The organism is Delftia sp. Cs1-4 (assembly GCF_000214395.1).
Lineage (GTDB): Bacteria > Pseudomonadota > Gammaproteobacteria > Burkholderiales > Burkholderiaceae_C > Comamonas > Comamonas acidovorans.
The window spans coordinates 4,569,569-4,624,389 of the sequence record NC_015563.1; the positions used below are offsets into that span (position 1 = coordinate 4,569,569).

At 65.8% G+C, this 54,821-nt stretch carries 59 protein-coding genes and 1 tRNA gene (2 of these 60 running past the window's edge); 14 read left to right on the forward strand and 46 right to left on the reverse strand.

Features of this window, described 5'->3' with window-relative positions; translation table 11 throughout:
* The 30 genes from DELCS14_RS20000 to DELCS14_RS20140 form a co-directional block, all read right to left on the reverse strand.
* On the reverse strand, nt 1–1,117 hold the 5' end (the start) of the coding sequence (locus DELCS14_RS20000) for a hypothetical protein (RefSeq protein ID WP_013803276.1). The gene continues 1,367 nt to the left of window position 1, outside the view; only the first 1,117 of its 2,484 coding nucleotides appear in the window; the start codon lies at nt 1,115–1,117; the stop codon falls past the left edge of the window.
* 128 nt (nt 1,118–1,245) lie between these two features.
* Nucleotides 1,246–2,286, reverse strand: a complete 1,041-nt coding sequence (locus tag DELCS14_RS20005; protein WP_013803277.1) for a hypothetical protein — start codon at nt 2,284–2,286, stop codon at nt 1,246–1,248.
* On the reverse strand, nt 2,277–3,008 hold the full coding sequence (locus DELCS14_RS20010) for a phosphoadenosine phosphosulfate reductase family protein (RefSeq protein ID WP_228676798.1): 732 nt from the start codon (nt 3,006–3,008) through the stop codon (nt 2,277–2,279). Before DELCS14_RS20010 ends, DELCS14_RS20005 begins: the two co-directional genes overlap by 10 nt.
* 5 nt (nt 3,009–3,013) lie before the next feature.
* Nucleotides 3,014–3,883, reverse strand: coding sequence for a hypothetical protein (locus tag DELCS14_RS20015; RefSeq protein WP_013803279.1), 870 nt, complete (start codon nt 3,881–3,883; stop codon nt 3,014–3,016).
* Nucleotides 3,861–4,301, reverse strand: coding sequence for a GNAT family protein (locus tag DELCS14_RS20020; protein ID WP_013803280.1), 441 nt, complete (start codon nt 4,299–4,301; stop codon nt 3,861–3,863). The genes DELCS14_RS20015 and DELCS14_RS20020 overlap by 23 nt, the downstream gene beginning before the upstream one ends.
* A complete protein-coding gene (locus DELCS14_RS31470) occupies nt 4,301–4,720 on the reverse strand; it encodes a tail fiber assembly protein (protein ID WP_082848188.1) in 420 nt (139 codons plus the stop codon). The genes DELCS14_RS20020 and DELCS14_RS31470 overlap by 1 nt, the downstream gene beginning before the upstream one ends.
* The gene (locus DELCS14_RS20030; protein WP_013803282.1) at nt 4,717–6,645 is read right to left on the reverse strand and encodes a DUF1983 domain-containing protein; all 1,929 of its coding nucleotides are present in this window, start codon (nt 6,643–6,645) and stop codon (nt 4,717–4,719) included. Before DELCS14_RS20030 ends, DELCS14_RS31470 begins: the two co-directional genes overlap by 4 nt.
* Nucleotides 6,642–9,221: a hypothetical protein gene (locus DELCS14_RS20035; protein ID WP_013803283.1), complete on the reverse strand. Its 2,580-nt coding sequence runs from the start codon at nt 9,219–9,221 to the stop codon at nt 6,642–6,644. Before DELCS14_RS20035 ends, DELCS14_RS20030 begins: the two co-directional genes overlap by 4 nt.
* A gap of 30 nt (nt 9,222–9,251) precedes the next feature.
* Nucleotides 9,252–9,716: a hypothetical protein gene (locus tag DELCS14_RS29570; RefSeq protein WP_013803284.1), complete on the reverse strand. Its 465-nt coding sequence runs from the start codon at nt 9,714–9,716 to the stop codon at nt 9,252–9,254.
* The gene (locus DELCS14_RS20045) at nt 9,713–11,551 is read right to left on the reverse strand and encodes a hypothetical protein (protein ID WP_013803285.1); all 1,839 of its coding nucleotides are present in this window, start codon (nt 11,549–11,551) and stop codon (nt 9,713–9,715) included. The genes DELCS14_RS29570 and DELCS14_RS20045 overlap by 4 nt, the downstream gene beginning before the upstream one ends.
* 2 nt (nt 11,552–11,553) lie before the next feature.
* A complete protein-coding gene (locus DELCS14_RS20050; RefSeq protein ID WP_013803286.1) occupies nt 11,554–12,600 on the reverse strand; it encodes a hypothetical protein in 1,047 nt (348 codons plus the stop codon).
* Between the two features lie 3 nt (nt 12,601–12,603).
* Entirely contained in the window at nt 12,604–13,020 is a 417-nt protein-coding gene (locus tag DELCS14_RS20055) for a hypothetical protein (protein ID WP_013803287.1), read from the reverse strand.
* A gap of 69 nt (nt 13,021–13,089) precedes the next feature.
* A complete protein-coding gene (locus DELCS14_RS20060; RefSeq protein ID WP_013803288.1) occupies nt 13,090–13,722 on the reverse strand; it encodes a DUF6682 family protein in 633 nt (210 codons plus the stop codon).
* Nucleotides 13,713–14,309 carry a hypothetical protein gene (locus DELCS14_RS20065; RefSeq protein WP_013803289.1) on the reverse strand — a complete coding sequence of 199 codons (597 nt, stop codon included), beginning with the start codon at nt 14,307–14,309 and terminating at the stop codon, nt 13,713–13,715. The genes DELCS14_RS20060 and DELCS14_RS20065 overlap by 10 nt, the downstream gene beginning before the upstream one ends.
* Nucleotides 14,310–14,337: 28 nt before the next feature.
* A complete protein-coding gene (locus DELCS14_RS20070; protein ID WP_013803290.1) occupies nt 14,338–14,721 on the reverse strand; it encodes a hypothetical protein in 384 nt (127 codons plus the stop codon).
* An 87-nt stretch (nt 14,722–14,808) separates the two neighbouring features.
* A complete protein-coding gene (locus DELCS14_RS20075) occupies nt 14,809–15,258 on the reverse strand; it encodes a hypothetical protein (protein WP_013803291.1) in 450 nt (149 codons plus the stop codon).
* Nucleotides 15,259–15,284: 26 nt separating this feature from the next.
* Nucleotides 15,285–16,400, reverse strand: coding sequence for a N4-gp56 family major capsid protein (locus DELCS14_RS20080; protein WP_013803292.1), 1,116 nt, complete (start codon nt 16,398–16,400; stop codon nt 15,285–15,287).
* Between the two features lie 60 nt (nt 16,401–16,460).
* Nucleotides 16,461–16,667 carry a hypothetical protein gene (locus DELCS14_RS20085; RefSeq protein WP_013803293.1) on the reverse strand — a complete coding sequence of 69 codons (207 nt, stop codon included), beginning with the start codon at nt 16,665–16,667 and terminating at the stop codon, nt 16,461–16,463.
* A gap of 8 nt (nt 16,668–16,675) precedes the next feature.
* Entirely contained in the window at nt 16,676–17,605 is a 930-nt protein-coding gene (locus DELCS14_RS20090; RefSeq protein WP_013803294.1) for a hypothetical protein, read from the reverse strand.
* 25 nt (nt 17,606–17,630) lie between these two features.
* Nucleotides 17,631–18,152, reverse strand: a complete 522-nt coding sequence (locus DELCS14_RS20095; RefSeq protein WP_080736826.1) for a hypothetical protein — start codon at nt 18,150–18,152, stop codon at nt 17,631–17,633.
* A complete protein-coding gene (locus DELCS14_RS20100; protein WP_013803295.1) occupies nt 18,149–18,796 on the reverse strand; it encodes an endolysin in 648 nt (215 codons plus the stop codon). The genes DELCS14_RS20095 and DELCS14_RS20100 overlap by 4 nt, the downstream gene beginning before the upstream one ends.
* A gap of 70 nt (nt 18,797–18,866) precedes the next feature.
* Nucleotides 18,867–19,190 carry a holin gene (locus DELCS14_RS20105; RefSeq protein ID WP_013803296.1) on the reverse strand — a complete coding sequence of 108 codons (324 nt, stop codon included), beginning with the start codon at nt 19,188–19,190 and terminating at the stop codon, nt 18,867–18,869.
* Complete coding sequence (locus DELCS14_RS20110; RefSeq protein ID WP_013803297.1) at nt 19,180–21,519, reverse strand: hypothetical protein; 2,340 nt, start codon at nt 21,517–21,519, stop codon at nt 19,180–19,182. Before DELCS14_RS20110 ends, DELCS14_RS20105 begins: the two co-directional genes overlap by 11 nt.
* Entirely contained in the window at nt 21,506–21,928 is a 423-nt protein-coding gene (locus DELCS14_RS20115) for a hypothetical protein (protein WP_013803298.1), read from the reverse strand. Before DELCS14_RS20115 ends, DELCS14_RS20110 begins: the two co-directional genes overlap by 14 nt.
* A 29-nt stretch (nt 21,929–21,957) precedes the next feature.
* The gene (locus DELCS14_RS20120; RefSeq protein ID WP_013803299.1) at nt 21,958–23,313 is read right to left on the reverse strand and encodes a PBSX family phage terminase large subunit; all 1,356 of its coding nucleotides are present in this window, start codon (nt 23,311–23,313) and stop codon (nt 21,958–21,960) included.
* Entirely contained in the window at nt 23,310–24,086 is a 777-nt protein-coding gene (locus DELCS14_RS20125) for a terminase small subunit (RefSeq protein ID WP_013803300.1), read from the reverse strand. The genes DELCS14_RS20120 and DELCS14_RS20125 overlap by 4 nt, the downstream gene beginning before the upstream one ends.
* A 13-nt stretch (nt 24,087–24,099) precedes the next feature.
* Complete coding sequence (locus DELCS14_RS30155; RefSeq protein ID WP_013803301.1) at nt 24,100–24,465, reverse strand: hypothetical protein; 366 nt, start codon at nt 24,463–24,465, stop codon at nt 24,100–24,102.
* A gap of 279 nt (nt 24,466–24,744) precedes the next feature.
* On the reverse strand, nt 24,745–25,272 hold the full coding sequence (locus DELCS14_RS20130; protein ID WP_013803302.1) for a hypothetical protein: 528 nt from the start codon (nt 25,270–25,272) through the stop codon (nt 24,745–24,747).
* 2 nt (nt 25,273–25,274) lie between these two features.
* Nucleotides 25,275–26,246, reverse strand: coding sequence for a DUF1376 domain-containing protein (locus DELCS14_RS20135; protein ID WP_013803303.1), 972 nt, complete (start codon nt 26,244–26,246; stop codon nt 25,275–25,277).
* Nucleotides 26,243–26,491 (reverse strand): hypothetical protein, encoded by a 249-nt coding sequence (locus DELCS14_RS20140; RefSeq protein WP_141441628.1) that lies wholly within the window; start codon nt 26,489–26,491, stop codon nt 26,243–26,245. Before DELCS14_RS20140 ends, DELCS14_RS20135 begins: the two co-directional genes overlap by 4 nt.
* A gap of 83 nt (nt 26,492–26,574) precedes the next feature.
* On the opposite strand from DELCS14_RS20140, the gene DELCS14_RS20145 reads away from it, so the two are divergent.
* The 3 genes from DELCS14_RS20145 to DELCS14_RS30160 all read left to right on the forward strand — a co-directional run bounded on the left by DELCS14_RS20145 (nt 26,575) and on the right by DELCS14_RS30160 (nt 28,167).
* Complete coding sequence (locus DELCS14_RS20145; protein ID WP_013803304.1) at nt 26,575–27,294, forward strand: LexA family transcriptional regulator; 720 nt, start codon at nt 26,575–26,577, stop codon at nt 27,292–27,294.
* Between the two features lie 181 nt (nt 27,295–27,475).
* Complete coding sequence (locus tag DELCS14_RS29575) at nt 27,476–27,817, forward strand: hypothetical protein (RefSeq protein ID WP_013803305.1); 342 nt, start codon at nt 27,476–27,478, stop codon at nt 27,815–27,817.
* Between the two features lie 53 nt (nt 27,818–27,870).
* Nucleotides 27,871–28,167: an ogr/Delta-like zinc finger family protein gene (locus DELCS14_RS30160; protein ID WP_225614239.1), complete on the forward strand. Its 297-nt coding sequence runs from the start codon at nt 27,871–27,873 to the stop codon at nt 28,165–28,167.
* Here DELCS14_RS30160 and DELCS14_RS20155 read toward each other — a convergent pair.
* The 5 genes from DELCS14_RS20155 to DELCS14_RS20175 form a co-directional block, all read right to left on the reverse strand.
* The gene (locus tag DELCS14_RS20155; protein ID WP_013803307.1) at nt 28,161–29,468 is read right to left on the reverse strand and encodes a type II toxin-antitoxin system HipA family toxin; all 1,308 of its coding nucleotides are present in this window, start codon (nt 29,466–29,468) and stop codon (nt 28,161–28,163) included. The genes DELCS14_RS30160 and DELCS14_RS20155 overlap by 7 nt on opposite strands.
* Nucleotides 29,468–29,869, reverse strand: a complete 402-nt coding sequence (locus DELCS14_RS20160; RefSeq protein WP_013803308.1) for a helix-turn-helix transcriptional regulator — start codon at nt 29,867–29,869, stop codon at nt 29,468–29,470. The genes DELCS14_RS20155 and DELCS14_RS20160 overlap by 1 nt, the downstream gene beginning before the upstream one ends.
* A 272-nt stretch (nt 29,870–30,141) precedes the next feature.
* Nucleotides 30,142–30,228 (reverse strand) — tRNA-Leu (locus tag DELCS14_RS20165).
* 120 nt (nt 30,229–30,348) lie between these two features.
* Nucleotides 30,349–33,564 carry an efflux RND transporter permease subunit gene (locus DELCS14_RS20170; RefSeq protein ID WP_013803309.1) on the reverse strand — a complete coding sequence of 1,072 codons (3,216 nt, stop codon included), beginning with the start codon at nt 33,562–33,564 and terminating at the stop codon, nt 30,349–30,351.
* Nucleotides 33,561–34,811 (reverse strand): efflux RND transporter periplasmic adaptor subunit, encoded by a 1,251-nt coding sequence (locus DELCS14_RS20175; RefSeq protein WP_013803310.1) that lies wholly within the window; start codon nt 34,809–34,811, stop codon nt 33,561–33,563. Before DELCS14_RS20175 ends, DELCS14_RS20170 begins: the two co-directional genes overlap by 4 nt.
* Nucleotides 34,812–34,985: 174 nt before the next feature.
* Between DELCS14_RS20175 and hpnC the strand changes: the two genes are divergently transcribed.
* From hpnC to DELCS14_RS20195, 4 genes are all read left to right on the forward strand, one after another.
* The gene (hpnC, locus tag DELCS14_RS20180; protein WP_013803311.1) at nt 34,986–35,870 is read left to right on the forward strand and encodes a squalene synthase HpnC; all 885 of its coding nucleotides are present in this window, start codon (nt 34,986–34,988) and stop codon (nt 35,868–35,870) included.
* Between the two features lie 67 nt (nt 35,871–35,937).
* On the forward strand, nt 35,938–36,783 hold the full coding sequence (gene hpnD, locus DELCS14_RS20185) for a presqualene diphosphate synthase HpnD (RefSeq protein WP_013803312.1): 846 nt from the start codon (nt 35,938–35,940) through the stop codon (nt 36,781–36,783).
* On the forward strand, nt 36,780–38,168 hold the full coding sequence (gene hpnE / locus DELCS14_RS20190; protein ID WP_013803313.1) for a hydroxysqualene dehydroxylase HpnE: 1,389 nt from the start codon (nt 36,780–36,782) through the stop codon (nt 38,166–38,168). The genes hpnD and hpnE overlap by 4 nt, the downstream gene beginning before the upstream one ends.
* Nucleotides 38,169–38,291: 123 nt before the next feature.
* Nucleotides 38,292–39,311 (forward strand): tripartite tricarboxylate transporter substrate binding protein, encoded by a 1,020-nt coding sequence (locus DELCS14_RS20195; protein WP_012204487.1) that lies wholly within the window; start codon nt 38,292–38,294, stop codon nt 39,309–39,311.
* Nucleotides 39,312–39,344: 33 nt separating this feature from the next.
* Here the strand turns inward: DELCS14_RS20195 and DELCS14_RS20200 are convergent, their stop codons facing one another.
* Nucleotides 39,345–40,028, reverse strand: a complete 684-nt coding sequence (locus DELCS14_RS20200) for a GntR family transcriptional regulator (RefSeq protein ID WP_013803314.1) — start codon at nt 40,026–40,028, stop codon at nt 39,345–39,347.
* Nucleotides 40,029–40,195: 167 nt separating this feature from the next.
* Between DELCS14_RS20200 and DELCS14_RS20205 the strand changes: the two genes are divergently transcribed.
* The 3 genes from DELCS14_RS20205 (at nt 40,196) to DELCS14_RS20215 (ending at nt 42,584) form a co-directional block, all read left to right on the forward strand.
* Complete coding sequence (locus DELCS14_RS20205) at nt 40,196–40,594, forward strand: carboxymuconolactone decarboxylase family protein (RefSeq protein WP_012204485.1); 399 nt, start codon at nt 40,196–40,198, stop codon at nt 40,592–40,594.
* Between the two features lie 10 nt (nt 40,595–40,604).
* Nucleotides 40,605–41,468 carry an NAD(P)-dependent oxidoreductase gene (locus tag DELCS14_RS20210; protein WP_013803315.1) on the forward strand — a complete coding sequence of 288 codons (864 nt, stop codon included), beginning with the start codon at nt 40,605–40,607 and terminating at the stop codon, nt 41,466–41,468.
* A 132-nt stretch (nt 41,469–41,600) separates the two neighbouring features.
* A complete protein-coding gene (locus DELCS14_RS20215; RefSeq protein ID WP_013803316.1) occupies nt 41,601–42,584 on the forward strand; it encodes a tripartite tricarboxylate transporter substrate binding protein BugD in 984 nt (327 codons plus the stop codon).
* A 174-nt stretch (nt 42,585–42,758) separates the two neighbouring features.
* Here DELCS14_RS20215 and DELCS14_RS20220 read toward each other — a convergent pair whose 3' ends face one another.
* The 3 genes from DELCS14_RS20220 to DELCS14_RS20230 are packed head-to-tail and all read right to left on the reverse strand — an operon-like array spanning nt 42,759 to nt 44,662.
* Nucleotides 42,759–42,971, reverse strand: coding sequence for a DUF2788 domain-containing protein (locus DELCS14_RS20220; RefSeq protein WP_012204482.1), 213 nt, complete (start codon nt 42,969–42,971; stop codon nt 42,759–42,761).
* A 56-nt stretch (nt 42,972–43,027) separates the two neighbouring features.
* Nucleotides 43,028–43,861 carry a DUF2189 domain-containing protein gene (locus tag DELCS14_RS20225; RefSeq protein WP_013803317.1) on the reverse strand — a complete coding sequence of 278 codons (834 nt, stop codon included), beginning with the start codon at nt 43,859–43,861 and terminating at the stop codon, nt 43,028–43,030.
* A gap of 30 nt (nt 43,862–43,891) precedes the next feature.
* Nucleotides 43,892–44,662, reverse strand: coding sequence for an HAD family hydrolase (locus DELCS14_RS20230; protein ID WP_013803318.1), 771 nt, complete (start codon nt 44,660–44,662; stop codon nt 43,892–43,894).
* 91 nt (nt 44,663–44,753) lie between these two features.
* Between DELCS14_RS20230 and hemH the strand changes: the two genes are divergently transcribed.
* The 4 genes from hemH to DELCS14_RS31040 all read left to right on the forward strand — a co-directional run bounded on the left by hemH (nt 44,754) and on the right by DELCS14_RS31040 (nt 48,347).
* Nucleotides 44,754–45,851: a ferrochelatase gene (gene hemH, locus DELCS14_RS20235; protein WP_013803319.1), complete on the forward strand. Its 1,098-nt coding sequence runs from the start codon at nt 44,754–44,756 to the stop codon at nt 45,849–45,851.
* Between the two features lie 146 nt (nt 45,852–45,997).
* Complete coding sequence (locus tag DELCS14_RS20240) at nt 45,998–46,972, forward strand: rhodanese-like domain-containing protein (RefSeq protein ID WP_013803320.1); 975 nt, start codon at nt 45,998–46,000, stop codon at nt 46,970–46,972.
* A gap of 92 nt (nt 46,973–47,064) precedes the next feature.
* Nucleotides 47,065–48,162 carry a YeeE/YedE thiosulfate transporter family protein gene (locus DELCS14_RS20245; RefSeq protein ID WP_043796407.1) on the forward strand — a complete coding sequence of 366 codons (1,098 nt, stop codon included), beginning with the start codon at nt 47,065–47,067 and terminating at the stop codon, nt 48,160–48,162.
* 11 nt (nt 48,163–48,173) lie between these two features.
* Complete coding sequence (locus DELCS14_RS31040) at nt 48,174–48,347, forward strand: hypothetical protein (protein ID WP_012204476.1); 174 nt, start codon at nt 48,174–48,176, stop codon at nt 48,345–48,347.
* Between the two features lie 104 nt (nt 48,348–48,451).
* Here DELCS14_RS31040 and DELCS14_RS20250 read toward each other — a convergent pair whose 3' ends face one another.
* The 7 genes from DELCS14_RS20250 to DELCS14_RS20280 form a co-directional block, all read right to left on the reverse strand.
* Nucleotides 48,452–48,670: a hypothetical protein gene (locus DELCS14_RS20250; protein WP_013803322.1), complete on the reverse strand. Its 219-nt coding sequence runs from the start codon at nt 48,668–48,670 to the stop codon at nt 48,452–48,454.
* 69 nt (nt 48,671–48,739) lie between these two features.
* A complete protein-coding gene (locus DELCS14_RS20255) occupies nt 48,740–49,060 on the reverse strand; it encodes a hypothetical protein (protein ID WP_013803323.1) in 321 nt (106 codons plus the stop codon).
* A 266-nt stretch (nt 49,061–49,326) separates the two neighbouring features.
* The gene (locus DELCS14_RS20260) at nt 49,327–50,322 is read right to left on the reverse strand and encodes a rhodanese-like domain-containing protein (RefSeq protein WP_012204475.1); all 996 of its coding nucleotides are present in this window, start codon (nt 50,320–50,322) and stop codon (nt 49,327–49,329) included.
* A gap of 109 nt (nt 50,323–50,431) precedes the next feature.
* The gene (locus DELCS14_RS20265; RefSeq protein ID WP_013803324.1) at nt 50,432–51,340 is read right to left on the reverse strand and encodes an alpha/beta hydrolase; all 909 of its coding nucleotides are present in this window, start codon (nt 51,338–51,340) and stop codon (nt 50,432–50,434) included.
* 65 nt (nt 51,341–51,405) lie between these two features.
* A complete protein-coding gene (locus DELCS14_RS20270) occupies nt 51,406–53,610 on the reverse strand; it encodes a 3-hydroxybutyrate oligomer hydrolase family protein (RefSeq protein WP_013803325.1) in 2,205 nt (734 codons plus the stop codon).
* Nucleotides 53,611–53,662: 52 nt separating this feature from the next.
* Nucleotides 53,663–54,730 carry a branched-chain amino acid ABC transporter permease gene (locus DELCS14_RS20275; protein WP_013803326.1) on the reverse strand — a complete coding sequence of 356 codons (1,068 nt, stop codon included), beginning with the start codon at nt 54,728–54,730 and terminating at the stop codon, nt 53,663–53,665.
* A gap of 13 nt (nt 54,731–54,743) precedes the next feature.
* On the reverse strand, nt 54,744–54,821 hold the end of the coding sequence (locus DELCS14_RS20280; RefSeq protein ID WP_013803327.1) for a branched-chain amino acid ABC transporter permease. It continues 915 nt past the right edge of the window; 78 of the gene's 993 nt are visible here — the last part of the coding sequence; its start codon lies off the right edge, out of view; it ends in the stop codon at nt 54,744–54,746.

A 54,821-nucleotide genomic window follows, 5' to 3' on the forward strand; every position in this document is an offset into this window, starting at 1 on the left:
TTCTGGCAGGACCGGCGGAGATCTCCATGGAAGCCGGTCCTGCGTCCGCAGGTGCCGGCGATCCGGGATGCGACGGGGTTGCAGATTCCGGGCGGCTGACGGGGAGCGCTGCATCGTCGTCACTGCCCACCTTACTCCTTTGCGCCTGATGGTGCCTGGCGGCGATAGCGGCTACGCCCGCAGGCGGCAGGCCGCTGACAGCGGCCTCCACCGCCGTGCGTCCGACATTGCGCGACAACGGCCGCCCATCGACCTCCCCAGCCTGGTGGTTTGTCGCCACCTGGGGCAGTACGTCATCGAGCTGCTTGCCCAGCATCGCTGATGCCAATGCTCCCGTCGCGGCATATCCCCTGCCCGCCAGGGCCCGCTCGATGCGGCGCTTGCCAGGCAGCAAGCCGGTCAAGCTGCCTATGGCAGCTGGCAACACCGACTTGCCGAGGGCGATCCGTACCGCCTCGTCTTCCGGGACGCTTTGCTTGCGCAGCGTGTCGCGGATCTCTTCGAAGGCCTTTCCACGGGCGCCTCCCGCATTCATCAGTGCCTCCGTGGCACCTGCCATGGTGGTGCCGGCCGCAGCCGCCAGGGCAGTGCTTCCTCCTGCGGCCAGCGTGGCGATCTGCCCCACCCTCGACGCGCCAAGGCCCGGGAGCACACTGGGCAGATTTGTGAAGATGAAGCGCGAGATCAGTACGGGGTCCGAGCTGTAGGCCCGCGCTGCCGCGATGGATTGTTCGATGATCGAATCCTGGTCCGCCGCGCTGATCACCTTTTCGGCTTCGGCCAGCTTGCGCTGCGTCACGGGGCTTTGTGCCTTTCGCCAATGCTCGCCATTGCTGCGGAAAAAATCCGCAACACCGGATGAGGGCGAAAAGAGGTTGACAACGCTGCCCAAGGTTGTATTCACCCCTTCAGCGCTTTGCACGCCGGCATCTGCGATCGCCTCCCCCCAGCTGCGCTCCTGGGGCTGTGCAGGCGGCTGGGCAGGCACGGGCCGGTAGCGTGCGCCGGCACCGATGCCGGTCACATCCATCCCATCCAGCAATTCGAATGCCTCTGGCTCGTAGGCCCGGCCGCCCGGCTGGTCCAGTCTTTCGCGCTTGTACTTCTTGCTGCTCATCTGATCCCCTTTTGGCAAGAAGCACAGACTGGCAGGCTTGGCACGACAGGCAGCTGCGCCCGGGCTCCTGAAACGGCAAGGCCCGCTGAAGCGGGCCTTGGTGGCTGGATCCCAGGATCAGTGCTGCGCTACCTGGAGGCGCCATACGGCAAGCCGCTCGGGACGGTTTCTCGGCTCGGACGCAAGCTGCGTTGGAACTCGCCCTGGGAATACTGGTACAGCGCAGCCGGGCTGGCCATGGACTTGAGAAGTCCAAGAGCCTCGCCACTGTCCTTAAGAGTGACTGGCGCCGCCTCCCGGCCATTCAGGTCTGTGCGCTTGATCTGCAAAGCCCCTCCCTGTCCCGCCTCGATGCCGGAAATTTTGTAGCCACTGGGAACATAGCGGTTGTAGAGCTCCATCAGCGGGGCATAGTTGCCCACCGCCAGGCCAGCAGCGGCTTTGTCAGATGCCTCCTGACGCCTTTTTGTATCCATCTGGATTTTGATGTGCGACTGCGCCATCAAATCCTGGGTAGCCTGGTCCGCAGCCTTGAGATGCCCAGCCTGTGTCAGCGCCGCTATACGGCGCTGACTATGGGCAAGGTGGTCGTCCATCGTCGCTTCGCGTGACTTGCCGCTCTGGTCAATCAACGATGCCTGGAACTGCTTTCGTTGCTCGCCCTCGATGCGCCCCACTTCGTCATCCTGCTGCCATTGCTTCATCTCTCTAGCCTGGCGTTTGACATCGTGCGCCCCCAGCGTGAGCTGTTGGCGCATCTGCAGGCCGCGCTCTGGGTCGGTACGGCCGATCACGTCGGCCATGGCCAGCATGCGCGTGCTGTCCTGCTGCTCGCGACTCATCGACCCCGCCGAACGCTCGCCCATGAAGTCGGTCACGCCCTGCATGGCGATGGTCTTGGTGTCGCCCGCATCGTTGCGCGCGACATAGGCCTTCTGTGCGTCGTCAAAGTCGATCTTGTAGCCGTTGGCGGCCAGGCCTTCCAGCTCCTTGCCCTGGTCGGCGGTGTAGCCCGTGGACTCTTCCGCCTTGGTACTTGCGATATCGCGCAACGCTTGCTTCTGCTCATCCTTTTCTTGCTGCTGCTGTGCTTGCCGATAGATGCTGATGCCGTTCATCGCCGCTTGTTGCCCTGCCAACAGGCCAGATGCAAATCCACTCATTGCCATGGTTCACACTCCTTAATTTGGGTATCCAATTGCTGCATGTGCTTGCGCAACTCACCGCGCAGTGCTTGTAGCGTTGTGCTGTACTCGGATAGTCGCTCCGGGTGACGGGCACGGAAATACGTAGCTTTGTCCTCACCCCAAAGCGCGGTGCAGCCCAGACAGTCCATTGCACTTGCACTCTTGAAGTAGTCGTAGAGCGAATTGCGCGGGGCATTGACCGATTCAAGGTACTCAAAGACCTGTTCACGACTCCAGTCACGCAGCGGCAGCCACAGCTCATACCAGGGGGTCCGGCCTTCGGCCGGCAGGCGCCCGGTGTCGGACAGCTTGGTGCCACGAATAACCAAGTCAACACCGTCTTGCAGCATGCGCTGGTGCAATGGCAGCATCCGGTTTGCGGCGCAACACGCAAATCGGTCGGATACCCGCAATGCGCTCAGTCCATAGAGATTCCCCAACTCCGTACAACTGGTTGGAAGAATGTCCGAAGGTGTACCGTTTTCAGCTCTCCACGCCTTCACGTCAGAGCGCACTTCCTCAAAGTTGGGTATCCAAGGCCGGACGTGTTCGATAACCGCCAAGGTTTCATCGCAGACGTCTTGTGTGTTCAACCAATACACCGTGAGCTGATCGAGCTTGTCCCGTAGCTTGTAAAGGCAGGCAAGGGAATCCTTTCCGCCAGAGAATTGAAGGGCTGGTCGTCGGTATGCGAGTAAATTCATGGTCATTACATAATTGCCGCCGCAGCGATAGTTGCACCTGCACCGATCAGCGCGCCCGTACTGGAGCCTGCGGTGGACCGAGATTGCTGGTAGGCATTGGACTGCTGTCCCCACATATTGGCCGCGCTGTTGCCAGCGTTTCCAGCCATGCCTGCCGCCTGGCCATAGCCCGAGTTGAGGCCCGCGAGGCCGGTGGTAGCAATGTTCAGTCCAGCGGTGCCATAGCCTGCAGTGGCAGCCGTCGTCTGGATACCCATGGAGGGATATCCAGCCAGCGCATTCGATGCCCTATCTGTCAGCGCCCGGCCTTCCGCACGCGCAGCGGTTCTAGCGGAATTCTTGCCCTGGGCCGTAGCCAGTGCTGTACCTGCGGTCAGCGCGTTGGACGCGGCGCCATATTTGGCATCGGCGGGGTTGATGCCCATTCGCGCCATTTCAGCGCCCTGCGTGCGCTTGGCGCTTTCGTAGGCGTTGGAGACATCGGCAGCCGCCTGGCCCGCCAGTTCCTCGCGCTTGCCCTCCGTGTCGAAGGTCCGCGCGTCCTCCACCATCGTGTCCTGCAGGCCCGACAACTGGTCACGGCGCCCCAGCGCATAGTCGCGGTCGGCCTGCGACTGCTCCCACGCTGTGCGAGTGGAGTCCAGCGCGAACTGCGTCTGCTCTTTTTGGAGCGGCGCCATGTCGTTCGCATTGCCGATGATCTGCTTGATCATGTCGTCCTGGATGCCCAGGTTCTTCACCTGCGCTTCCACCAGCCGCGGATCGGGTGCTGGGGTCGAGGCGCCGCCACCCTCCAACGTCATGCCGCCCCCGGGCCGAGGTCGGAATGCCTGCTCGGGCAGGAAATCAAATTCAGTGCTGTGCCAGCGTGTCATGTTTCAGGTTTCCTCTCCAAAGGGTGCAGACCACCACATCGCCGCCGTCGCGCGCTGCGCCTGCCAGCACCGCTTCCTCCACGGCGCCCAGCCGGCGGGCCAGTGCACGCAGCCTAGTGTTGGAAGCGAGCACGTAGCCGCGCAGCGCATCGACCGCGCACACAGCGAACGGGTAGTCAAGAAACGCGCGCAGGAAGCGGCGCGATAGCGGGGCGTCGATGGCCACATGCGCCCACACGGTGCGGCCGTTGTGCTGCTCGAAGACGGCCCCGGCCACCAGCACCCCGCCGCGCTTCCAGCCAATGCCCACAGCGCCCTCGGTGCTCAACAGGCCAGGGATGCGCATGCGCAGGAAGGCGTAGATGGCGAGCGTGTCGTAGTCCAGCATGCTTGCCACATTGGCAGGCTTGGCACGCATCAGGCCGGCGGCGTGGGCCACACGATGGTGAGCGGGTCGGGCTGGTCGGTGATGTCGCGCAGGGCCTGGCGGTAGGCCATCCACTCAGGCTCCAGGCGCCGGCCCTCCTCTTGCGCCCGAGTCACACGCCAGTCACAGGCGGCGATACGCCGGTCGCGGTCCGCGCGTACGGTCGCCCAGGCCGCAGCTTCATTCAGCGTCCAGGCGCCTGAATTCGACAGCACATGAAACGGAGAAGGGGCTGGGGCCGCCACGCGCACTTGGTGCCCATCAAAAAACAGCGGCCCTCCCGCGACAAGATCGTCGCCCAGCCGCACCACTTGCCCGCCTGGCGGCGTTGGCACTGCCGCCAGCGGCGCGTTGGTACTCCCCCGGCCAAGGATGTCACCGGCGGCACCTATCAATACGTAGTGGTTCACCGCTTTCCCCCTGTGGCCATGATGTGCGACAAATGGACCTCTATGGCCCGGTTTGCATCAAGGTTAGTGGCCACCAATCTATACGTCAGATTGCCCGCAGGTGGCCAGCTTTCAAAGGCGCCAACATAGGCCGCTGTCCGGAATCCATTAAGCATCGAAGTCCCGCTGAAACGCATTGCGTTGTTGTCGCGGAATATGGTCAACCCCAGCCCTGCATCGCCATTTCGAGGCATGGCGTTGGCAAATGCCATGATGGCTACGCCTGTGCCACCTTCGGCCATCTGCAAGGTGCATCGACACAGTTCAATTTCGGCACCAGGAGATATGTAGATGATCCGACCGGGCTCCTGTTCACCTTGGACCATGGAGGTGACTGAGCCCCCCTTGATTTGGAGCGTGCCCACGGCCGCCTGCCCGATATAGGCCGTACCAATGGCCGCCGTGTCCATGAACACCCCGATGTTGTTGGACGTGATGCGCTGCAGCCGGTTGATGAAGTCGCTGGTGTTCATCGTCGTGCCGTCCGGGAACGCCACGGTGTCGCCGATGCGGGCCTTGTCCTTGGTGGCCAGCGGCCCCAGGCCGCTGACCTGGGCGGCCCTGAGATTGCGCAGCCATTGCGCATCCAGGCCATTGGCGTCAAGGATGACGTTGCCGTAGTTGTCGCGGACGGTGAGGCCGCGCGTATCCACCTTGCGGGCCGCCACCGTGCCGTCCACCAGTAGGTCGCCATTGAGCACGGCGGCCGGGACCACCCAGGCCGCACCCATCCAGTGCCGGGTCTGCGTGAAGCCGGCGCCGTTGGTGATGGTCACGGCATCGCCCACGATCAGGTGGTTGGTGTTGGGCGCGCTGCCGCTGTTGCCCAGGGCCTGCCAGACGGCCTGCCGTGCGGTGGCATCGCTCCAGAAGCTGCCGCTGGCCGACAGCAGCACCGAGCCGCGCAGCCCGTCCACGAGCTTCTTGCCCAGGCCGTCGATGCGCATGTTTCCCTTGAGGTAGACGTTGCGCTGCAGGTAGATGCCGTCGCCATCGACGCCGAACACCACGTCCTCGGGCCGCGGCGTGCTCATCTGGCCGGCGTTGTAGCTGGGGGAGACGATGGCGAACTTGTCCGCCATGATGATGAAGGCGCTGGAGGTCTTGCCATTGACCTCCTCGGCCGCGATGCCGTAGCCGGCCAGAGCCCCGCCGGCCTGCACCTTGAGCGTGTACTGCGCGCGCAGGCCTTCGCTGTAGCCGGCCAGCACCGTCATCTCCTGCTCCAGCATGGCGCGGCCCGGCTTGCCGTCCTGGTAGTAGTTCCCCAGGGAGGCCTGCAGCTGCAGCACGTTGGTGGCCATGGCCCGCTGGCCGTCCGCGAACGCCGCCTGCGTGGCGCGCAGGCCTGCGCTGGCGTTGCGCAGGCTGGCCGTCACCTCGCGCACGGCCATGGCCAGGCTGCGCTCGTTGCGCTGCACCACGGTCTGCAGCTCGCGCACCTCGGCGCCGCGCTTGGCGGCCTCGTCGGCGATGGAGCGCAGCAGCTCGTCGCGGATCTCCTGCGCCAGGTGGTCGAAGCGGCTGGGGTCGTCCAGGGTCTTGGCCAGGCTCTTGAACAGGCGCGATTCGATGATGGATTTGGCGAAGCGCTCCACGGCCACCGTGGCCGACAGCCCGCCGCCCAGGTCGATGACGATCTCGCCCTCGCCGGGCGTCTTGTCGGTGGCCAGCAGCTGGGTGACGCCCTGCACCGAGCCCTGCAGGGCCACCAGCTCGCGCAGGGTCACGCCGCGCTCGAACTCGTTGCCCCGGCCGCCGGAGCGCACTTCCAGGTGCTCGGTCACGGCCTGCATCCAGTTGGACAGGGCCTTGTCTTGGACGTTGACCCGGGCTAGGGCCGGCAGGCGGGCCGCGCCCGTGTCGATTTTCTTGCGATTGGTCATACGCTGCGCAGCTCCTCCGTGGTCGAGCACAGCACCACGCTGGTGACGCGGGCGGCGCCCTCGATTTCCACCTGGTGCTCCAGCCAGCGCCCGGGCGGCAGGCGCTGCGGCTGCAGGTCGGTGAACTGGGCCGTGTGCTGCAGCTGGCCGTCGCCCCACAGGCGCAGGGTGATCGGGTGCTGGGCGTCCTGCAGACCGTAGACCTTGGCCCAGGCCAGCGGCAGCTGCTGGCCCTGGGTGGCCAGACCTGTGCGCCAGCGCGCCGTGCGCAGGGCATCGCCCGTGAAGCATTCCAGGATGTCCTGGCCGCGCGCCACGTACATGAGGTCGTTGAAGCGATCCACCCAGACGGCGGTCACGCCAGCGCCGCCCAGGTCGGTATGACCCAGCTTGGCCCCGTCCTGAGCACTGAACGCCAGGCAGCCGCCGCCCGCGCCGGCGTAGAACAGGTAGTAGACGCCCTCATGCTCGGCCGCGAACATGCTGGCCGGCTGCATGCGCTGCCAGTCCTGGCGCGTGATCAGCTGCCGCGTGACCACCTGCACGCCGCCCGGGCTGGCCAGGCACAAGCCATCTGGCGAGGCATAGAGCACGCCGCCCTGCACGGGAACGATGGAGCGACGTGCGCTGCAGGACTGGTTGCTGTCGAGCTTGATGGCCGACATCTGCGCCGAGTGCGCGCCCGTCACGAAGTACGGATTGCCAGCCGTGGCCACAAACAGCGTCTGGTCGAACACCGCCATGCCCACGATGGGCCATTCGGTCGTGACCTGGTAGTCCATGGGCCAGGCATAAGGGATGTAGGGCTCGCAGAAAGCCACGGTGTTGTCGATAAAGCCGGCCATGATGCCGTTGGGCATGCCCGTGAGCCCGCGCAGGTAGGGGTTGGCGCCCACGCTGGGCTTGTTGTCGCCCTCGTACTGGCCGTCCATGCGGTACGGGGGCGCGGCCCAGGTGAACTGCGGCTGCAGGCTGTCCAGCTCCTCGCCCTTCTTGTCATCGAGGAAGCTGGCCACGGAGATCTGCAGCTCCTGCACCAGTTGCCAGGCCGCCGCTGCGGCCGAGGCGTTGCTGCGGTAGATGCGCCACTTCACAACGTGGCGCGCGGCATGCTGCTCCCCCGTCATGGCCTGGGGCCGCTGGATGGTCACGGTGTCGTTCTGGTCCACCTCCAGCATGTCGGAGATGGGCGACGGCTCGGACTCCTCGCCCCAGTCGGTCACAAAGGCCACGACGTAGAAGCGCGAGTCCACCACGCGCTCCACGGTCTTGCCGGCCAGGTCGGCCACGCCGCCCAGCTGGTCCAGCCAGGTGTCGATCACGGCCGTATCGCCCGTGGCCGCGATGTACTGGCTGGCCAGCTGGGTCTGGATGCTGGACACCAGGGTGCTGCAGCGCTGCTGGATCTCCACCATGCGGGCATTCAGGCTGGCCGCCTGGGATGTGGCAGCCGTCTTGCCTTCCGTGTAGGTGTCCAAGGCCTTGTAGTAGGCCTCCAGGTCGCGCCGGTACTGCACCCAGTCGGCGTGCTCGATGGCGTTGTTGTCGGAGTCGAAGTAGTACTGCGCGGCCTTGGGCTCGCTGGGCTTCACGGGCGCCGCGCCGGGCGTGGCCCAGGCCTTGGCCAGGCCCAGGTCGGCGAACTCCTTCACCAGCTTGTCCAGCTCGCTGCGCCAGTTGGCGCACTTGGTGCCGGGGGCCACGGCCTCCTCCACCAGGTCGGCCAGCTTGGCGGCCTGGTCAGCCGTGAGCACGGTTTCACCGGAGCGCTCGCCGGCCGTGTCCGGAAACTCATGCTGCTGCAGCGCCTCCACCAGCGCGGGCCGGCGAAACGGGTAGCTGAACGGCATGGCGGCCAGTGGGATGGCCCAGCCGCTGGCTGTCTTGACGGCACCCAGGCGTGTAGTGTCCATCTCGCATGCAGCCGCGCGGGCCGCCGTGACGACGGCATAGAGGTTGCCAGCCGAGGCGCCAGAGCCTACGGCGGTAGACAGGGACAGGCCGTAGTTGGAGGTGGCGCCGGCATAGGCCTTGCCATTGGCATCCCAGCGAATGGCCTCCTGATGGCCCCCGTGCTGGATCACCGTGGCCAGCAGGTCCGCGCGCACCAGCTCGGCGAAGTCGCCATACAGCCAGGTCTTGGCCTCTTCGGTCGTGAACTCGTCCACCACCTGCAGCGCGACCGTGGGCTTGACCGGGCGCACCACGCCCAGCAGCCGGTCGTTGCCGCGCACGTCCAGCGCACGCGGCGCCGCGCTGCCGTCGTTGGTGGTCTGGTAGGTGCGCTCGGTAGCCTCGTCGTTGATCTGGCCCTTGACCAGGGACAGTTCCTGCGCCCAGGAGCGGATGGGCGCGGCTGGGTTCTGCTGCACGGCGCCGCTGGCATCGCGCGCGAAGCGGTGCAGCGTGCGGGCGCCGGCCAGGCATGCCGAGTGGCGCCGGTCGGTGGCCAGCGGCCAGAACTCGGAGCTGGGCAGGAAGAGATTGAAATGCTCCCGGGCGAAGTTCGCGCCCAGCGCGCGATCGGACACGCTGGGCGCCTCGCCCGGGAATGCGGACAGCTTGTAGGTGGTCATGGCCTGTAGGCTGACAGGCTTGGCACCAAATCAAACCTCGACATTCACAGCGAAGGTGAAAAGCGCATCGAGATCCGCAGACGAAAGATTAAGCAGCTCGCCCATCAGCACAATGGACGGACTACATCGCCGCCACTCCGAGGCTCTGGCGAATCCGACACGTGTCGTGTAGCGGAGTACGGTATCTTGGATGGAATCGATTACAGAATGAAGCGCATCTTCGGTTATGCCTCGCAACGCATAGAGAGCGACAAGCCCCTGGGCAGGCGTACATATCTCTGGTATCGCGGGCGGCGGCGGTGGCTCCTGCGTTGACTCGACGCTCGCTATCAAGGCCTCGAACTGCGATGCGTATACACCGAGATCTCTACGTAACTCCTCCATCTGCATATTGCCGTAGACGTGGCACTTGACTACGTTGCCGCCATCGTCCACCCAGGTGGCCTCGATCGCCGGCGCATTATCGTACCGAATGACGGTTGGCAGATTTTTCATGTCGTTGCACCCTTAATTATTGCAAAATTTATTTCCACCGCATGGCCTTGATTAAATCCGCTAATATTCTGGAGGCAGATATAAAACGCCCCATCATTATTCAGAACAGGCCAAACTTGGTAAAACGACGCATCGACCGTGCCGCCACTGTTGGTCATCGAAAGAATGATCGAATCGCTGGTTCGAACCATCGAATTGGTGACGCTAAAAACAGCTATTTGATTAGGCCCCAATACCTGGGCGTGAGTTGTGATGCGGCCGACAATCTTATTTATAACCACGGGGTAAGACTTGCTGATCATCTGCGTCACAGTTCCGCCTACACCTGCGCTATAACCAAACCCACCAGGGCCAGTCAGAACGGCGCCGCCATTCGGGTTCAAGATCAGCGGCATGTGATTCGTGTAGTCAGAGACCAGCCGAGACTGCAGCCAATAGGCCCCAGACTGGTATACACCAAAATCAAGAGCCACGCTGCCTCCTTGAAAGCGCGTAATAGAATTCGGATCTTGGCCAGCACCAGAGGCGGCTGGTCCTCCGCCAATCAGCGAGCCATTTACCACCGAAAGTTTAGCCACCGGGTTGGCTGTACCGATGCCCAAATTTCCGCTACCGTCGATGCGAAATACTTCAGCCGCCGCAATTTGAAAAACGTACTGAGCAGCACGGCAAATCTTGGTAGCAAAAGACGCACCGGAACGCACCAATGCGGATTCAATGTAGGCTGGCCCATCTACATCAATTAGTAACCGGTTGGTGGCTCCTGACAAGTCAAACCGCTGAGCGGGTGCCTGGTTCCCGATTCCTATCCTTCCTGCATTGTCTATCCGTAAACTCTCCCCCCCTCCAGTGTGGAAAGTCATTGGGAGGTTGGGGCCTGTCCCTTGCCCCACTGAGGTAATGCGAACCTCAGTGCTACCAAGAATCGCAATCTCTCCAATTGGAGAATTAGCAGGATCAGGCGAGCCATAAACACGGAAATTCGAAACCTGCGAAGTCCCTGTCGGTAGTGCCCCGACACTTGTAGGTGAATTTTCGCCATTAGTTTGAAACAACAGGCGATTTGCCAGTGCGGAACTACTGAAATCAGCAGTCAGTCGCAAGCCATTTCCGGAAAAATTCAGGCCTCCCTTCATGGTGTCGCCGGACTTCTTTACCGTCTTGTCCAACGCATCTTGCAAGCCCGTGATGGAGCCAATCGCCTGCTCCCCCGAATGCGTGCTGCGGTCGCGCAGTTGTGCGTCGGTCGCATTCTTCGTAGCACCAGTCGCCACACTACCGAGCTTTGCTGCGGCCTCGTCGGTGAAATCGTTGGCGCTCAAGCCCTTGCCTGGCACCTTGTCCACCTTGCCCTGCAGATCCGCCGCCGTGGCCATGGGCTGGGCAAACGTGGGGTTCGGGTAATGGCCGGCAAGCACGCCACCGGCCGCGCCGGTGGGTGCGCGCGCATCGGTCAGGCGCGGGTCGGCGGTCTGCACCACCTCGCGCATACCCCCGGCCGTCATGCGCATCTCCAGCAGGTCGCCCGAGTTGTAGGCCCGGGGCGCCGTGCCCTCTTGGCCGCGCAGCACCGTGAGCCGGCATTCACCGATCACCGAGTTGTCCACGGCCGTGACGCGCAGGATCTCGTAATCGGTTTCGAGCGATCCGCTGCGCTTGTATGCCGTGAGCACGTACCAGCCGCCGGCGGGAGGATTCAGCAGCGTGCCAGCGGCGCCATCGGACACACGCAGCACGCCGTAGTCGAGTTCGCTGGCCGGGGCGCCTGTCTGCGGCGCCGCGCGCACGTCGGCGATGAACTGGGTTTGGAAGTTGTTCAGGAACAGCTGCGGCATTTCTATTTTTCCTTGATGGGCACGATCAGCTCCACCTCTTTCGTGCGGCCGTCGTTGGTCGTGGCGGCAACGCTGATCTGGTACTTCTGGCCGCTGGCCCCGCCCGCATAGATCCAGACCTTCACGCGCTGGCCCACGAAGGCAAAGGACGGCGGCATGGGCATGGCCGGCTGCACCTTGAGCTGCACGGAAACAATCTCGTCGCCGGGCGGAAACCAGTCGGCGAACTCGATGTCGTAGTCCTGCGTGTCTGCAGGCTGCATGGGGGAAGTGCGGAACATGCTTTGCCCCTGGTCGGTGACGTAGAAGGTGGTCATTCCTGCGGGCACGAGGAAGGTGCGTGATTCGGGCGCCTGCTCATCGAAGGGCAGGCGCTTGTGAACGGCCGGATCGATCTCGATGAAGGCCACGCCCTGGGCCTGCAGCGGCGCGCGCACCAGGCGCTGCCCACGGGCCGTGATCGCAGCCTTGGCCTGGACCAGCGCGGCCAGACGCGCCTCGACCCGCCCCTGCGTGACGACAAAGGCCTGGCCCTTGCCGTCCACAGGCGAACGCAGCCAGCGGCGCACGTAGATGCGGCCATCGGCAGTGCCACGGGCGGTGGGCGTGGATTGCACGGGGCCACGGCGAAGCAGTCGCGCCCGGGGCTTGAAGTTGGCACGCGCAGTCGCGCCCACCCCAATGCGGGCCTGCACATGGGCCGTGACCGTGGCGCTGGCCCGGGCCTGGGCTGCCACACGCCCGCGCACGGGAGGCAGCGTGACCTTGACGATGGCGCGGCCCGTGGTGGCCAGCAGGCTGCGCACATGGACCCGGCCCAGCACGCCCTCGACAGCTGCGCGCGCCACGGAATCGGCCGAGAGCTTGGCATGCACGCGGCCCAGCGGGCCGGTCAGCGCAGCGGCCGGAGCCGAGTGGACCACCGCATAGGCGAGCACTCTGCCACCGGCACGCACACGGGCATAGCCCTTGGCGTCCACGCGGATGCGCACCACGGGATCGGAGGCCCGCCCGTTCAGCGCGAAGCCATTGAGTGCTCCCCTGTTCATGGCTTACAGCAGCTGCAGCGTGAAGTCGCCCGTCAGTGCCTGGCTGTCTACCAGGAACACGTCATTGATCTGCAGCGTGCGCGGCGTGGGCAGCGGCTCGGAATACATGAGAGTGGCCGTGCCATCGGTGGCCGAGTCGCCTTCCATGATTCCGATGTGCGTGACCGTGACCTGGGCGCCCGTGACGGGCGGAAACTCCGCACGCACGGCGTTGTAGGTGGCGCCGTTGTTGGGCGCGGCAAAGGCGCCCGTGGCCACGCGCTGGTACCACGGTGCTGCCACCTCGGTGCCGGCGGTGAAGGCGTCGGTGGGGTCCGCCGTGAACAGGGCGAAGAAGGTGTTGCGGATGGCCGGGAAGGCCTGCTTGCGCAGCGTGGCGCTGATGATCGCGTTGGCGAGGGATGTGCTGAAACCAGCCATGATGGCTCCTATGGCTTCGAGCACTCCAGCGCCCCGATTGAAGATACCCGCCAGGATGGCAGGCTTGGTTCACTTCTGGGCCACGGCCGTGGTGGCCGCAGCCTGGGCCTGAATGCCCAGCACCTCGTTGTAGAGGGCACGGTGCGCCGCCGCGATGGTGGCGTTGCCGCCGAACTCGGCATCGATGGACCAGGCACGGAACAGCACGAAGTGCCGCAGGGCGTCCATCCAGCGCTCAGGAACCGAGGTCGTGCCGTTTTCGTCGGCCAAGTCCACAGCCGCGACACCCACCATGGCGCGCACCTTAGTGCCGGCGGCCACGGGCGGATAGACCAGGAATTCCTGCGGCGTGCCCAGGTCGTGCATGTAGTGCTGCACTTCGCGGCCCGGAGAGCCCGAGCGCCAGGCGCCGGCCACGGCGTCCAGCACCCACAGGTCGGTCTTGGTGATGCGCCGCTGCGTGGCGTTGGCGTTGTTCGTGATGTCGATCAACGTGAGCATGTCGGCCGGCAGCTCCTGCCGCCACCCGGCGGCCAGCACCAGTTCGCGCGGCTGGGCCATCTGGTCGGGCCGCTGCTCGGCAAAGGCGCGCTGCGCCGCGTTGAACCAGTCCAGCAGATCCACGCGGGTCCAGCGGATGTGCCCTTTGTCCTGCAGGTCGCGCGCTGCATCGTCCAGCAGTTGGGCCACGGTCAAAGCCATGATGCCCTCCCCCGCGAGCCGCGGCTGGTGTTGGAGCGCCACACGTCGGCTGTGGCGTCATCCATGGCGCGCTGGAAGAACGCCAGGGCCACGCCGGCCTGGTCGGGCTTGTAGTAGTCCGTGCCCTCAGTGGCTAGCAGCTCGCCCCTGGCGCCCTCGCGGATCGCCTCATGATAGAGCGAGGCCACCTCGTCGGGCACGCTGTTGCCGCGCAGGGACGGCATCAGCGAGGCGTAGACCTGCAGCCGGCCGACACTGCCCGTGCGCACAGTGAATTCACGCAGGTTCGTCGTGACCAGGTAGAGCTTGCCGCGCAGCTCATGCTGCCAGGGATCGGCCGGCAGGTCGCGCGCCTTGGCCACCTCCAGCGGGCGCCCGGCCAGCGTGGCGCGCTCCAGGCGCAGCAGCTCGGCGCCCTGGGGCAGCTCAAAGGTGTATTCGGCGAAGGCCTCGCCGGTCACGTCCGTAGGCTCCAGCCATTCCTGCCAGGCGCGCGTTGCCTTGAGAAAGGTGCGCGCGGCGCGGTTCAACGCCAGGTGAATGAGCGGTACCGGCGCCTTGGGGGCAGCCAGTACCAGCTCAGGCATCCAGTTCTCCCAGCTGGCCATGGTGCGATCAGCCGGTCACGTTGGAAGCGCGCGAGGCCTTGCGCACGCGGCCGGTGGGAGTGGAGTCGGACTCCTGGGGCATACCTGTGCCGCCGTCCAGATCGTCCTCATCGCCCGGGCCCACGCCGGGCGAGAAGGTGCCGCGCGAGGATGGAGCCTTGCCGTCCAGGGCCGCGCGGCGGGCTTCGCGCTCGGCGGCCAGGCGCTGGAATTTCTGCTCGGCGTCGAACTCCTCCTCGGTCTGGAAGTTGCCAGCGCGCAGGTGTTCGGCATGAGCCTCGTTCTCGACCTCGCAGGCCAGCGGCTTGCCCTCGAAAACATAGGTGGCGCCCTTGATGCGCACGATCAGGGTTCCGTCCTTGCGTGCGGGCAGCGAAGTGAACAGCTTCATGATGATGGTTCTCCGGGGTTAAAAAAGCCCCGGCGGCCAATGCCACCGGGGAAAGCCCCTTGCGGGGGCGCACACATGAGCGCGCTGTCAGGCGTTCGTGTAGATCAGGTCCAGCGTGAACAGGCCGGCAGCCGTGCCTGCGCCCGAAACCTTGAGGATGATGCGTCGGTCTTCATCCTTGGTTGCGAGTTTGGCGAAGGCCGCTGGCACGAGGTGCGCGTAACCACCGGCTGCACCCACATCGTTGTCCGTCACCCAGGCGCCGCCGCCGTCGTCGGCCGCTGTGCTGATGTCGCCGGCCGCATCCGCCAGGCCAATGGAGGCCTTGAAGCCCGCGCCCAGGGCAGCAGGCACGCGGATGTACAGCGACACGGGCAGCATGCCGGCGGGCAGGATGCCGATGACGCCACGGGTACCCACTGCGTGGTCTGCCACGGCCAGGGGCTGGCCGAAGCGCGAGCGCACCAGCTCGGAGCCGCCGGGGGTGATGGGGGCCTGATGGCCCGCGGCCACGGCACTGAGTTGTTTGAAAGCCATGAATGACTCCTTTCGTTCGGTGGGGATCAGCGCGAAGCAGCGGCCGTGTCGATGCCGTAGACGCCGTGATCCTGCTTCTCGCCCTCGATCTCGAAGACCGACTTCTTGACGCCGAAGATGGACGAAGTGGTGATCACGACCTGGTTGCCGTTGTCGCGGGTTTCCTCATGCCAGCCGTAGCGCATGCCCGTGCCCGGCGAGCCGAAGGCCATCACGCCCGCCTGCGCGCCCATGAACAGCGCGCGCGCCGTTTCCAGGTCGCCCGTGGCGCCGTGGGTGTTGTGGCGAATCACGTTGCGGTGCGAGTGCAGCACCACGTTGCGGTACATGCCCAGCGCGCTCTTGAACAGCGGCGACTTGAAGCCCACGGCCGCAGCCGCGGCCTTTTGCAGCTCCAGCCAGCCGCCCGTGCCGGTTTCCTTGCGCAGGTCGTCTTCCTGGAAGGTGTGCATGACCATGACGAACACTTCCTCGCCATCGACCACGCAGGGCTGCATGACGGGGATGTTGGTGGCGCCGCCACCCTGGCTGTCTGCGCGAACGCGGGCACGGTCCACCACGGCCAGCGACATCTTGTCGGTGGCATCCAGGTTGGCCACCGCCGTGGCATCGCCGCCGAACAGGTGCTGGTTGGGCGTGGGCGCCGTCAGCGGGTTCTTGGCACGGCCCTGGTAGCCCAGCGGCAGGATGAAGTTGGCATTGACGCCGCGCGAGCCCGACAGGTAGGTGAAGGTCAGCTCATCCTGGAAACGGCCCCACCAGTTGGCCTGCTGCTGCTTGGCGCGCATGCGCAGATCGTGCAGCGTGCGCTTGCGCGACATGCGGCCACCGGTGTTGACGCCGCCGCGCGCCTGGTCGATGTACAGCTCATCGGTATAGAAACGCTGCCCTTCTTCCTTGCCCTCCAGCACATCGTCGCCCTCGACGGGCGCCATGCGCAGCTCGGCCAGCAGATCATAGCTGACCAGGTCACCCGCCTCGGATTCCAGATCCGTCAGCAGTTGGATTGGCGTCTTGGCGCCCTGGCCCACGGCCGCGAAGCGCTTGCCGAAGTACGAGGCTTGAGAGACATCGAGAGCCAGGTCGCCGGAAAAGCGCTTGACCGCGCGGGGGCTGTTCACGCCCACCACTGTTTTGCCCATAGGAGTGCTCCTGTGTGGTAGCGAGCACTCCAGCGCCCCGGTTGAAAAATGGTTCAGCCCTCAAGATGGCAGGCTTGGTACGGGCCGCGAGGCAGCTGCGATCTTTCGCACGCAGGTCTCGGGCTCCGCCGCGATCACCATGCGCGCGGCCTGCCCCTTCTTGTATTCCAGCTGGATGCGGACGCCGCCCACCTCCAGCACATCCCCCGTGCGCAGCTCGATGAAGATGCGGCGCACGCCGGGCGTCGATGCTGCAGCCTGTGCCATGGGGCCCTTCACACCGAGCGCAGGAACTGCGCACGCTTTTCTTCGGACAGGCGGCCCAGCGCGCGCTCGTAGTCCAGGCCGGTGAGCTTGTCCAGCTCGGCGAACTCGTCGCCCGCGGGATCGGCATCGCCCGCGCCGCCGGGCACGTCGGCCAGGTTGGTGACTATGTCGGACGGATCGGCCCGGCGCCGCATGTCCACGGACTTTTTGGTGGTGGGGATTCCATGCAGGGCCAGAACACGCCTGTGCGCTTCCTCCAGAAACCAGCGAAAAGGCCTGTGCTGGTTGGCGGGAGCTGCCCCAAGTGCCTTGACGAAAGCGTCCAGGTCAGCCTGTTTTTCCAAGTCCGCGTGGTAGTTCACGCGACCCAGTTCAGGCATTTTTGCAGCGTCATCCAGGAACGTGTGGATGGAGTGGGTCCATGCATCCATTTCAGACTGCTGGCGCATTTCCGCAGAGACAGTGGCACGCGTTTTCACATCGCGTAGCTGGTCACGCTCATCTTGCAGCCTGTCCAGTTCAGCCTCCATTTCCGAGTGGTCCAGATCACCGTCGTTGAACCTGCGGCGGACTTCGGCCATGGCAGATTTGTTGGCCCAGACCTGGTCCTGGTAATCCAAGGGCAGATCCACCCTGTAGCCAGATGGCAACGGCTTAGAGGATCCCCCGGCGCCGTGGCGTTCGGCATTGTGGTCTGTTTCGGGCGAATGGCTCGTTGACGCTTCCTCCCCGGCTTTCAGCGTGGATGCTGGCGCGTCATCACTGTCACGGCCATCGGCTTGCCCCATTGGTTCATCTTCGGGGCTCCCATCGAGACTGCCACGGCCCAACGCAGCAAGTGCTGCCGCATTGTCCTCGCTGGGGTCATAGTCGTCTTCCTGCAACGTGGCGCGCTCGGCTTCGGACAGAAGGCGCAGTTGGTCGTCTTGATTGGTCATGGTTGGCAGTTCCTGATGTGCGTGCTCAAGGGAGATTGGCAGGCTTGGCACGGGGCCAGGCATCACCCATCAATCGGACGTCAGCGGCATGGCCATCAGCCGCTCGCGCGATGTCTGCACCGCGCTGTGCCATTCTTGTACCTCGCTCTGCCAGACTTTCGAGTAAGGCTGTGCAGGTGCTGGCGTACTGGGCAAGAGAGGGCCGGGTAGCTGCGCTGATACGTTCTGGCAAACCGGCGAAGTCACCGCGCAAGCCTGCAGCAGCAATGTGCATGTCGCGCAGGCTGCGCTCGAGATCCTGCTGGACCAGCGCATTGCGCTGCTGGGTACGTTGGAATGTGGCAAGTGCATCGTCAAGTCCCTTGGAAAAAGCAGCCATGTCCTGCGCGGCCTGGCGCACACGGGACAGTTCGTCGCTGACAGCCTGTTGCCTCAGTTGCTCCAGGCGCACTCCGTAGCGTTGATCCTGAGTCCACCACGCGCAACCTGCACCGAGGATGAAGGCCAGTCCTGCAGCCATGGACTGGACGAAGAAGCGGGAGCTCAAGGCATGACCCTCCACTCTCGGCAGATTTCGCCATTCGCATCGCCTCGCAGTTGCAGCCCCGGCAGAACGGTGGAAACGCCCTTGACCGTGCCCCTATTCCAGCGAGGGTTCTCGTTGCAGGCCCCTGCCAGATCACCGGCGTTGGCTTTGCGCCGCAGCGTGCTGGAAGCCAGGCTACCCGCCCCCTTGTTGTGCACGAAGTCGATGAATTGCCCTTGCACGAATGGGTCATACGCCGCCCAGTCCACAAGCATTTGCCGTGCATGGCGCTCTGCAATCAGGTAGCGGCCAAGTTCCAGTGCATAGCAGTCTGAGGAGCTGTACCAGCGGCCCGCCGTGACCCCCTCTCCAGTGATGCCATTGCAGACAGTCAGTGGCTGGCCCTTGCCCAGCTTGTCGACATAGGGCATTCCCACATGGCGCCCGCTGCTCTCGTAGAACGAGCCCAGTACCATCGCAACCTTCACGCCGGGCGAGGTTTGGGTATCTGCCGCAACGGCCTGCACATAGGGATCGTTGAGTGCCGGGCCGTCAATGTGCCGGGCCACGATTGCCCCTCCACTGCCCAACCCGGCCAGCAACACCAGCGCGGCCAGCCGGCCTGCCAGCCATGCCGGCACCTTGGAAGTCTGCTCAGCCATCATGCATTCCCCTGGGCATGCACCCATGGCCCGGCAGTTCGCCCAGGCAAGGCGGCGGTCCATTGATCTTGCATCATTGCCCACCTTCCTCGTCTAGGGCATTGCGCGTACCGCTGCGGCGCATGAGGCTCATGCGCAATTCGTGCTCAGCCTGATCACGAGCTTCTTCCGCCAACTTCAGTTGAAACTCCTTGCGGCGGTAGTACCAGCTGACCGAAAAGCCTGCGACCCCCACCACTATGCCGATAGCGACACCGGCTTCGGAGGTCAAGAGCCAGCCAAAGCCACCCAGTCCGAGTCCGCTCCAGCCGACCTTGCTGCTCATGGCCGCCGCCGCCCCAGCGTTTGTTGCGTTGGCCGCAGCTTCGAGCGCGGCCTGCGTGACGTCATTGCCCATCCATCACTCCTTGTTGTTCAAACTGGGCGAGGCGACCCGACATCGAATCGAGATGCTGGCGGCTCAAGGCCTGGATTTGCGCCACGCGCTCGCGCGAATCGGCCTCGATGCACGCCACCTGCAGGCGCACGTCCTCGTCTGCCCGGATCTGCAGCGTCTTGTTGGCGAGGTCTGCATTGGCCTTGGCAAGTTGCTGGCGCATGTTGTCCAGCTCAACGTCCGCATCGCGCCGCACTGAGGCGGCCGCACCCGCCATGCGCAAGGCCAGAGCCTGGTCCCCGCCGCTGGCACGCATGTGCTCGGCCTCGGCCTCCAGCTTCTCGGCACGGGCATTGACTTCACGGACCTTGGCCACCTGCTCGGCAAGCGCCTGGCGCGCGCCCTCCTGCTGCATTTGCAGGGCCTCGGCCTGGGCCTGCATCTGCTGCTGCATCTGTTGCTGCTCTTCGGGTGTAAGAGGTTTGGCGGGGTCGCGCTCACCGGTCAGCTTGCGCATCTCATCTGCGATCTGCTCCCTATTGGGCAGGTCGGAGTAGTCCATGGCGATGGTCAACAGGCGCAACGCAGCCTCGGGCGGCATGCGGCCGGCCATCTGTGAAAGCGACTCGAACATGACCTGGCGCAACGTGCCCGCATAGTCCTGCTCGGACACAATGAAATCAGCCAGGCTTGCTGTGATGTCGTTGAGGTAGCGCACGCTGCCATCCGGCTGCAGCTCGGGCAGGTTGATGCGTACCCAGTCGAGACGCCCTTTGTGGCCTGACAGACGAATGACCTTTTCCTCCGTGTACCACTGCTCGATCAGGCTCAGTTGCTTCTCGCCCTGGATCTGCACAGCCAGCCGGTGATTGTCGAATGGCTGTGTGGTCACAACCGATCCTTGCATCTGGCGCGCCTTGATCGCAATGCCGGAGCTGGCATTCGTCTGCCGGCCCAGGTTCTCGCTGCCGATGCCGGCGGACTTCTGTATCGCCTGGGTATCCAGGTTCATCATCTGCATCTGGCCGGAGGCCATCTCGCTGTCGCGGTGCACCTCGAATTTCCGTCCGGCGCGATAGATCACGACCCCATCGGGCTGATTGATTTCCTCGCGCGCCTCGTTGATATCGTCGAAGGCGCCCTTCTCGGCGAATATCTGGTTGGTGGACAACAGGAACAATGCTTTGCTGGCCCGCTTGTTCAGGTCCATTTGCAGATCGCGTACACGCCGCACCACGCCATAGGGCATGCGATCGCGGCCGCGGCGATAGCACCAGATGGGCGTGAGGCTGAAGCTGTTGTGCCGCATGGGCATGGGCCCCAGCGCAAGCAGATGGCCTTCGGTGAATACGGCCACGTGCATGCGCATGACCACCCGGTCCACGATGGCCCCGCCAGCCTGACCGATGGCTTCCATCAAAGCCTGGTCCCAGGGTTCGACGAACGCGCCCTTGAACGGCCCTTCGGTCACGACGCGAACCGAGGCCGGCATGCGGAACTGGCACTCGATCAACCGCACGCGGCGGCGCTGCTCGTCATCGGCATCGCCATAGCCACTGGCCAGGCCACCCCGCGAATACTGACTGGAGGAATGGCCCTGGTAATGGAATGCGTCCTCAGCCCACTGCTGCGCGCTGTGCTCCTGTCCCTGCTCCACTGCACGCTGCAGCACGTCGCGGCGAGCTGGGTACATGGTGATGGCCACATCCTCGTCCACCCAACGGGTGCGGAAGATATAGCGCGCATCGCTCAGATCGTTTTCCATGGCCATGGAGTCCCAGAGCACGTTGCGCCAGTCTTCGTACTTGGAGTAGATGATGTCCTTGGTTGGGTCGTTCCGTACCCCGTCGTCCAGCCAGCCGACACCCACCTTGATGGTGTCTTCAAAAGCCCGGCTGCGGTTGAAGCCCGTGCGATTCACATCGGACACGTACTTGAGCACCTTGGTCTTGATGTCAGCCATCTGCACGCCTTCCTCGGTACGTGGCAGCACGCTCCAGTCCACGCGCGCTCGCCGCTCCGTACCAATCAGCCAGTCGCACATCACGGCCACCTCGTTGAATACCAGGGGCACCTGGCCGCGCCCCTCCAGCGTGGCTGCGTCGGCAGGATCCCATTGGTCGCCGTCGTAGTAGTCGGCGTCGATGGACATCTGCAGGCGGTTCTCGGCCTGGATCTCGCGTTCGCGGTAGTACCAGCTCAGGAGCTTTCGCAGCGTATTGCGGGCCTCGGCCTGGTCCAGCGGATGCTGGGGCGCTGTGTCCACCACATCGAAAGCCAGCGGCTCATCGTTCAGGACGTGCTCGCCCACGCCTGCTCGGCGGTTGAAGCGGGGTTCAAGCAGGGACATACTCGGCCCCCACATCAGGAACGGTCAAAGCCTGCGCTGCAATTTCCTTGCCTTCCATCTTGATCACCAGCTGACCGAACTCGCGGCCCCGGCGCTCCCATGGCGGCTCGCTGGGCATGGCCACCAGATCAGGCAACCCTTCATTGATGATGGTGGCCACCCGCACCCAGTTGGCCCGGCTGGGTTCAATACCCAAAACCTCGCAAGCCTTCACGCACATGCGTGCAAGGTAAGACGGATGGTCATAGAGATAGGCGGCGCTCTCCATCACCACATACCAGGGCGCTTTGGGACGCAGACTGGGGATCAGGACCAGGGCCCTCTCTCCATTGATCCAGGTGTAGATGGCCAGCAGGTCGCCGTGCCGGCGGTGGAGGTGGGACTTGCGAAGATCGATGCATGCAGGCATGCCATGACAATGGCAGGCTTGGCACGGTCTCAACGCGCCATGCCGCCTCCGCGCCGCCGATTCCTCATCGCGCCCTGGGTCGCGTTATCCATGCGCGGCAGGGCCATGGCCAGATAGCGCCACACATCTGCGCCGTGGCTGGCGTCGTCATGCAGCGGCGCGCCAGGCTCCTGGGTTCGGGGGTCTATCTGGCGCCGATACCGGCTCAGGCAATCCAGCAATTGGGCGCACCTGCCGGCATCGACATAGGCCTGGGCAAAGATGCCACGCGCCATCCGTATGCCGGCCTCCAGCCCGAATCGCTCGAGCACCTCGACCTCTCGGCCCATATCCTGCAGGATCTGCTGCGAAGTCTGCCCGGTCTTGAAGTCTCCGTGCGCGCCATCGTGCGGGAGGAAGTCTGTGCCCCATAGATAGGGGAGTTTTTCCATCTCCTGCACGTACCACTCCAAGGTCTTCTGGTGGCCTTGCATGAAATGAATGATCCGAAAGTCCACGGCCGTGCGCTGCACGAAAGCGATCGCCATGTCGTCGGCCCATCCCAGGTCCCAGACAGTATGCACGGGCAACCTGGGATTGCAGGGGACGGGGCAAACGCGGCCGTCGTTGTGCAGGCGCTCCACCTCCTTGGCGTAGATGGCACCAGCCAGGCTGCGTCTGGGACGGCCCTCCCAGATGTTCCAATAGCTGTCTGGATCACGCTTGAAATGGCGTCCCCGTTCCTTGTCCAGCACATCGGGAAACCATGGGTTGTCGCGCCAGTTGATTTCGCAGAGCCAAGTATCACCATCCGCATGGGTGATGAAGCGGTCATAGGTTGGGTCACTGGCCAGGCCAGGATTGAGCGTCAGCCAGATCTCGGATCCTGGACGCCGAATGGTGGGCACCAGCACCTCCCAACTGCCCGCGCTGACGCCCTGCGCCTCCTCCACCCAGACGATATCGATCGCCTCGAACGACTTGATGGAGTTCACCGTATGGGCCTGCAGGCCTGCGAACAGGATCAGTGTTCCGTTGGCTCCGCGGATTTCCGTACCCAGCACCTCGTAGAACGCCCCCAACCCCAGGGCCTCGATCTGGTCCTGCAACAGGCGATGCACAGACTCGCGCATGGACTTCTGCACCTCGCGGGCACAAAGGATGCGCAAGGGGCGGTTGCTGCCAAGCACCAGCAAGGCCATGGCAACGGACCACGACTTCGCCCCTCCGCGGCCACCGTACATGACCTTGAACCGCCGCGGCTCGAAGAGCGGCCTGAGCTTGAGCGGGAACTCGACGGTGACGCGCGAGCGCTCGACCTCATAATCGGCTGCAAAATCAGGAGGCTCGCCCGAAGGCAGGCTGTCGAGCGCGAGCATCGGCAATTCATCAGACATGGTGCTCATGCACGCTCCTCGCGAGGATCGTCACTGCGCCGGGGTGGCTCAATGAAATGCACTTCGAAGTGCCCCATGCCCATGCTTTTCTGAGCGGTGTCCCGCTGGTACAGGCCGTGATAGCGCATCAGTTTCTCTATCACATCCAACTGGCTGCGGAGGCTGATCTCCGTGCCGTACTTGCCTTCCTTTGCGCCACCGAACAGCGCCAGCGCACCGCGCCCAAGGCCGCGCGTGTCCTTGACGACCGTGCGTGGCAGGCCGGCGCCAAAACACTCAGGGCACTCCGCCAGGGGGGGACGGTGGGCCTCGTAGCCCACCCCGCCGAGCTCGGGAAAGTCCTGAAATTGCTTGCCGGCATCAATCCACTTTTCACGCTTGGAGTTGTACTCGGACAGCGTGTACTGGTAGCCATGGGCGGCTCCGTAGCAATGCCGGCAGCACGATACGTGAACCTCGACCAGATCGCGCGGATCGGCCATCAGCATTTCATGGAGCCGGCGCACCACTTCCTCGGCCCGAACCTCGGCATGCTCCGCGACGCGTTGGCTGCACTCCCTGACATAGTCCTGCACCCGTGGATCCTTCAGCAGCCTGGCGCCCTGAGATGCCGCAGAGGATGGACTGTAGCCTGCGGCGACTGCCGCCCGCGTGGCATTGAAACCCGATGCAACGTACTCCCGTGCAAAGCAACGATGCCGCTCCTGCGTGCTGCTGTGCTGACGGGAGGAGGAGATTTGCTCCTCCCCGGAAAGGACGGTGTTGGAGATTAGCGTTTTCATGCCTGCGAACCTGTCAGGCTTGGGACGCGCCATCAGGCAGGCCCGAAGAATTCGCAGGCACCTCGCGACGGTCGCAGATCAGTCGGTAGCGCAGAACAGGCTTGCGCCCGGGCAATTCGGTGAGCCTGGCTTGGACCAGGCCCCGCCCCGTCAGGTACTGCAGCCCCCAATCGATCTCTCCTTTTGAACGCCCTAGCGCCAGCACCAGTTCGCAATGGAAGAACCAGCGGTCTGGCAGTTGCTGCAGATGGCGCAACAATGCGTCCGTACCACTGCCTGGGCGCACGACTCCGGCTGGGCGAGGGTTGTGACTCCTGGGCCGGCCATCCTTTCGGCCTTGCAGTTGCCCCGCCAGCCAGTTGATCGCTTCGTCTCCCATACGTTCAGACCTTTCCTGCACGGGCTTCAGCCAGGCTCAGATGTGGCAACCAACGAGCCGATCCGGCATGGATGGCGCACACCGGGCCGCGCCGTTCAGGCCACTGGAATACGTTGTTGCGAAAAAGCGTGGAATTCAAGGTTCTACCCTTTCAATGGAAGGCTGGGAAACGGGGCGGCTCTGGGCACGGCAGGGGGCGATTGGTGCCACAGCGCAGCAGGCAGGGACGTCAGGACGACGGAGATAGGCTGTGGAGGGCATTCGGACAAGTCTGGACAGTCATCGCGGCCACCCATCCATGCCCATGGCCTGCATGGCATTGCGAAGCACTGCGCGGGTGATGGTCTGGTCACCGGCCCGGGTTCGGGCCAGGATGCGGCGCGCCCAGTCCTTGCCATCGCCTACAGGCACCAGTTGCACACGGACAGGCGAAGCACCAGGTGCTGGCAGACGAGTCCACCCCTGCAACTCGGCATGTGTGCTGCGCGGGGTGGCGGCACGGCACAGCGCTTCAAACTGAGGCAGATGCGGCGGGAAATCCGGATGGGCCGCAGGCAGTCGGGCCACGGCTGTTTCAATCACACTGGAGTCGTATTTCGCCAGCGCTGCACTCCAGACACGCATGGCCGCGCGGACCCCGAGATCTCGCCCGCCATCATCCAGAACGCCTGTGGCGAATTTGCTCAGAAACAGCGAACCGTAGGACCCCTGCATGACCAGGAACAGGTTTTTCACGGCGGAACTCGCGGCCTGCTGCCGGAGCTCTCCCGTTATCGCAACGGACGACAGGGCGGAAATGCTCTGCATGCCTACGCCTCCATGATGGCCGCGTAAGCTGCGCCGTGCCTGCCCACGGGGACGGAGCGACGAATCGCGGCCCTCGTCGGTGGCGGTAGTGCGGCAGCCAGCCATTCCAGCGGTTGCAGCGGCCTGGCCTGGGCGCAGGCACGCAGCCTGTCGATCAACGCATCGTCCCCATGGACCTTGCGCAACCCGCCAAGGAAGGACCGTGCCTGTCTTTCCGGCGTACCCGAGTTGACCAGCAGAGACAGCCCATAGCCGAAAATGATCTCGCTGCAGTCGCTGGCAGGAACGGGCTGGCGGATCGAACCGCCAGGATTGGAGCGAACATCAGGGTGTCCCTGTCTCTTTCCCTTTCCCTGTCCCTTGGAGGCGCTTTCCGCAGAGACCGCAACACAGCTTCCACGGGACACCGGAGCACTGTCCCCAGGGACACTGTCATCTTGTTCCCCCGGACATGCGTAACCGTCCCCGGACATGGACAGCACCTGTCCAGTGGGACGGCCGCAATCTATCCATTCCTCATACGATGGACGGCGCACATCTGTCCCGTGCCTGTCGTTGTGCTTTTTGATGCGGCTGCATTCGGTGCGCCAACGCTGCAGCAACTTGGCACTCCAGGCATCGCGAACCTTCTCCGCTACCACCGCGTGGTGGTAGCGTCCGTCACTGCATAGCACCCAGCCTCGCATGGCTCCCTCACGCACGCGTTTCCACTTGGGGTCAATACGTCCCCGCAGGGCATAGCCCGCCTGTTTCGCGATCCAGGCATCGTTGTCCGGCATGGAGCCAGCGGGAACTTGGTGCCAGGCGGCAGACCACAGCAGCACGGCGGCCCAGCATGCATCGGGGGTCTCGTTGGCCGCCAGGTCCGAATCTCTCAGCCGGGCGACATCCAGTGGCATGAACGGAAAGTCGGAAAGATCACAGTCGCAGGGCACCATGGGCTCAGGCAGAACGACATTGCATTGGCTTGTCATGCGCACCTCCCATGGCCTATCGAGCGAGCTTCGTTCTGGAAACGTGCCCTTTCGGTCAATGGCAGCGCATCCAGGGAAAACCTGCCGCCCCCCAAAGCCACCATCACGTCAGCCAGCCCCAACTCCACTTTCCCGCCGCCATAGACCAGCTTGCTCAGCAGCCCTGGCGTGGTGCCACACCGCTCGGCGAACTCGGCACGCCCGCGACGATCCAGCTCACAAAAAAACAATTTGAATGGGTTCATGCAGCACATGATACCCAAGGAACCTACAAAAAGATACCCAAAGGTATCTTGTACCCACAGGTACTCAACGCGAAAATCAGACCATGGATCAGCACACACGCCTGCAACAACTTCTTACAATCGTCTGCTCGGAATTCACCCAAGGCAATCGGGCCGCGATGGCACGCGCCATAGGAAAGGACGCAAGCTACGTCAACCGACTTTTCTACCCTCAAGACAAGAAGGGCGCCAAAGGAATTGGGCAAGAGTTGATGGAAGCCACGCGGACGGCATTCGATCTGCCGCGCGGATTTTGGGAAATGACACCCAATGAGGCAGCCGCAGCTCTAAAGCACACCCCCGACCTGGTGGAAAATACCAACAAGAAACTCACACGAGATGAAATAGTGATTCGACAGTACTCCACAGGTGGCGCCATGGGCGGCGGACTGGTCTTGCGAGACCAGCCCGGCGTCATCAACAGCTGGAGCGTGAACAGTGAGTGGGCCCAGAAAAACCTCCCCTACGTGACGTCCTATGACAACCTGGCCATCGTGACGGGCTTTGGAGACTCCATGCTGGGGATGTTCAATCCAGGCGATCCGCTCCTGGTGGACACTGGCGTCAGGGAGTGCGAGTTCGATGGTGTCTACTTCTTCTCGGTCGACGGAGAAGGCTTTATCAAGCGCCTTCAGCGAATTCCCGGCGAGGGCATTCTGGTGATCAGCGAGAACAAGAAATACCGGGAGTGGTACATCAAACCCGGCATGAACCTTCAGATCCTGGCCAAGGTGCTGCGCGCCTGGGAAAGCAAAGTCTACTAACCCGCACAGAAGACTACCAAGCCACCCTCAGGGGTGGCTTTTTTTGTCAACAATACCCATAAATACCCAAAGGACAATACCCAAGGAACCATCCAAAACAGAACCTTAAGGTATATTCAAGACATCGGTTCCAGCAACCACGCACACCCACCTCGCCTTGCCACATCGATTGCAGACAGCCATGAAAGCAAACGCGTCTACAGCCTGCTGGGCCCACACGGCGGCATCCAGCCATGCCAGCAGCGAAGGCCACGAGCAGTATCTCGCCGAGTACCTGGATGCCTACGTGCTGGAAAACTACGGACCGCCTTGGGTCGCCGAGTTCATCCAGGAGGCCTTGCATGACATGCCCTACCGCGTTGCCCAACAGATTGCCATCGATGGTGAAAAGCAATGTCCAAAAGGCCTCGAAAGCATGGGCATCACGCTGGACGCCTGGATAGGCGGCTACGCCCGCATGCGCGCAACGCAAGTGCTCGCCCCAAGACCAGGAAGCCTGGCATCCCATAAGCCCTGCTGTTGAACAGCCGCTCATACCGTCAACTGGCCTCGAAAGGAACATGACCCATGCGAATGATGTGCCCACACTGCAATGAACACGCGTACACACGCACCAGCTTGCAATTGACCAACACCAGCCGGGAAACCATATTCCAGTGCCGCAACTTCGAATGTGGCCACGTATTTTCAGCAGTGACGGAGATCAACCGCACTATCTCTCCCAGCGCCATCCCCAATCCGTCTGTGATACTTCCGATAAGCACACACATCAAACGCCGGGAAGTCGCACGACAGATGGCAGCCATGCCATTGTCAGAATTCGATGCACAGCAACATCGCGGCACTGAGCCAGCCACCCATATGGCTCAGTGATCACCCCTAAGCAGAAAGCGCCGCGCCTGGTCGCGCGCCCCGTCGAAGATCTGCCGAGCCATAGGCTGCGGCACGCTGGCCGGCAGGCGCGGCTGCAGCCGGTAGATGGCGCCGTCCAGCGCCTCGACCATCTCCACCATGCTCTCCCACAGGCCTGCGATGCGCGTGGTCTCGGCCAGGGCCTTCCAGTGGCGGCGCTGGATCTCGGCCAGGCGGTAGTGGCGGCTGCGCCCCGGCAGGGCCATGGCCATCCTGGCGCGCTGGCGGGCGATCTTGCCGTGGCCGTGACCGATGATGGGCCAGGCCGACAGCACGTCGTACAGCGGTGTCATCTCATAGCGGCCGCCCGGCTGCAGGAACACCGAGAAATTCTTGGCATGCCCGTCCGTGGCGGCCAGCAGCCAGAATGCCAGCTGGGCCATCACGAAGCGGGCGCAATCCTGGGCAGGCTCGCTGCCATGCTGCAGCACCTGCAGGCACTGCAGCATGCCGGGCCCGCCGTGGGTCTCGTACTTGTTTGCGCTGGCAACGCCGCGCACCTGGCAGAAATCTTCCTGAGGCAGGCGCGCAATCCAGCCCTGGGCCGTCCAGGCGCGGTCAAAGCGCTCCACGCACAGCACCTGCTGACCGCCAAAGGTCTCGATGCTGCTGTCGGCCACGGCAAAGCCCAGCTCGGCCAGCAAGCGGGCGCACAGCCACTCATTGGCCACTGAATCGCTCAGGTCGTAGTGCCAGTGCGGCACCACGCCGATGGCCGGCTTCAGGATATGCGTGGTCGGCGTCGCGCCCAGCGGGCGGCACCACTGGCCGCCATGGCGCAGCACCGCCGTCTTCTCCTGCGCACCGGCAATGGACAGCCGGAACTCCTGGTCCACCTCCAGCGCGCCAAACCCACCACCCAGGCTGGCCAGGTGCTCGGCAATCTGCGCCTCGCTCAGCGGCTCGAAGCGCACCTGGTCGAACCCTTCAGGCACGGCCCCCTCGGGCAGCAGTTGCACGGCACCCACGCAATCGCGGCCGATGGCTTCCAGCAGCGAAAACGCATCGATCCCGCGCAGCCCGAAGCGCTGGTGAATGCGCCGGCGAATGCCCTCGCCGTCCGGCAGCAGGTTGTCGAAATAGTGGGCCACCACCTCGCCCGCCACCGTCAGGTCGCGCGTGAAGGGCATGGACAGTGACAGCGGCCGCGCATGCGCGCTCTGCGGCCAGGCCGGGTCATAGGCGAACACATGGCGGCCCGTGCGCGTGACCTCCCAGGTGCCCACCCGCTCCCCATTCATCCAGACGCCCAGCGCCGCCATCACCAGGAACCTTTCGGCTTGCGGTCCTGCCAGTGCGGCGGCAGCGCCTGCGGCTTGAAGGCCACGGGGCGGTCGGCGGGCTTGCGGAGCACGTTGTCACCCGCGTACGGTTGTGGAGCTGGCTCGGCCACCTTCAACGCAGCAGGCACAGGCACAGATGCAGACGCAGGAGAAGCCACCGCATCCGCCCTGGGCCGCATGAGCAGATCGGCATCCAGCAGCTGCAGGATCTCCATCAGCTGGCGCACGCTGATGGCGGCCGGGTCACGCTCTATCGCCGCCACGCGCGACTGGGACACGCCCAGCCGCTGTGCCAGTTGGGCCTGGCTCACGCCAGCGGCCTTGCGCAGCGACTTCAGGTGCAGCGCAAGCTGATCGGGCAGTTGCAACAGGTGGTCCATGGTGTTCTCCTGGCCAGGGCATTCAAAATATCATCTCAAGATGATTAATTGAAATTATTACCTCAAGATAATATAACAAATATATCATTCTTAGGTGATATTTTCATATATCTCGCTACAAGCCTTCCAAGAACGTTGCTGTGGCATAGCGGCATCACATCCACACACCTGTTACCCCCACGTCCGTGACATGCAGAGGCGAAAAAAAACCCGTTTTCGTCGAAGAAAACGGGTTTAAGTGAGATTAGGCGTACTCTGCCATTTCTCTATTGTGGTGCGCGGGGGGGGACTCGAACCCCCACACCATTGCTGGCGTCAGGACCTAAACCTGGTGCGTCTACCAATTTCGCCACCCGCGCTGGTTCTTGGGGGAGCCGCCTGCGCGGCGGCTCCTAGGTCAGGGCGCAGATTCTAGCCGCAATTGCGGGGTGCATTGCCATACCCCGGATTTGAGCGGCGGCCTCTGCGTTGTCGCCGCCTCAATGCGTGGGCTCGCGGCGCACGCGGAACACGGCGGCGTACATGGCCGGCAGCGCCAGCAGTGTCAGCACCGTGGCCACGATCAGCCCGCCCATGATGGCCACGGCCATGGGGCCCCAGAACACGCTGCGCGACAGCGGGATCATGGCCAGCACGGCGGCGGCAGCCGTCAGCACGATGGGGCGCAGGCGGCGCACGGCGGCTTCGATGATGGCGTCCCAGGCCGGCACGCCGCGCGCGCGGTCGGTCTCGATCTGGTCGATCAGGATCACCGAGTTGCGCTGGATCATTCCCATCAACGCCACCACGCCCAGCAGCGCCACGAAGCCGAAGGGCCGGCCCAGCAGCAGCAGCGCCGCCGCCACGCCAGGAATGCCCAGCGGCCCGGTGATGAACACCAGCAGTGAACGGCTGACACTGCGCAACTGCAGCATGAGCAGCGTGAAGGTGAGGAACAGCATCACGGGCACACCAGCGACGATGGCGTCCGAGCCCTTGGAGCTTTCCTCCACGGCGCCAGCCACATCGATGCGGTAGGCCGTGTCGCCCGCAGCGTGCCAGCGAGCCTCGATCTCGCGCAGGCCCGGCAGCAGCGCGTGGGTCAGCGTTGCGCCCTGCAGGCCCTCGCGCACATCGCCCTGCACGGTGATGGCGAACATGCGCTTTTCTCGCCACATCACGCCGGGCTCCCAGACCATCACGGGTTTGGCGATCTGCGTGAGCGGGATCGACTTGCCCGACGCCGTGGGCAGGTAGGCGTTGGCGATGTCGGTGATGGCATCGCGCTCCGAATACGGCGTGCGCAGCACGATATCGATGAGCTTGTCACCCTCGCGGAACTGGCCCACGGTGGAGCCGCTGAGCATGACGCGGGCCGCCTGGGCGATGGCCTGGCTGCTCACGCCCAGGGCGCGCGCCTTGTCCTGGTCCACCTCCAGGCGCACGGCCTTGACGGACTCGTTCCAGTTGTCGTTGACGCCGCGCATGTCGGCGTTGGCGATCATGACCTGCTTGACCTCGTCGGCATAGGCACGCAGCTTTTGCGGATCGGTGCCGGACACGCGGAACTGCACCGGATAGGGCACGGGAGGCCCGTTGGGCAGCAGCTTGACGCGGCCCCGCACCTCGGGGAACTCCTGGGCCAGCAGCGCCGGCAGCGCCTTGCGCAGACGCTCGCGCGTGGGCAGGTCCTGGGCGACCAGGATGAACTGCGAGACGTTGTTCTGCGGGAACACCTGGTCCAGCGGCAGGTAGAAACGCGGCACGCCCGAGCCCACCCACTCGCTGACCGTGCGCACGCCGTCCAGCTGCATGAAGCGCTCTTCCACGCGGCGCGTGACGGCTTCGTTGGCGGCCAGCGATGTGCCCTCGGGGAACCAGATGTCCACCAGCACTTCGGGCCGGCTGGAATCCGGGAAGAACTGCTGCTGCACGCGCGACATGCCCACCAGGCCCAGCGCGAAGACCAGCACCGTGATGGCGATGGTCAGCCAGCGGTGCGTCACGCACCAGTTCACGGCGCGCCGGAAGCGGTTGTAGAACGGGCTGTCGAAGACTTCATGCTCGGCCGACGAGGCATTGAGGTTGGTCTCCTCGATGGGCACCTCGCCCGAGGCCACCTCGGGCGGCAGCGTGGCCGCGTGCGGCGGGCGCTTGAGCAGCAGCATGCCCAGGTAGGGCACGAAGTACACCGAGGCGAACCAGCTGAGCACCAGCGCAATCACCGTCACCGCGAAGATGGCGAAGGTGTACTCGCCCGTCATGGACTTGGCCATGCCGATGGGCAGAAAGCCCGCCGCCGTGATCAGCGTGCCGGTCAGCATGGGCTTGGCCGTGATCTCGTAGGCAAAGGTGGCGGCGCGGTACTTCTCGTAGCCCTCTTCCATCTTGCGCACCATCATCTCCACCGCAATGATGGCGTCGTCCACCAGTAGGCCCAGCGCGATGATCAGCGAGCCCAGCGACACCTTGTGCAGGCCGATGTTCCAGTACCACATGGCCAGGAAGGTCGCGGCCAGCACCAGCGGGATCGTGATGGCCACCACCAGGCCAGGGCGCGGATCGATGTACCAGCGCTTCCACAGCGGCTGGTGGCCTTCTCGCTTGTGCAGGCCCAGGCTGATGAAGCTCACGGCCAGCACCACCACCACGGCCTCGATCAGCACCTGCAGGAATTCGTTGACCGAATCGGCCACCGCCTTGGGCTGGTCCTGCATGTTGGCCAGCTCCACGCCGGCCGGAAGCGTGCGCGCGATGTCGCCCACGGCGCCGCGCAGGGACTTGCCCAGGCGGATGATGTCGCCGCCCTTGGTCATGGACACGCCCAGGGCAATCGTCTCGCGCCCCTGGTGGCGCACCTTCACATTGGCCGGATCGGCATAGCCGCGGCGGATCTCGGCGATATCGCCCAGGCGCAGCTGCGCGCCCGATGCGCCGCGGATGGGCATGGCGCGCAGCTCATCCACCGCCAGGAACTGGCCGGCCACGCGCACCTGCACATCCTCGCGCGGCGTCTGCAGCACGCCTGCGCCCTCGATGGCGTTTTGCTGGCCCAGCTGGCCCAGCACCTGGTTCATGTCCAGGCCCAGCTGCGACAGGCGGCGCTGCGACAGCTCGATGTAGACCTTCTCGTCCTGCACGCCGAACAGCTCGACCTTGGCCACGTCGGGCACGCGCAGTAGGCGCTGGCGCACGTCGTCGGCCATGGTCTTGAGCTCGGCGTAGCTGAAGCCGTCGGCCTGCAGGGCGTAGATCACGCCATAGACATCGCCGAACTCGTCATTGAAGAACGGCCCCTGCACGCCCTGCGGCAGGGTGTAGCGCATGTCGCCGATCTTCTTGCGCACCGTGTACCACAGCTGCTGGACATCGCCGGGGCGCGAGTTGTCCTTGAGCTGGAAGATGATCATCGACTCGCCGGGCTTGGAGTAGCTGCTGATCTTGTCGGCGTAGGGCACCTCCTGCAGCGTGCGCTCGATCTTGTCGGTGACCTGCTCGGCCATCTGCTGCGCCGTGGCGCCCGGCCAGTTGGTGCGCACCACCATGGCGCGGAAGGTGAAGGGCGGGTCCTCGTCCTGCCCCAGCTGGAAATACGAGGCAAAGCCCAGCAGCAGCAGCACGACGATGAAATAGCGCGTAAGCGCCACATGGTCCAGGGCCCAGCGCGAAAGATTGAAGTGCGCGCCCTGCGGCGCCTTGTGCTTGGGCCCGCTCATTGGGCCGCTCCGCTGGGCGCAGCGCCTGCGGCGGCAGGTGCCTGTGCAGGCTGTGTCTGTTGCGGCCGGTGCTGAGCCGGCTGCTGCTGTGCCGGCTGCGGGGCCTTGTCATAACGGTCCTGATAGACCGTGACCTTCTGGCCTGGCGTGAGCACATGCACGCCGGCGGCCACCACCTGCATGCCGGGCGTCAGGCCAGCGGCAATCACGGCCTCGTTGCCATCGGCCGTGGCCAGTTGCACGGGCTGCAGCTTCACCGTGCTGCTGGCGGCGTCGAACACCCACACGGCCGTGCCCTGGCCACCGCCGCCTTCCTGGCGCAGCGCCGTGGTGGGCAGCTTGATCACGGGCTGGCCCGTGGGGCCCATGCCCTCGGGCAATGCGTGGACCGTGGCACCCAGCGGCGGCACGGCGCCTGCGTCCGACGTGGGCAGTGCCACCTTCACCTGGTAGGTGCGCGTGACGGGGTCGGCACTGGCCGCCACCTCGCGCACCTGGCCCTGCAGCGGCTGCATGCCGGCCGACCAGGGGCGCACATTCACCTTCTGGCCCACGCGGATGGCACCGCGCTTGTCTTCGGGCACCACGAAGACCACGTCGCGCGGGCCGTCCTGGGCAATGCGCACCACGGGCGATCCGGCCGACACCACCTGGCCGGGCTCGGCGTCTATGCCTGTCACCACGCCGGGCACATCGGCCAGCAGTTGCGCGTAGGACTCCTGATTGCTCTGCGATGCCAGCTGCGCCTTGGCCTGGTCCAGCGTGGCCTGGGCGGACTTGAGCGTGGCCTCGCGCCGCTCCAGCTCCGCACCACTGATGAAGTTCTGCGCCTTCAGCTGCGAGTAACGCCTCACATCGGCGGCGGCAAGATCGCGCTGCGTGGTCGCGGCCGCCACCTGGGCGCGCGCGGCGTCAGCTCCCAGCCGGTAGTCGCTGGCATCGAGCCGCGCCAGCAACTGGCCTGCCTGCACGTGCTGGCCCAGTTCCACCTCGCGGCGAACGAGCTTGCCGGCCACGCGAAAGCCCAGGCGCGACTCTATGCGCGCGCGCACCTCGCCCGCGTACTCCAGTTGCGTGTCCAGCGCGCCCACGCCTACGGTGAGCAGCTTGACGGCGCGCACCGGCTCGGGCGGCGGCTCGGCCTTGGAGCAGGCGCCCAGCGCCAGCGCGGCGGCCAGGCACAGAGGGGCAAGAAGAAGATGGCGCGGCAAAGCGGGCGCGGCAGGGTTCGATGGCAAGTCGGGCATGTGGATCCGGGAGGGCTGGTGCGAAAAGCGGCTGCGGGCTGCAAGATCCGGGCAACATGCCGCGGCAGCTGGCTGGCGCCGTTTACTGACTGACGGGTTAGTAATTTAGGAGAAGCCCTTGAGCCCGTCAAGTGAAATGCATGGCCTTGCGCGCAGCATCGACAATCGGCCACCGTGAAGTCCACCGCTCCCACCCTGCCCGCCTCCCCCGCCCCGGTCACGCACTACGAGAACTTTCCCGTGGCGTCCTGGCTGTGCCCGCCCCGCTTGCGCCCGCCGATTGCCGCGCTCTACCACTTCGCACGCACTGCAGACGATCTGGCCGACGAGGGCGACGCCACGCCGTCCGAGCGCCTGGCCGCACTGGCCGCCTACCGTGCCGACCTGATGGCGCTGGGCACCGAAGGCGAGGCCTCCATGCTTGCCCGCACGGCCTGGCCCCTCGTCTTTACGGGGCTGGCATCGCAAGTACGCGCCCACCAGCTACCGCTGGCGCTGATGGACGACCTGCTCAGCGCCTTCGCGCAGGACGTGCGCAAGACCGAATCCAGCACCACCTACGCCGACCGCGCCGAGCTGCTTGACTACTGCCGCCGCTCGGCCAACCCCGTGGGCCGGCTGCTGCTGCATCTGTACGGGGTGGATGATGCCGAATCGCTGGCCCGCAGCGACGCCATCTGCACCGCCCTGCAACTGATCAATTTCTGGCAGGACTTCAGCGTGGACCTGCCGCGCGGGCGCCACTACCTGACCGATGCCGACTGCACCGCCCATGGCGTGCGGCGTGAAGACCTGCGCGCCGAGCCCGCTGCACTGACCCCTGCCGTGCGCGCGCTGTTGGCCGACCAATCGGCCTGGGCGCGCGCACTGATGCAGTCCGGCGCACCGCTGGTGCACCGCCTGCCGGGCCGCATCGGCTGGGAGCTGCGTCTGGTGGTGCAGGGCGGGCTGCGCATCCTGGACAAGGTCGATGCACTGCAGGGCGCCAGCCTTTACCGCCGCCCCACCGTCGGCAAGGCCGATGCGCCGCTGCTGCTGTGGCGCGCCCTGCGCATGTGATGGCGGGCCGGCCGTTGCGACACCCAGGCTTTGGCCCCAAGCCGTCCATGGGACAATCCGGCCCCATATGAATCCGGATCAGTACGTCCAAGACAAGGCTGCCGCCTCGGGCAGCAGCTTTTATTACGCCTTCCTCTTCCTGCCGCGCGAGCGCCGTGCGGCCATCACCGCCTTTTATGCGTTCTGCCGCGAAGTGGACGACGTGGTGGACGAAGTCTCCGACCCCGGCGTGGCCGCCACCAAGCTCGGCTGGTGGCAGAACGAAGTGCACCAGGCCTTTGCAGGCAAGCCCTCGCATCCCGTGATGCGGGCACTCATGCCGCACGCCCCGGTCTACGCCATCGAGGAGCGCCACCTGCAGGCGGTCATCGACGGCTGCCGCATGGACCTGGAGCAGACCCGCTACCTGGACTTCCAGGGCCTGACGCGCTACTGCCACCTGGTAGCAGGCGTGGTCGGCGAAGTGGCCGCGCGCATCTTTGGCCAGACACAGGAAGAAACCACGGCCTACGCCCACAAGATGGGCCTGGCCTTCCAGTTGACCAACATCATCCGCGACGTGGGCGAGGACGCCATGCGCGGACGCATCTACCTGCCCATCAGCGAGCTGCAGCAGTTCGACGTCAAGGCGCATGAGATCACCAAGCGCGAATACTCCGACCGCTTCACCGCGCTGATGCGCTTTCAGGCCGAGCGCGCCCACCGCCTCTACGACGAGGCCCTGGCCCTGCTGCCCGCGGCCGACCGCCGCACGCAAAAGCCCGGCCTGATGATGGCCAGCATCTACCGCACCCTGCTGCGCGAGATCGAGGCCGACGACTTCCGCGTGCTCCACCAGCGCATCAGCCTGCCGCCGCTGCGCAAGCTGTGGCTGGCCTGGAAGATGCAGGCGCTGGGGCGCATGGCGCGGTGAGCAGAGACAGCGCCAAGCACACGCCTCGCGCCGCTCAGCCGCGCGCCGCCATCCTCGGCGGAGGCTGGGCCGGCTTTGCCGCCGCCCTTGCGCTGGCCCGCAGCGGCTGGCACATCACATTGCACGAGGCCGCACGCGAGCCCGGCGGCCGTGCGCGCGGCATGGACCTCGACACGCCACAGGGCCCGCTGCGCGTGGACAACGGCCAGCACATCCTCATCGGCGCCTACACCGAAAGCCTGCGACTCATGCGCGAGGTGGGCGTGGACCCTGAACAGGCCCTGCACCGCCAGCCCATGGCCTTGCCCTATATCGATGGCAGCGGCCTGCGCTTTCCCGACTGGCCTGCGCCGCTGGATGCGCTGGCCGGCATTGCCACCGCACGCGGCTGGAGCCTGGGTGAGCGTGCAGCCCTGCTGGCGCGTGCCGTGCGCTGGCGGCTGGCGGGCTTTCGCTGCGTGCCGCAAGCCACCGTGGCCGACCTGTGCGCCGGCCTGCCGCAGCGCCTGGTCAGCGAGTTCATCGACCCGCTGTGCATCTCGGCGCTCAACACACCCATTCACCTGGCCAGCGGCACGGTGTTCCTTCGCGTGCTGCGCGATGCGCTGTTCAGCGGCCGTGGCGGCTCGCATTTCCTGGTGCCGCGCCGTGACCTGGGCAGCCTGTTCCCCGCGCCGGCCGCGCAGTGGCTGCAAGAGCGCGGGCACGCCGTGCGCCTGGGCAGCCGCGTGGCCGAACTGCAACCCCAGGGCCCGCACTGGACGCTGGGCGCAGCCCAGGCCGAAGACGCGCCCTTTGACGCCGTGCTGCTGGCCTGCCCCGCGCCCGAGGCGGCGCGCCTGGCACTCACCGCCGCCGAGCACGACAGCCTGCCTGCACGCGACGGCATAGCCCTGCAGCGCTGGGCGCAGCTGGCCCAGGAGCTGCAGCACCGCCCCATTGCCACCGTCTATGCGCAGACCTTTGACGCCTCGCACACCTTGCCCCCGGGCGCGCCCTGGCTGGCGCTGCGCTCCACGCCCGATGCGCCTGCGCAATTCGTCTTCGACCGTGGACAACTCGGCGGCCCGCAGGGCCTGATGGCCTTCGTCATCAGCGACAGCGCATCGGACCGCGACACCCTGCAGGCCCAGGTGCTGGCCCAGGCACAGGCCCAGTTGGGCTGGCATGGCCTGATCCCGCTGCGCACCGTGATCGACAAGCGCGCCACCTTCGCCTGCCTGCCGCAGCTGCAGCGCCCCGGCATGGAGTTGGGCCACGGCCTGTGGGCCTGCGGCGACCATGTGGATGGACCGTATCCGGCCACCATCGAAGGCGCCGTGCGCAGCGGCCTGCAGGCGGCCGAGGCCATCGGCCAGGCCCTGGGAGCCGAGGGAAAAGCCTGATCCCCCGGGTATCTCCGTAGCCTGCAGACCCTGGTTTGACAGCAGATTGACAGCCGCCGGCGCCACCATCGCTGGCGCCGCATCCGCTGCCCATTCACTACAACGATAGCCAGGAGACCAGACATGCCTTCGCGCGACTTTCTTCACCACGCAGACCTGCCCCCGCTCGGCCGCCGCCAACTGCTGGCCGGCACGGGCGCCATGGCCCTGTCGGGCCTGCTGCCTGCGGCCGCGCTGGCGCAGGACGCCTGGCCCACGCGCCCCATCCGCTTTGTCGTGCCCTTTGCGCCGGGCGGCAGCTCGGAAATCGTGGCGCGCTCCACGGCCGCCGAGCTGTCCAAGACCCTGGGCCAGAACGTCTTCGTGGACAACAAGCCCGGCGCGGCCGGCAACATCGCCATGCAGGAAGTGGCGCGCGCCGATGACCAGAGCACCGTCATCCTGGGCCACATCGGCACGCTGGCCGTCAATCCCTACATCTTCGACAAGCTGCCCTACGACGCGAACAAGGACTTCCAGCCCGTCAGTCTGCTGGCCAAGGTGCCCAGCCTGTACGTGGTCCACCCCGATGTGCCGGTCAAGAACCTGCGCGAACTCATCGCCTACGCCAAGAAGAAGCCCGGCCAGCTCAGCTACGGCTCGGCCGGCAATGGCAGCGCCGGGCACCTGGCCTTCGAGTACCTGAAGATGACGGCCGAGATCTTCATGCTGCACGTGCCCTATCGCGGAACGGGGCCGATGATGACGGACCTGATGTCGGGCCGCCTGGACGCTGCCTCCGTGGGCGCTGCCGCCCTGCTGCCCTTCATCAAGGCGGGCAAGGTGCGCTGCATCGCCACGGGATCGACCCAGCGCCTGCCCCAGTTGCCCGATGTGCCCACCGTGGCCGAGCAGGGCTTCCCGGGCTTCGAGATGACGCAGTGGTACGGCATGCTCGCTCCCTCCAGCATGACCCGAGCCCACGTGGACAAGCTGGCTGCCGAATGCGCCAAGGCCGTCAAGGCGCCCGACGCGCTCAAGCGCCTGCAGGGCGATGCGGCCGAGCCCATCGGCAGCACGCCCCAGCAGTTCGCACAGTTCATTGCCACCGAGCAGACGCGCTGGCAAAAGGTGCTCAAGCGCGCCCAGGTCAAGCCGGACTGAGCGCAGGCCCAGGCCCAGGCACAGGCTCCGGCATCAGCTGGCCAGGCCAGCCTTCTCGGCCATGGCGCGCAACACGCCCTGGCTGGCCTTTTGCACATGCTCGGCGCTCAGGCGCGCGGCCTGGTCCGCGTCGCCCTGCTCTATTGCCGCCACGATGGCGTCCAGCTCGGCCAGCGTCTGCGGCAGGCGCCCGGGCTGGGACATGGAGATGCGCCGCAGCACCGTCACGCGGTTGTTCAGCTGCCGCAGCATCTGGCCAGCCACCAGATTGCCGCAGCCCTCGATCAGGATGTCGTAGAACTGGTTCTTGATCGCCAGCAGGGCCACCTTGTCGCTGGCCACGGCGGGCACGGCCAGCTCGCCCAGCTTGGCGCGCAGCGCGGCGCGCTGGCCTGCCGAGGCATGCAGCGCAAAGCCCCGGCTGGCCAGCCCCTCCAGGCTGGCCCGCACCTCGTAGATATCGCGCACCTCCTGCACCGAGATGTCCGTGACCTCGGGGCCCCGGTGCGGAACGATGGTGATCAGCCCCTCGGCCTGCAGGTGCTGCAGCGACTCGCGCAGGCACGAACGGCTCACATCAAGGCTCTCGCACAGTTCGCGCTCGGACAGCTTCTGGCCCGGCGCAAACACGCCATCGAGGATGGCCGTGCGCAGGGTCTGCGTCGTGCGCAGGCGCAGCGACGTTTCTTCGCGGGGGACACGCAGCATCTGGTTCATGGGATGAATCCTACCCGCCAATCCAGGGGACGAACGGACTGACGGATTGTCATACACACACCTGGCGCGGCAGGCAATCCCGATTTTCATCAAGTAGGATTGTCTGACAATCTGATTAAATCCACTCCACCGAAAGACACCCTCACTGCCTTCCATCAGGAGTTTTCATGACCCGAGCCTATGCACCCAAGAACCCCGCCCTCTTCGACCAGGGCCTGTCCACCCGCCGTGAGGTGCTGGGCGCCGAGTATGTCGATGCGTCCATCCAGAACGCCACGGACTTCAACATCGACATGCAGGAGCTGGTCACCCAGTACTGCTGGGGCGATGTCTGGAACCGCCCCGGCCTGGACCGCAGGACGCGCTCCTTCCTGAACCTGGCCATGATCACGGCGCTGAACCGCCCGCATGAACTCAAGCTGCATGTGCGCGGCGCCATCAACAACGGCCTGACCAAGGAAGAGGTCAAGGAGGTCTTCCTGCAGACCGCCATCTACTGCGGCGTGCCGGCCGCCATCGACTCCTTCCGCGTGGCTTCGGAAGTCTTCAAAGAGATGGACATCTGAGGCACGCAGCATGACCACCATAGGATTCATCGGCCTCGGAATGATGGGCCAGCCCATGGCCCACCTGCTGCACGCCGCAGGCCACGCCCTGGTCATCCGGGACGCCGTGCCCGCCGCCACCGCGCGCTTTGCCAGCGAGCATGCGGGCGTGTCCGTGGCATCCGGCGCGGCCGACTTTGCCGGCTGCAGCGTGGTCTTCACCATGCTGCCCGACTCCCGCATCGTCGATGCCGTGGTCGGCGAACTGGCACCTCACCTGCCGCCCGGCGCCTGCATCATCGACATGAGCTCAGCCGACCCCAACCGCACGCGTGCGCTGGCCGGCCTGCTGGGCGAGCGCGGCATCGGGCTGCTGGATGCGCCGGTCTCCGGCGGCGTCAAGCGCGCCATTGCGGGCACGCTGTCCATCATGGTCGGTGGCGATGCGGACCTGCTCGCCCAGCACCTGCCCTTGCTGCAACGCATGGGCCAGGCCATCACCCATGTCGGTCCCGTGGGCGCAGGCCATGCGCTCAAGGCGCTGAACAACTATGTCTCGGCAGCGGCCCTCATCGCCACGGCCGAGGCCATCCATGCAGGCGCGGCCTTCGGCATTGCGCCGGCCACCATCGTGGACGTGATCAATGCCTCCACCGGCAAGAACAACACCACCGAAAACAAGGCCCACCAGTTCATGCTGAACGGCGCCTTCAACTCGGGCTTCTCGCTGGCGCTGCAGGCCAAGGACGTGGGCATTGCCCTGTCGCTGGGCCAGGCCATGCACACGCCCATGGCACTGGCCGAACAGGTCAGCGCCATGGCGGCCGAGGCCTCCAGGTCCCTGGGATCCGCCGCCGACCACACCGAGCTGTACAGGTACGTGGCCCCGGCCTGAGCCTGCGCCGTCTCGCCGTCGTCAAGGGCCGCATGCGGCCCTTGCCTTACTGCCCCACGCCACCAAACACGCCACCGACAACCGGCCGCACAGAGCCGGCGGCCCCTGCACGCGCCTCCAGGAGACAAACCCATGCGCCCCCTCATCCGCAATCCCCTCGCCCAGACCCTTCTCGCCGCCGCGCTGGCAGCGGCCAGCCTTGCCGCCCAGGCCTTCCCCAACAAGCCCGTCACCATCGTCGTTCCCTACGCGGCCGGAGGCTCCACCGACGTGCTGGCCCGTGTACTGGCCGAGGCCATGACGCGCGACCTGGGCCAGCAGGTCATCGTCGAGAACCTGGGCGGCGCCGGTGGCACCATCGGCACCAGCCGCGTCACACGTGCCCAAGCCGACGGCCACACCCTGCTGCTGCACAACATGGGCATTGCCACGGCGCCCGCGCTCTACAGCAAGCTCGCTTTCGATGTGAGGCGCGACCTGGAACCCATCGCGCTGGCCGGCGACGTGCCCATGATCCTGGTGCGCAGCAAAGGCTTTGCGCCCGCCACGCTGGCGGACTTCATCGCCCACATGAAGGCCAAACCCGGCGAAGTGCGCTTCTCGCATGCCGGCGTAGGCGCCACCTCCCACCTGTGCGCCATGCTGCTGCTGCAGACCACCTCCACCGAGGCCACCCTGGTGCCCTACCGTGGCACCGGCCCGGCCCTGCAGGACCTGGTGGCAGGCAATGTCGATGTCATCTGCGACCAGCCCGTGGCCACCGGCCCGCACATACAGGCGGGCATGCTCAAGGGCTACGCCGTCGCCACGCGCGAACGCCTGCCCTCCCTGCCCGATGTGCCCACCTTCACGCAGGCTGGCCAGCCCGGCTTCGAGCTTGCCGTATGGCACGGCCTGTACGCCCCGCGAGGCACGCCCCAGGCCGTCATCGAACGCCTCAACAAATCCCTGCGCACCGCCCTGTCCGAGCCCGCCCTGGTCAAGCGCTTCACGGACATGAGCGTCATCATCCCGCCCGCAGACCGCCTCACCCCCGACGCCCTGCGCCAGCACACCGCCGCAGAAATCAAGCGCTGGGACCCGGTGATCAAGGCTGCGGGGGCCAAGGCGGAATAGAGGCGCAGCAAGGAGCAGGCAGGCCAGGAAGATAGGCGCGCTGAGCAGGGCACAAAAACCCGACGCAGCCCAAAGCCTGGGACACCGAGCAAGGGCCGCCCCGCCGCGAGGGTGTCGTCCCCCTCCCGCGAAGCGAGAGAGGGGGAAGCCGCGCAGCGGCTCAGGGGGTGACGATCATTTTTCCATCCACCACTGGATGACGATCTTGGCGATGTAGCCGACAAAGCCCACGCCCAGGCCCAGGAAGATCACGAAGGTGCCGAACTTTCCTGCCTTGGACTGGCGCGCCAGCTGCAGGATGATGAACACCATGAAGAGGATGAAGGCCCCCACGCCATAGGTGAGGAAGAAATGGGCGATCTGTTCTTCTGTATACCCGAATATCACGACAACACCGTCCTACATCCTCCCCTGCAGGCCCGGCCGGTCCGGGCCCGCCCGGCTCAACGCGCCGGGAAGGCCGACGCATCGACCAGATCGCGGTACGCGTGCCAGCTCGCGTGCCCCAGCAAGGGCATCACGGCCACCAGTCCCAGCAGCCAGCTGCCCAGGCCCAGCAGGGTCAACAACACAATGAGGGCGGCCCACAGTGCCAGAGGCACAGGGTTGGCCAGCACGGCCAACCAACTGGTCAGCACGGCCTGGCGCACCGTCACCCGCCTGTCCAGCATCAGCGGCATGGCCACCACGCTGGACGCAAAAATAGGCGCTGCCAGAAAACTGCCCAGCGCCAGCCATATCGCAAACAACTGCCCGTCGCGGGCCAGCACCACGTGCTGCACGAAGTCCGCCGGGGTGGCGATGCGCACGGGTGAGAGCACGGTGATCAGCGAGGCCGACACCAGCACCCAGCCCGTGGCCGCCAGCGACAGCAGCAGCCCAAACTGCACCAGACACCAGTAGCCGCCCTGCCCGTCGGCCTTGGAAGCGTGGCCGCTTTGCCAGCGCATCCAGGTGATGTGCACCAGGGACAGGTCGGCGCGCTCGCCACGCTCCAGCGCGCGGCTGATGGCGTAGAGGCTGGTCGCCACGACAGGGCCGACGATCAGGAACCCCGACAGGGCCCCGGCCATCAACCAAAAGCGATTGTGCCCCAGCGTCAAGATCAAAAACCCGATCAAGGTCAAGACCAGGCCATGTGCCAGGCTCAGCCAGGGCGCCCTGGCCATGTCGCGCGCGCCACGCGCCAGCCAGCTCAGGGGGTGTTTCCAGCCGATGCTGCGCACGGCGGGGAGGACGGGGGGGTGGAAGAAAGCTGTGCTGTGGCTGGTGGGCATGGCATGGCGCGGCTTCGCGGGCAGGCAGGGTCAGCTGTCAGCCAGCCCCTGGCACAACTGCGCAAGGCTGGCCACCGTGACGTGGGGCGTGGACCCCTCGTGAGGCCATGCTACGCCCGTGCGGTTGAGCCAGACTGCGTGCATACCCGCATCCATGGCGCCCAGCGCGTCGAGCCGCGCGTCGTCGCCAATGTGCAGCACCTCGTCAGGCGCCACGCCTGCCGCCGCCGCCGCCGCGTGGAAAAAGCGCACATCGGGCTTGGCCATGCCGGCCTTGGTGGCGCTCAGCGCGGCATGGAAATGCTCGCCAATGCCCACCACGTGCACGCTGGCGTTGCCGTTGCTCAGCGCCACCACGGGCCAGCGCGCGGCCAGGAACTGCAGGGCGGGCAGCGCGTCCTCGTACAGGTCCACACGCTGGCGCTCGGCAAAGAAGATGTCGAAGGCCGTTTCCGCCAGGCCGCCATCGTCGCCATTGCGCTGCAGCGCCAGGCGGATGGACTCGCGGCGCAGGCCGCTCAGGTCGTGGGCAAGGTCCGGGCGGTCACGCTCGATCTGCACGCGGATGGCGCGCAGGGTGGCCACGTCGCGCAGCGCTGCGGCCGTGGTGGGCGCATGGGCGTGCAGCCAGTCCAGCAGCACCTGTTCGGCGCGCGAGATGGCTGGCCACACGGGCCACAGCGTGTCGTCCAGGTCGATGGAAATGGCGCGGATGCGGCCGCTGCGGCGCAGCTGCTGCAAGGCGGCCAATGCAGGGTCAAGAGAGGATTCGGCGAGGGGGGCGATGGTGGCTTGGGACATGGTTCGAGCATAGCGAAGGCAGCCGTTGCCGGCAGCAGCCGGGTCATCCGACTCGCGTGGCAGGCGGCTCCGTCCTGCCACAATCGGCCCCATGCCTTCCCGCTTCGCGCCAGAACCTCCATTCCGCCACGACCAACCCCAGCGCACCGCCGTGCTGCTGTGCAACCTTGGAACGCCCGATGCGCCCACGGCCCCGGCCGTGCGCCGCTACCTGGCGCAGTTCCTGGGCGACGACCGCGTGGTCGAGATTCCCAGGATTGCCTGGCTGCCCATCCTGCACGGCATCATCCTGCGCACGCGGCCGGCCAAGTCGGCGGCCAAGTACGCCACCGTCTGGCATGAGAAGGACGGCTCCCCCCTGCAGCACTGGAGCGCGCGCCAGGCCCTGCTGCTGCGCGGCTGGCTGGGCGAGGCCGGGCACAACGTGCTGGTGCGCCATGCCATGCGCTACGGCAACCCGTCCATCCCCAGCGTGCTCGATGCCCTCAAGGCCGAAGGCGCCACGCGCATCCTCATCCTGCCGCTGTACCCGCAGTACTCCGGCACGACCACGGCCAGCGTGTTCGATGCGGTCTATGACTGGGCCCGCACCCAGCGCCATATTCCCGAGCTGCGCTTCGTCAACCGCTACCACGACGACGCTTCCTACATCGACGCGCTGGCCCAGCGCATCGAGGCCCACTGGCGCGGCAACGGCCGTGGCGAGAAACTGGTCATGAGCTTTCATGGCGTGCCCGAACGCACACTGCACCTGGGCGACCCCTACCACTGCGAATCGCGCAAGACCGCCCGCCTGCTGGCTGAGCGCCTGGGCCTGTCGCCCTCGCAATACCTGGTGACCTTCCAGTCGCGCTTTGGCAAGGCCAAATGGCTGGAGCCCTACACCGAGCCTTCGCTGATCGAGCTGGCACGCAGCGGCACCAAACGCGTGGACGTGGTCTGCCCCGGCTTCACCAGCGACTGCCTGGAAACGCTGGAGGAAATCAGCCAGGAAGCGCGCGAGGCCTTCATGCATGCCGGTGGCGAGCAGTTCGAGTACATCGCCTGCCTCAACGACAGCGCGCCCTGGATCACGGCGCTGAGCCGCATCGCCCAGCAGCATATGCAGGGCTGGCCCACGCAGAAGGCGCCGCAGGCTGAACTGGACGCCAGCCTGGAGCGCGCCAAGGCCGTGGGCGCACAGCGCTGAGGCCGTTCTGCATCTTCTGCGCCGCGCCATATAACCCTGCCTCATGAGCAGAATGCATAAGCGTCTTTGTATATAGGTGCTGCAAGCGGGACAATTGCACTCCAGTTGCTTGTTCCGCCGGTCTTCCATGACCGGCCCCAGCCATCATGACCAAGACCTTTTCCCCCGCTCTGCGCCTGGCGGCCCCGCTGCTGGCGCTGGGCCTTGCCTGCACCGCCTTCGGCACGGCCCACGCTGCCGACCCCCTGCTCACCCCTGCCGGCGTGCAGGCCGCCGCCGGCCAGGACGCAGTGCGCATCATCGACATCCGCGATCCCAAGGCCTATGGCGAGCGCCATATCCCAGGCGCGCTCAACGCCCCCTACGGCAAATGGCGCGGCCCCGCCACCAACCCTGGTGAACTGCCCGAGCTGCCCAAGCTCACCGAACTCGTGCAGTCCCTGGGGCTGACACCCGCCACCCACGCCATCGTGGTCTCCACGGGCGCGGACGCCACCGACTTCGGCGCCGCAGCGCGCGTGTACTGGACGCTCAAGCTGCTGGGCCTCAAGGAGCTGTCCGTGCTCAACGGCGGCATGAAGGCCTGGAACGAGCAAAAGCTCCCGCAGGACAACGAGGCCGTCAAAGTGACCCGCAGCAGCTACCAGCCCCAGCTCGACACCAGCCTGATCGCCACGCGCGAGGACGTGGGCCAGCACGTCAGGCTCAGCAACGCCGCCCTGGTGGACTCGCGCCCCGACGCCTTCTACCAAGGCAAGACCCGCGCCCCAGCCGCGAAGATCTCGGGCACCCTGCCCGGCGCGCAGCAGTTGGACTTCAACCAGTGGTTCGTGCCCGGCACCTCCACCTTTGTCGATACCGCCACGGCCAAGCAGATCGCGGCCAAGGTCAAGCGCGAGCAGGGCCAGGACATGGTGGCCTTCTGCAACACCGGCCACTGGGCGGCCACCGACTGGTTCGGCCTGTCCGAAGTCGCGGGCCTGCCGGGCGTCAAGCTGTATGCGGGCTCCATGGTGGACTGGACGCAGCAGGCAGATGCGCCGCCCATGGCCAACCAGCCCGGCCGCGCCGAATCCCTGGCCTACGATGCCAAGCAGTGGTGGGAAAAAAAGTTCAAATAAACACCCCCTGAGGCGCTTACGCGCCTTCCCCCGTGGCACGGCGCCTCTCTACCCGCTTCGCGGGGGAGGGCGACTGCATGGAGAAAAATCATATGAAACGACTTCCTCTTGCGGCCATCCTGGCCGTTTTCTTTGGCTGGCTGCTGTGGAGCGTCTCGGTGCGCCAGGCGGCGCTGTTCGCCGTGGGCCTGGGCCTGGGCGGGGTGCTGGCCGGCAAGCGCTTCGGCTTCACCACGGGCTGGCGCATGCTGATCGAGGACAAGGACGCCAGCGGCGTCTTCGGCCAGTTGCTGCTGCTGGCGCTGGCCGCCGCGCTGGCCATGCCGCTGCTGGGCCACTATCCCGAACTCACGGCCGCCCTGGGCCCGCCCAGCATCAGCCTGCTGGTGGGCGCCTTCGTCTTCGGCCTGTGCATGCAGATCGCGGACGGCTGCGGCAGCGGCACGCTGTACAAGGCCGGCATGGGCATTCCCATGAATGCGGCCATCCTGCCCGTGTTTGCCATCGGCAGCTTCCTGGGCAGCCTGCACCTGGGCTGGTGGCTGGACCTGGGCAACACCCAGCCCGTGGGCCTGGTCACGGCCTGGGGCTGGGCCCCTGCCCTGCTGGCCACGCTGGCGGCGCTGGCCGTGGTCGCGCTGGGCGTGGCCTGGTATGTGCGTGGCGCCAATGTGGCGCTCAAGCGCCCGGCCAAGCCGCTGTTCGTGCGCAAGTGGGTGGTGGGCGCGGTGCTGCTGGCCGTGCTGGCCACGCTCAACCTCGTCATTGCGGGCCAGCCCTGGGGCGTGGTCTACGGCTTCGGCCTGTGGGCCGCCAAGATCGCCAACGCCACAGGCGCCGTGGACCTGGCCGGCAACTGGTTCTGGAGCCAGCCCGGCAACGCCGCGCGCCTGCACGAGACCGTGCTGCTGGACGTGACCAGCATCACCAACATCGGCATTCTGGGCGGCGCCCTGTGGGTGGCTGCCGCCAAGCCCGTCAATGCCAAGCCGCTCACGGGCACGCAATGGATGGTGGCCCTGGTGGCCGGCCTGGTGCTGGGCTACAGCTCGCGCCTGGCCTTCGGCTGCAATGTGGGCGCCATGCTCTCGGGCATCTCCACGGGCAGCATCCACGGCTGGATCTGGGTGCCGCTGGCCTTTGCCGGCACCATCTTCGGCCTGCGCATCCGCCGCCACTTCAATTTCTGAGAGGACCCGCCATGACACAGCAAAACACCCTGCGCGCGGTCTTCTGGGCCGTGCTCGTCCTCTTCCTGGCCTGGGACCACCTGCACTCGCCGCCCGTGGACCTGCGCTTCGAGGCGCCGCTGATCGCGGCCGGCTCGGGCAAGGCCACGCAAGGCGGGCACTGCTCGATGCCGGCGGGCAAATAGGTCTGCTGATGGCAGGACCTCACGACTGAATTCGCCTGAATGAAAAAGCCCCTTGGCAGTGCCAAGGGGCTTTTTTGCTTCGCACGCCCCCTCAGGAGCAGGTTTTATTTGTCTTGAGCGATGACTCTCAGCAACTCGATGATCTTCTTCCTTTGCTCTTCTTCCACCGCCGACTGCCGGACCCTGAAAACAACGTAGGGGATGATGCAAAAAGCACAGGCCATAGCTGCAAGTGCCGCCTCTTGCGGTGCTCCCTGGACGCCAATGGTTGAGAGCATGAAAAAGACACCCATCACGGCGCCGATGTAGACAACGTACTTCATATTTCTTCTGGAACGAACCTGAGACAAGGATAAAAAATTGAACTGCAACGGGTGAGACGAGGAAGCTGCCTATTTGTGATCCCATCCGACGACATACCCGTCATCCACCGTGATACGCAGCCGATACCGGTTCCGGCCTGAGGGCTGGTACTTCCACACCTGACGATGTCTCGTCTTCATGACCTTGGAGTCGATGTCGACTGGGCTTCCAAGCGAATCGCATAGCTGCTCCTCTGTCTGCCCCTGCCAGAACATCTTTTTCATGATGCGCTCGACAATGTCCGCATCGCCGTACTTCTCCATAAGCCGCGCCCTCTTCTTCTCATTCAAGACATGCGCCAAATAGAAATATCCAACAGCGCCAAGAATCAAGAGAATCAGCAATGTCATGACCATGCCCTCATTCAAATGAACGGCAATAGTAACAAATTAAAACATTGAAGCATGGCGCGCTTCAGGCACCAGCAAACGCTAGGTGACCATCCTGCATCTTGGCAAGCGATAGGGCGAGGAGCGCATCAGAGAGAGAGAGCAAGGACCACTTCACGTCCAGCCCGCTGACGTCTCTACCAGAACAGACGACTCGTTATCAACTTCGTGTGAACGTTAACGTTTTCTCGCCCTCAATCCGGCAGCAATCCGAGGACCTTCAGCCACTACGGCACGCTGGGCGCCGGCCCCTCGTCCGCGCTGGCCGTCACGGGCAGCGGCGCGGTCTCCACGTCGAAGCCAGCCGCCTGCCAGGCCTTGAGGCCGCCCACCAGCGGGCGCACGTTGGCAAAGCCGGCGCGCTGCAGCTGGCGCGCCAGGCGGGCGGCGGATATCTCGTTGGGGCAGTCGCAGTAGATCACCAGCCCGTGGGGATGGTCGTGCTGGGGCAGCAGGTGCGCATGCGACTCGCCGCCATCGCGCGGGCGCAGCTCCCAGGACTGGGCGCCGGGGATATGGCCCTGGCGGTACTGCGGCAGGGCGCGCACATCGATCACCGTGGGCTCCATGCCCTGGGCATGCAGGCCCGCCAGTTCGCGCACCGACATGCGCGGCATGCGCAATGAACGCACCATGCGATGGCGCTGCCACCACTTGCGCACGATGAACAGCCCCAGCGCCACGCCCAGCAGCAACAGGCCCCACTGGCCCAGCGCCGTGAGCACGCCCAGCAGGTCTTCCACCGTGGAGCTGAACAGCGAGCCCAGGTACACGGCCGAGCCCACCCAGATCAGCGCGCCCAGCCCGTCATACAGCACGAAGCTGCGCAGCGGTGTGCCCATGACGCCGGCCAGCGCGCTGGCGATGGAGGCAAACCCCGGCACGAACTTGGCCACCAGCAGCGACCTTGCGCCCCAGCGGCCGTAGACGGTCTCGGTCTGGCGGATGCAGGCATCGGGCGACAGCGAGATGCGGCAGATGCGGCCCAGCACCCGGTGGCCGTAGGCCTTGCCGGCCTGGTACCAGAACAGGTCGGCAATCAGCGCCGCGCTCACGGCCACGGCCACCAGCCACAGCAGGCGCACCCAGTCGGCGCCTTCCAGCGCGCCGGTCACGACCAGCACCGGGTAGGCCGGAATCGGCGCACCCAGCTGTTCGACGAACACATTGAGAAAGACGATGCCGAAGCCGTACTCGCGGATCAGCTCCACCAGAAAACCCATGTCAGGCCTCTCTTGCCCAGACGGTGCCCGCGCCCGAAAAGAAGGCGAGGCTGCACCCGCCGCAAATGCTAGCGCGGCAGCAACATCCGCGCCCGGCCCGGGTTGATGCTCAGCCGCGCTGCAGATGCTCCAGCACCCATTGCCAGTGCGCGGGCACGTTCAGCGCCGGCGCATGGCCGCAGCCGGGCACCTCCTGCCAATGCAGCAGGCCACGCGCGCCGGGGCCGCGCGTGGCCATTTCCCGGGCCACCTCGGGCAGCACCAGGTCCGAGTCCACGCCGCGCAGCAGCAGTACGGGGATCTCCAGCGCGTCGTAGTGCGGCCAGATGCCGTAGTCGTCCTCATGGGCCGTGAACTGCTCGATCATGGCCGGGTCGTAGTGCGGCGTGACGCGCCCATCGGGCAGGCGGCGCACGCTGGTTTCGGTGAGCTTGCGCCACTCTGCCTCGCTGAGCCAGCCATAGGGCCGGTAGGCCTGGCGAAAGAAGGCCTCCAGCTCGCCCACCGTATCGAAGGCCGGGGGCTGGCCCGCATAGGACCTGATGCGCGCCAGCGCCGACTCGGCCAGCTGCGGCGCATTGTCATTGAGCACCAGCGTCGCAATGCGTGCGCGCAGCGACGGCTCGAACAGGCCCGAGGCGCAGACCGTGCCGATCGCCCCGCCCATGGACGTGCCCACCCAGTGCGCGCGCTCCAGCCCCAGCGCATCGAACAGCCCGCGCGCGATGCGGGCGTAGAAGCCCAGCCGGTATTCCTCGCGCGGCGCGCGGCTCCACTGGCTCAGGCCCCGGCCCGGCGTGTCGGGGCAGATCACGCGCCAGCCCTGGCCTGCCAGGAACTGGGCCAGTGCATCCATATCACGCCCCGTGCGTGCCAGCCCGTGCCAGGCGACGACGGTGCCCGCTGGCGACACATCGGGCGCGGGCTGCCAGTCCATGTAGTGGATCTCGTAGCCCGCGCATTGCGTGTAGCAGGAAGCGGGTACGGGCGCGGATGAGGGAGATGCTTTGGAAGCCATGGGAGAAATCTCTGCTGTGCAGGAGCGGCCGGCCGCCTTGGCCGCCGGCCGCTCCAGGGCCTGGCTCACTCAGGAATGCGGATCAGCCCGTCGCTGACCTCGATGGTGTTGGCCGTGCTGGGCCGCGCCACGAAGGGCGGCACCTGGGCCGCCGTGATGGCGGGCGCCGCGCCCGGCTGGCCGCCGCGCGGCGTGGTGCGCACCACCTGGCTGGCGGGCAGCGCGGTGCTGCTGCGCAGGTTGGCCCACACGGCATCCATGGCCTGGTTGAAGTACGGATGCAGCGGCACGAAGCGCGTGTCGAAGCCGGAGAACGGCAGGAAGGCATCGAAGTGCTGGGCATTCACCACCTCGATATAGCGCAGCCGCGTGTTGCTGCCGTCCAGCCCCCGGTTGAGCACCGTGTAGGCGCGCGCATTGTGGTTGACCGGCACCAGCGCATCGCTGCGGCCCGCCACGATGATGGTGGGCTTGCCGCGCAGCTTGGCGGTGTGCAGCACCTCGTTGATGCCGGCGCGCACGGCGTCGCTCTGGGCACGCGTGGGCACGCTGCTTTCGGAGAGGTTGAAGCCGGTCACCGGATCGAAGCCCGTCACCAGCGCGTGCTGGCACAGCGCGTTATCCAGGCCCAGGTCGGCCACGCGCGTGGAGGGCGACACGGCAAACTGCCAGGCCTTGGCCCCGCCCACCGAGTCGTTGTAGACCACCGTGGCGGGCGTGCCGTTGGCCGTTCCATTGGCCGTGGCAAAGCTCTGGGCCAGCGCGGCCCCCGTGGCGGGCACCACGTCGCCCGTGGCATTGGCGGCCGCAAAGCTGGTGCGGCACAGGTTGGCATCCACGCCAAACCGGCCATAGGCCATGGTGTACATGGCCGACAGGATGGGGCCGTTGCCCAGCGCGTAGTGGGCGTTGTGCATGCGGTCGTGGTCACGCGTCCAGCCGTACAGGCGCAGCTTGCTCAGTGCATTGGCGGCGCGGTCGGCCGTGGTGGCGCCGATGACCAGGCCCTTGGCAGCCAGGCTGGTGCAGCGTGCCTCGGCTCGCGCCGTCATGGCCGTGAGGCCTATGTAGTTGAAGATGGATGTCTCGGTCAGCGCCGCATCGGGGGCCAGCGCCGCGCAGGGCTGGTAGATGTTGCCGTAGGTGGTGTACTCGGCCAGCGTGCGGCCCGGGTTGGGCATGGTCGCATTGCCCACGGCAATGGTGTAGCCCTGGCGCGTGGGCATCTCGGTCACGGGCTCGGAGGCCACCACGCCGTCGATCAGGCCGTCCGCATCCAGCTCGGCCGCACGCAGCACGGCCGCGCCGCCGTTGGAGGCCGAGCCTGCCAGCACCAGCGTGTTGTCCTTGGCGAAGGGCACGGGGTCCTGCGTGGTGCCATAGCGGGCATTGAGCACGTACAGCGCATAGCGGGCCGCGGCCAGCGTGTCGTTGCCCCAGTCCTTTTCGGGGTTCTGCTGGGAGTGCGCGTGCTTGATGGCAATGCGGTTGGGAAACGCCGCGTTGTAGGCGGCGCGCGCCGCATCGGTCAGCCGTGCGGCAAAGAAGGACAGGCTGCCGGCATCCGTACGCGTGGCGCGCGTGCCGTCCAGCTTGTTGACGGTGTCGTCGCTCAGGTTGTGCAGGCCCACGCCCTTGCCCGCATCGGTCAGCGCCACGGCGCAGCCCTTCTTCAGGCCCCACTCGCCCGCCGTGCCGATGGCGCCATACACGCCGCGCGAGCCCGAGGACGGGCCCAGCACGATGCAGGGCCGGTTGCGGTCAAAACTGTCCGGCACCTGCACGGCCACCATGGTCTGCTTGCGGCCCGTGCCGTCGTCCAGCACGGCCAGGTACTCGCGCCCGGGGATCAGCCCTTCGCCCGCAGTCACTTGCCCATCGGCCGTGATGTTGGGGCCGTACAGCGTGCCGTAGCCGCCGCCCGCCGTGGGGTCCAGAATGCCCCGGTAGTTGGAGTACAGCGCATTGCGCCGCAGCTCCGCCGCCGTGGGATTGGCAGGGTCCGCGTACAGGGGCGCGGCTGCGGCGCCCAGGCCCGTCTTGCCCAGGCCGCCCGTCAGCAAGTCCTGCGTGGCCGCCGTGGCGCCCGTGCCGGTGGCCGTGGCCGGATACACCGTGGCGCCCAGCTCGGTAAAGCCCTTGGGCAGATCGTTGCTGGGTTCATGCTCGCCGCTGCCGCAGGCTGCCAGCGCGGCCGCAGCCAGCGCCGTGAAGGCCCAACGCCAGGGGGTTGCAGGAATCGACGACGCCATCTCTTCACGCTTCAACATGCCCATCTCCTTGTGGTAGTTCTCTGATGCACGAATGCGCCAGGGGCCCTGGTCAGGCTCCGGCGCGGGAAGAACGCAGACGCCCCACGACGCCCGTGGGGAAATAGTAGACCGACAACACGAACAGCACGCCCAGCCACAGCAGCCAGCGGTCGGGCGACAGCAGCGCGGCCAGCCAGGGCAGGCTGTGCGCGGCCTCGCTGGCCACGCGCAGCAGGTCCTGCAGATAGCTCTGGGCGATGAGGAACAGCACCGAGCCGATCGCCGCGCCATAGATGGTGCCCATGCCGCCGATCACCACGATCAGCAGGCAGTCCATCATGATCTCGAACGACAGCGAGGTATCTGGCCCGTTATAACGCAGCCACAGCGCCAGCATGGCACCGGCCACACAGGCGAACAGGGCCGACAGCACGCTGGACAGGGTGCGGTACACCACCACGCGGTAGCCGATGGCCTCGGCACGGAACTCGTTCTCGCGGATGGCCTGCAGCACGCGGCCGAACGGGGAATTGACGATGCGCAGCAGCGCCAGCACCAGCACCACGGCCAGCACGAACAGCAGGTAGTAGGTGATGATGCGCCCGTCGATCAGCACGCCCAGCACCTCGTTCTCGAAGGGCTCGAAGCTGGGCGACAGCCACTCGGGCAGCTTGAAGCTCAAGCCGTCCTCCCCGCCCGTCCATTCCGACAGTTGGGAGGCCAGCGTCTGGAACGCCGCCGCCACGGCCAGCGTGATCATGGCAAAGAAGATGGCGCGCACCCGCAGCGAGAACAGGCCGATCGCCAGCGACAGCAGCAGCGACACCAGCAGCGCCGCGCCCAGGCCCAGCGCCAGAGCGCCCCAGCCCGCACCCATGCGCGAGGACGCTATCGCCACCCCATAGGCGCCAATGCCGAAGAACATGGTGTGCGCAAAGCTCACGATGCCGGTATAGCCCAGCAGCAGATCGAAGCTGGCCACCAGCACCACGAAGATCAGCACCTTGGCCGCCACGTTCAGCGCCTTCACGCCAGGGAACACGAAGGGCGCCGCCGCCAGCCCCAGGAAGATCAACAGCAGCAGCACCGCCAGCACGCGGCTGCGCGGCAGGTCGCCGGAAAGCAATCGGTTGAGCATGTCGATCACTCCTTCAGCGGTTCGCTACGGGATAGACGCCCTGAGGCCGCCACAAGAGGATGGCCACCATCAACGCAATGTTGGAAAACAG

Coding starts and splice junctions, on each gene's coding strand:
- DELCS14_RS20065 (WP_013803289.1), bottom strand. CDS start 14,309: ATGCCTGAGCTGGTACTGGCTGCCCCCAAGGCGCCGGTACCGCTCATT.
- DELCS14_RS20080 (WP_013803292.1), bottom strand. CDS start 16,400: ATGGGCAAAACAGTGGTGGGCGTGAACAGCCCCCGCGCGGTCAAGCGC.
- DELCS14_RS20055 (WP_013803287.1), bottom strand. CDS start 13,020: ATGGCTGGTTTCAGCACATCCCTCGCCAACGCGATCATCAGCGCCACG.
- DELCS14_RS20100 (WP_013803295.1), bottom strand. CDS start 18,796: ATGATGGCTGAGCAGACTTCCAAGGTGCCGGCATGGCTGGCAGGCCGG.
- DELCS14_RS20105 (WP_013803296.1), bottom strand. CDS start 19,190: ATGGGCAATGACGTCACGCAGGCCGCGCTCGAAGCTGCGGCCAACGCA.
- DELCS14_RS31040 (WP_012204476.1), top strand. CDS start 48,174: ATGACACAGCAAAACACCCTGCGCGCGGTCTTCTGGGCCGTGCTCGTC.
- DELCS14_RS20125 (WP_013803300.1), bottom strand. CDS start 24,086: ATGAAAACGCTAATCTCCAACACCGTCCTTTCCGGGGAGGAGCAAATC.
- DELCS14_RS30160 (WP_225614239.1), top strand. CDS start 27,871: ATGTGCCCACACTGCAATGAACACGCGTACACACGCACCAGCTTGCAA.
- DELCS14_RS29575 (WP_013803305.1), top strand. CDS start 27,476: ATGAAAGCAAACGCGTCTACAGCCTGCTGGGCCCACACGGCGGCATCC.
- DELCS14_RS20060 (WP_013803288.1), bottom strand. CDS start 13,722: ATGGCTTTGACCGTGGCCCAACTGCTGGACGATGCAGCGCGCGACCTG.
- DELCS14_RS20260 (WP_012204475.1), bottom strand. CDS start 50,322: ATGGGTTTTCTGGTGGAGCTGATCCGCGAGTACGGCTTCGGCATCGTC.
- DELCS14_RS20265 (WP_013803324.1), bottom strand. CDS start 51,340: ATGGCTTCCAAAGCATCTCCCTCATCCGCGCCCGTACCCGCTTCCTGC.
- DELCS14_RS29570 (WP_013803284.1), bottom strand. CDS start 9,716: ATGAAAAATCTGCCAACCGTCATTCGGTACGATAATGCGCCGGCGATC.
- DELCS14_RS20160 (WP_013803308.1), bottom strand. CDS start 29,869: ATGGACCACCTGTTGCAACTGCCCGATCAGCTTGCGCTGCACCTGAAG.
- DELCS14_RS20090 (WP_013803294.1), bottom strand. CDS start 17,605: ATGACCAATCAAGACGACCAACTGCGCCTTCTGTCCGAAGCCGAGCGC.
- DELCS14_RS20085 (WP_013803293.1), bottom strand. CDS start 16,667: ATGGCACAGGCTGCAGCATCGACGCCCGGCGTGCGCCGCATCTTCATC.
- DELCS14_RS20070 (WP_013803290.1), bottom strand. CDS start 14,721: ATGAAGCTGTTCACTTCGCTGCCCGCACGCAAGGACGGAACCCTGATC.
- DELCS14_RS20155 (WP_013803307.1), bottom strand. CDS start 29,468: ATGGCGGCGCTGGGCGTCTGGATGAATGGGGAGCGGGTGGGCACCTGG.
- DELCS14_RS20255 (WP_013803323.1), bottom strand. CDS start 49,060: ATGACATTGCTGATTCTCTTGATTCTTGGCGCTGTTGGATATTTCTAT.
- hpnD (WP_013803312.1), top strand. CDS start 35,938: ATGAATCCGGATCAGTACGTCCAAGACAAGGCTGCCGCCTCGGGCAGC.
- DELCS14_RS20135 (WP_013803303.1), bottom strand. CDS start 26,246: ATGACAAGCCAATGCAATGTCGTTCTGCCTGAGCCCATGGTGCCCTGC.
- DELCS14_RS20130 (WP_013803302.1), bottom strand. CDS start 25,272: ATGCAGAGCATTTCCGCCCTGTCGTCCGTTGCGATAACGGGAGAGCTC.
- DELCS14_RS20200 (WP_013803314.1), bottom strand. CDS start 40,028: ATGAACCAGATGCTGCGTGTCCCCCGCGAAGAAACGTCGCTGCGCCTG.
- DELCS14_RS20275 (WP_013803326.1), bottom strand. CDS start 54,730: ATGCTCAACCGATTGCTTTCCGGCGACCTGCCGCGCAGCCGCGTGCTG.
- DELCS14_RS20195 (WP_012204487.1), top strand. CDS start 38,292: ATGCCTTCGCGCGACTTTCTTCACCACGCAGACCTGCCCCCGCTCGGC.
- DELCS14_RS20110 (WP_013803297.1), bottom strand. CDS start 21,519: ATGTCCCTGCTTGAACCCCGCTTCAACCGCCGAGCAGGCGTGGGCGAG.
- DELCS14_RS30155 (WP_013803301.1), bottom strand. CDS start 24,465: ATGGGAGACGAAGCGATCAACTGGCTGGCGGGGCAACTGCAAGGCCGA.
- DELCS14_RS20230 (WP_013803318.1), bottom strand. CDS start 44,662: ATGTCCCAAGCCACCATCGCCCCCCTCGCCGAATCCTCTCTTGACCCT.
- DELCS14_RS20010 (WP_228676798.1), bottom strand. CDS start 3,008: ATGAATTTACTCGCATACCGACGACCAGCCCTTCAATTCTCTGGCGGA.
- DELCS14_RS20205 (WP_012204485.1), top strand. CDS start 40,196: ATGACCCGAGCCTATGCACCCAAGAACCCCGCCCTCTTCGACCAGGGC.
- DELCS14_RS20005 (WP_013803277.1), bottom strand. CDS start 2,286: ATGGCAATGAGTGGATTTGCATCTGGCCTGTTGGCAGGGCAACAAGCG.
- DELCS14_RS20170 (WP_013803309.1), bottom strand. CDS start 33,564: ATGAGCGGGCCCAAGCACAAGGCGCCGCAGGGCGCGCACTTCAATCTT.
- hemH (WP_013803319.1), top strand. CDS start 44,754: ATGCCTTCCCGCTTCGCGCCAGAACCTCCATTCCGCCACGACCAACCC.
- DELCS14_RS20225 (WP_013803317.1), bottom strand. CDS start 43,861: ATGCCCACCAGCCACAGCACAGCTTTCTTCCACCCCCCCGTCCTCCCC.
- DELCS14_RS20210 (WP_013803315.1), top strand. CDS start 40,605: ATGACCACCATAGGATTCATCGGCCTCGGAATGATGGGCCAGCCCATG.
- DELCS14_RS20015 (WP_013803279.1), bottom strand. CDS start 3,883: ATGACACGCTGGCACAGCACTGAATTTGATTTCCTGCCCGAGCAGGCA.
- DELCS14_RS20240 (WP_013803320.1), top strand. CDS start 45,998: ATGACCAAGACCTTTTCCCCCGCTCTGCGCCTGGCGGCCCCGCTGCTG.
- DELCS14_RS20045 (WP_013803285.1), bottom strand. CDS start 11,551: ATGCCGCAGCTGTTCCTGAACAACTTCCAAACCCAGTTCATCGCCGAC.
- DELCS14_RS20030 (WP_013803282.1), bottom strand. CDS start 6,645: ATGACCAATCGCAAGAAAATCGACACGGGCGCGGCCCGCCTGCCGGCC.
- DELCS14_RS20050 (WP_013803286.1), bottom strand. CDS start 12,600: ATGAACAGGGGAGCACTCAATGGCTTCGCGCTGAACGGGCGGGCCTCC.
- DELCS14_RS20250 (WP_013803322.1), bottom strand. CDS start 48,670: ATGAAGTACGTTGTCTACATCGGCGCCGTGATGGGTGTCTTTTTCATG.
- DELCS14_RS20115 (WP_013803298.1), bottom strand. CDS start 21,928: ATGCCTGCATGCATCGATCTTCGCAAGTCCCACCTCCACCGCCGGCAC.
- DELCS14_RS20020 (WP_013803280.1), bottom strand. CDS start 4,301: ATGCGTGCCAAGCCTGCCAATGTGGCAAGCATGCTGGACTACGACACG.
- DELCS14_RS20175 (WP_013803310.1), bottom strand. CDS start 34,811: ATGCCCGACTTGCCATCGAACCCTGCCGCGCCCGCTTTGCCGCGCCAT.
- DELCS14_RS20245 (WP_043796407.1), top strand. CDS start 47,065: ATGAAACGACTTCCTCTTGCGGCCATCCTGGCCGTTTTCTTTGGCTGG.
- DELCS14_RS20120 (WP_013803299.1), bottom strand. CDS start 23,313: ATGAGCACCATGTCTGATGAATTGCCGATGCTCGCGCTCGACAGCCTG.
- DELCS14_RS20140 (WP_141441628.1), bottom strand. CDS start 26,491: ATGAACCCATTCAAATTGTTTTTTTGTGAGCTGGATCGTCGCGGGCGT.
- DELCS14_RS20215 (WP_013803316.1), top strand. CDS start 41,601: ATGCGCCCCCTCATCCGCAATCCCCTCGCCCAGACCCTTCTCGCCGCC.
- DELCS14_RS20145 (WP_013803304.1), top strand. CDS start 26,575: ATGGATCAGCACACACGCCTGCAACAACTTCTTACAATCGTCTGCTCG.
- DELCS14_RS20270 (WP_013803325.1), bottom strand. CDS start 53,610: ATGTTGAAGCGTGAAGAGATGGCGTCGTCGATTCCTGCAACCCCCTGG.
- DELCS14_RS20035 (WP_013803283.1), bottom strand. CDS start 9,221: ATGACCACCTACAAGCTGTCCGCATTCCCGGGCGAGGCGCCCAGCGTG.
- DELCS14_RS20075 (WP_013803291.1), bottom strand. CDS start 15,258: ATGGCTTTCAAACAACTCAGTGCCGTGGCCGCGGGCCATCAGGCCCCC.